40 protein-coding genes and 3 riboswitches (1 of these 43 running past the window's edge) are annotated in these 43,525 nt (G+C 66.0%); of the genes, 10 read left to right on the forward strand and 30 right to left on the reverse strand.

Annotated features, from left to right (window positions below; genetic code table 11):
* The 5 genes from IVA82_RS18505 to hydA form a co-directional block, all read right to left on the reverse strand.
* Positions 1–999 carry the 5' portion of an ABC transporter substrate-binding protein gene (locus IVA82_RS18505; protein ID WP_247390283.1) on the reverse strand. The gene continues 621 nt to the left of window position 1, outside the view, so only the first 999 of its 1,620 coding nucleotides appear in the window; its start codon is at positions 997–999; the stop codon falls past the left edge of the window.
* Positions 1,000–1,106: 107 nt separating this feature from the next.
* On the reverse strand, positions 1,107–2,543 hold the full coding sequence (locus IVA82_RS18510) for an NAD(P)/FAD-dependent oxidoreductase (RefSeq protein ID WP_247390285.1): 1,437 nt from the start codon (positions 2,541–2,543) through the stop codon (positions 1,107–1,109).
* Positions 2,540–3,289, reverse strand: a complete 750-nt coding sequence (locus tag IVA82_RS18515; RefSeq protein ID WP_247390286.1) for an SDR family oxidoreductase — start codon at positions 3,287–3,289, stop codon at positions 2,540–2,542. Before IVA82_RS18515 ends, IVA82_RS18510 begins: the two co-directional genes overlap by 4 nt.
* 1 nt (position 3,290) lies before the next feature.
* A complete protein-coding gene (locus tag IVA82_RS18520) occupies positions 3,291–4,265 on the reverse strand; it encodes an NAD(P)-dependent oxidoreductase (RefSeq protein WP_247390288.1) in 975 nt (324 codons plus the stop codon).
* 16 nt (positions 4,266–4,281) lie between these two features.
* Positions 4,282–5,751: a dihydropyrimidinase gene (gene hydA, locus IVA82_RS18525; protein WP_247390290.1), complete on the reverse strand. Its 1,470-nt coding sequence runs from the start codon at positions 5,749–5,751 to the stop codon at positions 4,282–4,284.
* A gap of 56 nt (positions 5,752–5,807) precedes the next feature.
* Here hydA and IVA82_RS18530 point away from each other — a divergent pair, with 56 nt between their 5' ends.
* Positions 5,808–6,470, forward strand: coding sequence for an aspartate/glutamate racemase family protein (locus tag IVA82_RS18530; RefSeq protein ID WP_148738057.1), 663 nt, complete (start codon positions 5,808–5,810; stop codon positions 6,468–6,470).
* On the opposite strand, the gene IVA82_RS18535 is transcribed toward IVA82_RS18530, so the two are convergent.
* The 7 genes from IVA82_RS18535 to IVA82_RS18565 form a co-directional block, all read right to left on the reverse strand.
* A complete protein-coding gene (locus tag IVA82_RS18535; RefSeq protein ID WP_247390299.1) occupies positions 6,467–7,135 on the reverse strand; it encodes a flavin reductase family protein in 669 nt (222 codons plus the stop codon). The genes IVA82_RS18530 and IVA82_RS18535 overlap by 4 nt on opposite strands.
* Before the next feature lie 5 nt (positions 7,136–7,140).
* A complete protein-coding gene (locus IVA82_RS18540) occupies positions 7,141–8,073 on the reverse strand; it encodes an N-carbamoyl-D-amino-acid hydrolase (RefSeq protein ID WP_247390301.1) in 933 nt (310 codons plus the stop codon).
* Positions 8,074–8,283: 210 nt separating this feature from the next.
* Positions 8,284–9,579 carry an aminotransferase class III-fold pyridoxal phosphate-dependent enzyme gene (locus tag IVA82_RS18545; protein WP_247390303.1) on the reverse strand — a complete coding sequence of 432 codons (1,296 nt, stop codon included), beginning with the start codon at positions 9,577–9,579 and terminating at the stop codon, positions 8,284–8,286.
* Entirely contained in the window at positions 9,576–11,171 is a 1,596-nt protein-coding gene (locus tag IVA82_RS18550; protein WP_247390304.1) for a hydantoinase B/oxoprolinase family protein, read from the reverse strand. The genes IVA82_RS18545 and IVA82_RS18550 overlap by 4 nt, the downstream gene beginning before the upstream one ends.
* On the reverse strand, positions 11,168–13,177 hold the full coding sequence (locus IVA82_RS18555) for a hydantoinase/oxoprolinase family protein (protein ID WP_247493441.1): 2,010 nt from the start codon (positions 13,175–13,177) through the stop codon (positions 11,168–11,170). The genes IVA82_RS18550 and IVA82_RS18555 overlap by 4 nt, the downstream gene beginning before the upstream one ends.
* Positions 13,178–13,745: 568 nt before the next feature.
* Entirely contained in the window at positions 13,746–15,215 is a 1,470-nt protein-coding gene (locus tag IVA82_RS18560) for a PepSY domain-containing protein (protein ID WP_247390308.1), read from the reverse strand.
* A gap of 12 nt (positions 15,216–15,227) precedes the next feature.
* Entirely contained in the window at positions 15,228–17,588 is a 2,361-nt protein-coding gene (locus IVA82_RS18565) for a TonB-dependent receptor (RefSeq protein WP_247390310.1), read from the reverse strand.
* A gap of 113 nt (positions 17,589–17,701) precedes the next feature.
* Positions 17,702–17,905: riboswitch (cobalamin riboswitch) on the reverse strand.
* A 75-nt stretch (positions 17,906–17,980) separates the two neighbouring features.
* On the opposite strand from IVA82_RS18565, the gene IVA82_RS18570 reads away from it, so the two are divergent.
* Positions 17,981–18,553 carry a histidine phosphatase family protein gene (locus IVA82_RS18570; RefSeq protein WP_247390312.1) on the forward strand — a complete coding sequence of 191 codons (573 nt, stop codon included), beginning with the start codon at positions 17,981–17,983 and terminating at the stop codon, positions 18,551–18,553.
* 6 nt (positions 18,554–18,559) lie between these two features.
* Here IVA82_RS18570 and cobT read toward each other — a convergent pair whose 3' ends face one another.
* From cobT to cbiE, 8 genes are all read right to left on the reverse strand, one after another.
* Entirely contained in the window at positions 18,560–19,612 is a 1,053-nt protein-coding gene (gene cobT, locus IVA82_RS18575; protein WP_247390314.1) for a nicotinate-nucleotide--dimethylbenzimidazole phosphoribosyltransferase, read from the reverse strand.
* Between the two features lie 15 nt (positions 19,613–19,627).
* Positions 19,628–20,377 (reverse strand): precorrin-6A synthase (deacetylating), encoded by a 750-nt coding sequence (gene cobF, locus IVA82_RS18580; protein WP_247390316.1) that lies wholly within the window; start codon positions 20,375–20,377, stop codon positions 19,628–19,630.
* A 46-nt stretch (positions 20,378–20,423) separates the two neighbouring features.
* The gene (locus IVA82_RS18585) at positions 20,424–21,101 is read right to left on the reverse strand and encodes an energy-coupling factor ABC transporter permease (protein ID WP_247390318.1); all 678 of its coding nucleotides are present in this window, start codon (positions 21,099–21,101) and stop codon (positions 20,424–20,426) included.
* A 36-nt stretch (positions 21,102–21,137) separates the two neighbouring features.
* Positions 21,138–21,357: riboswitch (cobalamin riboswitch) on the reverse strand.
* Between the two features lie 48 nt (positions 21,358–21,405).
* On the reverse strand, positions 21,406–22,134 hold the full coding sequence (cobA, locus tag IVA82_RS18590) for a uroporphyrinogen-III C-methyltransferase (RefSeq protein WP_247390320.1): 729 nt from the start codon (positions 22,132–22,134) through the stop codon (positions 21,406–21,408).
* Positions 22,131–23,441, reverse strand: a complete 1,311-nt coding sequence (locus IVA82_RS18595; protein WP_247390323.1) for a cobyrinate a,c-diamide synthase — start codon at positions 23,439–23,441, stop codon at positions 22,131–22,133. The genes cobA and IVA82_RS18595 overlap by 4 nt, the downstream gene beginning before the upstream one ends.
* Entirely contained in the window at positions 23,441–24,223 is a 783-nt protein-coding gene (cobM, locus tag IVA82_RS18600) for a precorrin-4 C(11)-methyltransferase (protein WP_247390325.1), read from the reverse strand. The genes IVA82_RS18595 and cobM overlap by 1 nt, the downstream gene beginning before the upstream one ends.
* A complete protein-coding gene (locus tag IVA82_RS18605; RefSeq protein ID WP_247390328.1) occupies positions 24,220–24,588 on the reverse strand; it encodes a cobalamin biosynthesis protein in 369 nt (122 codons plus the stop codon). The genes cobM and IVA82_RS18605 overlap by 4 nt, the downstream gene beginning before the upstream one ends.
* Positions 24,585–25,766, reverse strand: a complete 1,182-nt coding sequence (gene cbiE, locus IVA82_RS18610) for a precorrin-6y C5,15-methyltransferase (decarboxylating) subunit CbiE (protein WP_247390330.1) — start codon at positions 25,764–25,766, stop codon at positions 24,585–24,587. Before cbiE ends, IVA82_RS18605 begins: the two co-directional genes overlap by 4 nt.
* On the opposite strand from cbiE, the gene IVA82_RS18615 reads away from it, so the two are divergent.
* Positions 25,765–26,511: a cobalt-precorrin-6A reductase gene (locus IVA82_RS18615; protein ID WP_247390332.1), complete on the forward strand. Its 747-nt coding sequence runs from the start codon at positions 25,765–25,767 to the stop codon at positions 26,509–26,511. The two genes, cbiE and IVA82_RS18615, sit on opposite strands and share 2 nt — an antisense overlap.
* Here the strand turns inward: IVA82_RS18615 and cobJ are convergent.
* Genes cobJ through IVA82_RS18650 form a run of 7 tightly spaced genes read right to left on the reverse strand, consistent with a single transcriptional unit; the run spans position 26,487 to position 34,409 of the window.
* Positions 26,487–27,221: a precorrin-3B C(17)-methyltransferase gene (gene cobJ / locus IVA82_RS18620; protein ID WP_247390335.1), complete on the reverse strand. Its 735-nt coding sequence runs from the start codon at positions 27,219–27,221 to the stop codon at positions 26,487–26,489. The genes IVA82_RS18615 and cobJ overlap by 25 nt on opposite strands.
* The gene (locus tag IVA82_RS18625) at positions 27,218–27,949 is read right to left on the reverse strand and encodes a precorrin-2 C(20)-methyltransferase (protein WP_247390337.1); all 732 of its coding nucleotides are present in this window, start codon (positions 27,947–27,949) and stop codon (positions 27,218–27,220) included. The genes cobJ and IVA82_RS18625 overlap by 4 nt, the downstream gene beginning before the upstream one ends.
* Positions 27,950–27,951: 2 nt before the next feature.
* Positions 27,952–28,581 (reverse strand): precorrin-8X methylmutase, encoded by a 630-nt coding sequence (locus IVA82_RS18630; protein WP_247390346.1) that lies wholly within the window; start codon positions 28,579–28,581, stop codon positions 27,952–27,954.
* Entirely contained in the window at positions 28,581–29,744 is a 1,164-nt protein-coding gene (gene cobG, locus IVA82_RS18635) for a precorrin-3B synthase (RefSeq protein ID WP_247390348.1), read from the reverse strand. Before cobG ends, IVA82_RS18630 begins: the two co-directional genes overlap by 1 nt.
* Positions 29,741–32,989: a cobaltochelatase subunit CobN gene (gene cobN, locus IVA82_RS18640; protein ID WP_247390349.1), complete on the reverse strand. Its 3,249-nt coding sequence runs from the start codon at positions 32,987–32,989 to the stop codon at positions 29,741–29,743. The genes cobG and cobN overlap by 4 nt, the downstream gene beginning before the upstream one ends.
* A complete protein-coding gene (gene cobW / locus IVA82_RS18645; RefSeq protein WP_247390350.1) occupies positions 32,989–34,038 on the reverse strand; it encodes a cobalamin biosynthesis protein CobW in 1,050 nt (349 codons plus the stop codon). Before cobW ends, cobN begins: the two co-directional genes overlap by 1 nt.
* Entirely contained in the window at positions 34,035–34,409 is a 375-nt protein-coding gene (locus IVA82_RS18650; protein WP_247390351.1) for a DUF1636 domain-containing protein, read from the reverse strand. The genes cobW and IVA82_RS18650 overlap by 4 nt, the downstream gene beginning before the upstream one ends.
* Before the next feature lie 93 nt (positions 34,410–34,502).
* Positions 34,503–34,724, reverse strand: a riboswitch (cobalamin riboswitch).
* A 40-nt stretch (positions 34,725–34,764) separates the two neighbouring features.
* Here IVA82_RS18650 and cobO point away from each other — a divergent pair.
* Positions 34,765–35,400 (forward strand): cob(I)yrinic acid a,c-diamide adenosyltransferase, encoded by a 636-nt coding sequence (gene cobO / locus IVA82_RS18655; RefSeq protein ID WP_247390353.1) that lies wholly within the window; start codon positions 34,765–34,767, stop codon positions 35,398–35,400.
* A gap of 9 nt (positions 35,401–35,409) precedes the next feature.
* A complete protein-coding gene (locus IVA82_RS18660) occupies positions 35,410–36,858 on the forward strand; it encodes a cobyric acid synthase (RefSeq protein WP_247390355.1) in 1,449 nt (482 codons plus the stop codon).
* 4 nt (positions 36,859–36,862) lie between these two features.
* Here IVA82_RS18660 and cobD read toward each other — a convergent pair whose 3' ends face one another.
* Together cobD and cbiB are read right to left on the reverse strand one after the other, a co-directional pair.
* Positions 36,863–37,828, reverse strand: a complete 966-nt coding sequence (gene cobD, locus IVA82_RS18665; RefSeq protein ID WP_247390357.1) for a threonine-phosphate decarboxylase CobD — start codon at positions 37,826–37,828, stop codon at positions 36,863–36,865.
* An 11-nt stretch (positions 37,829–37,839) separates the two neighbouring features.
* A complete protein-coding gene (cbiB, locus tag IVA82_RS18670) occupies positions 37,840–38,781 on the reverse strand; it encodes an adenosylcobinamide-phosphate synthase CbiB (RefSeq protein WP_247390359.1) in 942 nt (313 codons plus the stop codon).
* A gap of 128 nt (positions 38,782–38,909) precedes the next feature.
* Between cbiB and cobU the strand changes: the two genes are divergently transcribed.
* From cobU to bluB, 3 genes are read left to right on the forward strand one after another with little or no spacing between them, the layout of a single operon-like run.
* Positions 38,910–39,413, forward strand: a complete 504-nt coding sequence (gene cobU, locus IVA82_RS18675) for a bifunctional adenosylcobinamide kinase/adenosylcobinamide-phosphate guanylyltransferase (RefSeq protein WP_247390361.1) — start codon at positions 38,910–38,912, stop codon at positions 39,411–39,413.
* Entirely contained in the window at positions 39,410–40,192 is a 783-nt protein-coding gene (gene cobS / locus IVA82_RS18680; RefSeq protein WP_247390370.1) for an adenosylcobinamide-GDP ribazoletransferase, read from the forward strand. Before cobU ends, cobS begins: the two co-directional genes overlap by 4 nt.
* A gap of 4 nt (positions 40,193–40,196) precedes the next feature.
* On the forward strand, positions 40,197–40,829 hold the full coding sequence (bluB, locus tag IVA82_RS18685; RefSeq protein ID WP_247390372.1) for a 5,6-dimethylbenzimidazole synthase: 633 nt from the start codon (positions 40,197–40,199) through the stop codon (positions 40,827–40,829).
* Here the strand turns inward: bluB and IVA82_RS18690 are convergent.
* Complete coding sequence (locus IVA82_RS18690; RefSeq protein WP_247390374.1) at positions 40,826–41,734, reverse strand: LysR family transcriptional regulator; 909 nt, start codon at positions 41,732–41,734, stop codon at positions 40,826–40,828. The two genes, bluB and IVA82_RS18690, sit on opposite strands and share 4 nt — an antisense overlap.
* A 130-nt stretch (positions 41,735–41,864) precedes the next feature.
* Between IVA82_RS18690 and IVA82_RS18695 the strand changes: the two genes are divergently transcribed.
* Complete coding sequence (locus IVA82_RS18695; protein WP_247390376.1) at positions 41,865–42,803, forward strand: ring-cleaving dioxygenase; 939 nt, start codon at positions 41,865–41,867, stop codon at positions 42,801–42,803.
* Positions 42,800–43,426: an alpha/beta hydrolase gene (locus tag IVA82_RS18700; protein WP_247390378.1), complete on the forward strand. Its 627-nt coding sequence runs from the start codon at positions 42,800–42,802 to the stop codon at positions 43,424–43,426. The genes IVA82_RS18695 and IVA82_RS18700 overlap by 4 nt, the downstream gene beginning before the upstream one ends.
* Positions 43,427–43,525 lie beyond the last annotated feature (99 nt).

Raw genomic sequence — 43,525 nt, forward strand, 5'->3', positions numbered from 1 at the left:
TGCGGCCTTGAACATGTCGTCATAGGGCAACGCGAAGGCAATGGCGCGGCGTACATTGACGTTGTCAAAGGGCGGAATCTGGTTATTCATCGAGACGAACGTGATCGCATTGTATTGCGGCGTCGAGACCACCTTGAGCTTGCCCTTGGCCTCGAGCGACTGCACGTCGCTGGCCTGGAGATCGACGACGAGATCGGCATCGCCGCGCTCGACCAGATTGGCGCGAGTCGCCGGCTCCGGCACCGACTGCACGATCACGCGCTTGAAAAACGCCGGCTTGTCGGGCGAGCCGCGATTCCAGTCGTCGTTACGCTTGATGATAACCTGCTCGCCCGGCTTGAAGGTCTCGACCACATAGGCGCCGCTGCCGGCGGTGTGCTCCTTCAGCCAGGCCGTGGCCCAAGGATCATCCGCCGTCGCGTGCTCCTTCGCCACCTTGGAGTTGATGATCATCGGATAGACGGTGGCAAGATTGGGCAGCGCCAGCTTGTCCGGCTTGGGCAACGTCACCTCAATGGTGAGGGGATCGATCACCTTGAACTGGTCGGCCGAGGTCAACGACCCCGTCAGCAGCTGCGCCTTGCCGAGGATCGGTGCGGTGACGCAGCGGTCGAGCGACCATTTCACGTCCTCGGCGGTCACCGGCGAGCCGTCCTGGAATTTGGCATCCTTGCGCAGGTGGAAGGTCAGCTTCAGGCCATCGGGACTGACGTCATAGGATTCCGCGAGCTCGCCCGTGATCTTGTCGAGATCGAACACCCATTTGCCATTGAGCTGCTTGCGGCCGAATGCCACCAGCCGGTCATACGTGCTCATGCTCAGCGCGAAGGACTCGCGGGTCGAACCGGGGATGTTGGGATCGAGCGTGTTGACGGACGCGCCGGTCACATAGCGCAACGTCTCCGCCCTGGTTTGCGAGCGCGCAGGCGCGGTGGCGACGAGCAGCAATGCGGCGGTGGCGACGACACAAGACGCCGGCCTGAATGACGCAAAACGCATTCGTTTTCCCCAAGATTTCGACAAGAATGCCAGCAAGGCATGATGAGAAAGAAGCAAGTTGCGCGCCAATCCCGAGGGGACGCTTCGTCGCAGCGGAGCACGGGTCATCATCGGGATTCCCCCACATTTTGCGCCGACCGGCTGATCACGGCCTGCGGCACGTCATAGGCGCGCAGCGAAGCCCAGTAATGCCCGACATCGGCGCGGAACAGGCCGCGCGTCAGGCCGTGGACCAGCTTGGGGACGGCCGTCGTCATCGCGTTGATCGACGATCCCGAGGGACCGAAGCTCATGGTCGAGGCGATGGCGAAGAGATGGATGTCGGAGATCCACGGAGTCTCGCCCGGCATGCGCTCGGTGAAGGCGTAATCGTCGGCGAGATAGGGAAAGCGGCCGAGCCGCGCATTGCGCTCGCCCTCCGGCGGCTGGTACCGATCGGCCCAGGTCGCGATGTTGCCGGCAAATCTGGACAGTTCATTGCGCCCGGCAAAGTTCATGTCGATGCCGGTGCCGCAGATGACGAAATCGGCCGTGATGATGCCTCGTGGCGTTTGCAGTTCGATGCCGCGATCGGTCGGGCGCGCAGCCTCGACCGGCGCGCCTTGGTGCAGCGTGAAATTGCCATGACACGCGCAACGGTCATAGGTCGGCTGCGGAAATCCCTCCCGCATCTCGAGGATCGTGCGCATGAAGCGCCAGCGCCAGGCATCATCGAGATCGCTGAGATGGCGCAGGAAGCCGCGAAAGGTCAGCCAGCGATAGGGCTGGATCACCTGGATCTGTGCCCGGCGGCAGAGCAGATGCACCTCAGCGGCGCCGGCCTCGAGCGCAGTTGCCGCGTTGTCGAACGCGGAGGCGCCGGCGCCGATCACGGCGACGCGCTTGCCGCGAAGAGCTTCGAAGTCGATATCGTCGGCGACGGTCGCGACCGAAGCAGCTGGCAGATGGCTCAGCGGCTCCGGAATGATCCAGCTGCCCATCCCCTCCTGCCCCGTCGCCAGCACGATCTTGCGCGCATAGAGCGTCTCGACGCCGTCGGCACGTTTCACGTGTGCGGCGAGCAAGCCATCGGCCATCGGCGCAATCTCGAGAAGCTCACAGCCATTGTGCACCGGCACTCCGACCGTGCGCCGCAGCCAGAGCAGATACTCGGCCCAATGGTCGCGCGGGATCAGGTCGAGCGTCTGCCAGCTCTCCTTGCCGAAGCGCGCTTCGTGCCAGGACTGGTAGGTCAGGCTCGGAATATCGAGGTCCGGGCCGGTATAGTCCTTTGGGCTGCGCAGCGTCGGCATGCGCGCATAGGTGAGCCACGGCCCCTCCATCCCCTCCTCGGCTTTGTCGAGCAGCAGGATGTTGCTGACACGGGAGCGCATCAGACCGAAGCCGATGGCGATGCCGGATTGCCCGGCGCCGACGACGAGCACATCCAGCGACGGCTTGCCATCCGGCCCCGGCTTTGGAGGGAGCCACGCGGCGTTGGGATGCGCGATCCTGGCAAGATCCGCGCGAACATCGGCTTCGAGCTGTATCAGCGCGTCACTCATGCGGCGAGCCATCCGCCGTCGACCACCATCACCGTTCCTGTCGTGAACGAAGACGCGTCGCTCGCCAGATGCAGCGCCGCCTGGGCGATCTCCTCCGCCCGGCCGAACCGCTTCATGGCATGGCGGCTGCGGGACGCTTCGCGCGCCTCGTCCGCGTTGGCGTGACGCGCAAAGCTGCGGCGAAGCATCGGCGTGTCGATCGCGCCGGGGGCGATCGCATTGACGCGAATGCCATCGGTGGCGAAATCTACCGCCATGGTGCGCGTGAGGCTGACGATCGCGCCCTTGGCGGCGATGTAGGCACTGTTGCCCTTGCCTCCGGCCAAAGCGAGCTGCGATGCGAGCGTGATGATCGAGCCGCTGCCCTGCCGCTGCATCTGCGGTACGGCGGCCCGCGCCCACAGCCAGGTGCCGCCAACGTTGGTGCGAAAGACTGCGTCCCAGTCTGCAGGATCCGTGGTCAGCACCGTGCCGCCGCAGGAGAAGCCTGCCGCGGTCATCAGGATGTCGAGCCGGCCATATCGCGCCACCACGTCGCTCGCGACAGTTTCGGCAAAACCTGCCTCACCGACATCACCGACATGTGTGGTTGCTTCGCGCAGCAGGCTTAGCGTCTCCTGGAGGCCCGCAGCATCGCGATCGACAAGAGCGAGACGCGCGCCTTCCTCCGCCAACAGCTTCGCGCTGGCGCGGCCGATGCCCGAAGCTGCGCCCGTGATGATAGCCGTACGCCCCTGCAGCCGCATCTCAGATCCACTCCTTGTGCTGCGTCAACCAGACGCTCATCGCGGCGGCGGATTCGGCGCAGCCGCACCGCGCGCGCCAGCCAAACTCATCCGCGATCCGCGTCACCGCCAGCGGCGCGCGATAGGGTCCATGCAGTTTAATGGCAGTCTTCTCACCGGGCGCCGCGAGCCGGCATTGCAGGCCGGGATTTAATGCCGCAAAAGCTTCGCCCCACTGCAGCGCAGGCCATAACCCGCCGGAGGAGATGTTGTAGAGCCGATGGCGCGGCCGCTCGGCTTCGATCAGCATTGCCACAGCTTCGGCGGCATCCGGAGCGTAGATCCAGTCCCTCATGCCCGCTTCAGGCATGACCGCCGTCTCACCGCGGGCGAACGCCGCCAGAATCTGGAACTGGAGGCTTGGCGTGTCGCGTACCGAGCTGGGTCGCTCCCACGGGCCAAACAGAGCGCTCAGCCGGACACTCAGGAAATCGCCTCCAAAGAGCTCGGCATGGCGCGCAACCGATCGCTCCGAGGTGAACTTGCTGATGGCGTAGAACGAGACCGGATCGCAAGGCGTTTCCTCGTTCAGAACGTCGACTCGCGCACCCGTGGCGCCATAGGCCGATGCCGACGAGAGATTGACGACGCGGCGCACGCCATGACGGATCGCGGAGAGCAGGATGGGGATTTGCGCCATCACATTGATTTCGAGGACGCGGGCGGTCGATGCTCTCTCCAGTTCATCGCCGGCGGTGATCGCAGCTCCGAGCACGATCGCATCAACGCCTTCGGCGATGAGGGCGTCGATGGCTTCCGCATCGGTGATGTCGCCCTGCACGACCTTCAGCCGCGCCTTGTAGTCAGCCAAAGATCGCTGCGCGGCTGGCGGGAGTTGTGCACGATCGTACAGTGTCACGTGATGGCCACGCGTGAGCAAAGCCTCCGCGAGATTGAGGCCGACGAAACCCGTGCCGCCGAAGATGACGATCTTCATCTGGTGGGACCGCCCGTCACAGCAGCTTCGCCCCAAAGTTCCGTTCCGGATCCATGTCAGCGACGAGCCGGCCGGTCGGCTTAGCCGCCTCGCCGCCGCTACGCGCGAGGAACTTGCCGCTGCCCGCATCCGCCAGGCATTTGTTGCCATCGACGATCACGCGGCCGCGCGAGAGCACGGTCACCGGCCAGCCCTTCAACATGCGGCCTGCGAACGGTGTGTAGCCGGCGAGGTCGTGCATCATTTCGTCGGCGATCGTGACCTCGCGATTCGGATCCCAGATCGCGATATCGGCATCCGCACCGACCGCGATTGAGCCCTTGCGCGGATGCAGATTGTAGATCTTTGCCGGCGACGTCGCGGTCAGCTCGACGAATTTTTCCAGGCCCAGCCGCCCCTTCGAAACCATTGCGTCGAACAGCAGCGGCAGTCGCATTTCCAAGCCCGGCAAGCCGTTGGCGACCTGCTTGAAGTTGGGATTGGGCCCGGCGTGCAACTTGCCGGTCTCGTCGAAACGATACGGCGCGTGATCCGACGAGATGGTCTGGAGGTCGCCGAGCGCCAGGGACTGCCAGAGCGCCTCCTGGTCCGAATGCGTCCGCGGCGGCGGGCTGCACATCCACTTGGCGCCGTCGGCGCCGGGCTTGTCGAGATCGCCGGCGGTGAGGAAAAGATATTGCGGACAGGTCTCGGCAAACACCTTGAGCCCCTGCCCGCGCGCGTCCCGGATCACCTTGGCGCCTTCGGCCGTCGAGACGTGGAAGATCATGATCGGCTGGTCGATCAGCGCCGCCATGCCGATCAGCCGGGTGAAGGCTTCCGCCTCCGACACTCGGGCGTGGCTGACGGCGTGGTATTTCGGCAGCGTGTAGCCGCGCGCGAGCAGGCGCTTCACCATCCAGGCGATGATGCCGTGGTTCTCGGCGTGGGCACACAGCATCGCGCCCGATTGACGCGCAGCAAGCAGGATGTCGAGCAGCGGCTCGTCGTCAACCTTGAGCCGGTCGTAAGTCATGAAGATCTTGATCGACGCGTGACCCTGCTTCACCAGCGCCGGAATGTGCTCCTCGACCGTCTCCCTGGTCGCGTCGGCGATGATCATGTGAAAGGCGTAGTCGATCACGGCGCCCTTCTTCGCCAGCGCGTGATAGTCCTCCACCACTTGCGGCAGCTTCATGCCGACATGCTGGGCGGCAAATGGGATCACCGTGGTGGTGCCGCCGAACGCCGCCGAGACGGTCGCGCTCTCGAAGGTGTCGGCGTTCATGATGCCGGCAGCGGACAATTGCTCGATATGGGCGTGGCTGTCGACACCGCCGGGCAGCACCAGCTTGCCACGGGCGTCGATCTCGCGCTTTGCGGCCGCAAGCCCGCGGCCGACGGCCACGATGGTCTCGCCGGAGATGGCGACATCGGCCTCGAACACGTCGGTCGTGGTCGCAACGCGGCCGCCGCGGATGATCAGGTCGTAGGTGGGTTCAGTCATGAGGCACTCCGTGATAGGCTCGAGACAAGTGATCGCCCATTCGCAGGAAGACCGTCATGTCCCGGCCGCGCATTCTCGTCATCAATCCGAACTCCAATCCCACGGTCACGCGGGGGCTGGAGGACGCGCTGAAGCCGCTCGATTTTGATGGCGGACCTGAGGTGGTCTGCCAAACGCTGGCCGAGGGTCCGTTCGGCATCGAGAGCCAAGCCGACGTCGACAGCGTCGCGATGCCGCTGCGCCGACTGGTCGAAAGCGACAACAGTTCCGCGGCCTTCATCATCGCCTGCTACAGCGATCCCGGGCTTCAGGTCTGCCGCGAAGGCACCGACCGCCCCGTGTTCGGCATCGCCGAATGCGGCGTGCTGACGGCGCTGGCCCGCGCCGAAACCTTTGGCGTGATCGCCATCGCCCAGCGTTCGATCCCGCGGCACATGCGTTATCTCAGGCAGATGGGCCTGACCGAACGCCTTGCCGGCGAGCGGCCGCTCAACATGAGCGTCGCCGAAACCGCTTCGGGCGAAGGAACGCTGGCCAAGATGATCGACATCGGCCGCGCGCTGCGCGACGAGGACGGCGCCCGCGCCATCGTAATGGGCTGTGCCGGCATGGCGCGCCATCGCCGTCCGCTCGAAGATGCCCTCGGCATTGCCGTGATCGACCCGACGCAGGCGGCCGTCACGATGGCGCTCGGTACGGTGCAGTTCTCCCGTCACTAGGCGTCCTTCAATTCTTTGACGTCCCGGCGCGCGAGCCATTGCGAATGGCTCTCGCGCACGAGAGCGAATGTATCCCGCTGCGTTGTGTAGAGATTGCCGAACATGCGGCCGATCGGTCGATAGGCTTCGAGATCGACATACATGTTCGCCTCGTCGACAAGGCCGTCACGGGCGTGAACCCGCAGCACCTCCCCAACCAGCAGCTCGCGATCGGGCGAAAAATTGAGAACGACGTGACGCCGGCATTCAAGCGCGAACGGCGCTTCAGCCAGGCGCGGCACCTTCACGTCGACCGAAGCAAGCGTCGCGAGGCCCGTCGCCACGACCTCGCTGTCACCGGACGGGAAATCGACCGCACAGTCGTTCATCGCCGCCGACAGCGCCTCGTCCACCATGTGAACCACGAACTCGCCGTCGCGATGGATGTTGCGGGTCGTGTCCTTCGGGCTGTGGTCCGGCTTGTGCTGGAGCCCGAGCACGATCAGCGCCGGACTTTCGGAGAAGACGTTGAAGAAGCTGAAGGGAGCTGCGTTGACCGCTCCGTTTTCGTCCAGCGTCGTCACCAGCGCGATCGGCCGCGGCACCACCACGCCACATAATAACTTGTAGCGGTCGCGCGGATCGAGCTCGGCTAAGGAGATGCCGGATGTGTCCTTGTCTGCCATCGGCCTCACACTTCCGGCGGCGGCACCGCGCCGGTTTGGCTGGCGATCAGCCCATAATGCTCGACGCGGCGGTGCTCGGCGAAATTGAAGATCGTGGTCTTGCCGAATGTGGTGGCGTCGAGATCGCAGGGGTGAACCAGCAGCTCATCGTCTTCCGTTTTTGCCTCGGCGACAATCTCGCCGTCGGGATCGACGATCAGGCTGCCGCCAAACAGCGCGTGTCCGTCCTCGACGCCGGCCTTGGCCACGGCAACGACCCAGGTCGCATTCTGATAGGCGCCGGCCTGCACGGAGAGGCGATTGTGAAACAGGCGTTTCTCGATGCCCTCATCACTCTTCTCGGCGTTGACCGACGGCGTGTTGTAGCCAATCAGCACCATCTCAACGCCCTGCAGGCTCATGACGCGGTAGGTCTCGGGCCAGCGCCGGTCATTGCAGACGGCCATGCCGATGATGCCGCCCAGCGTGCGCCAGACGTTGAAGCCGAGGTCACCCGGTTCGAAATAGCGCTTCTCCAAATGCTGGTGCGAGCGCTTGGCGTCGAACTCCACATGACCCGGCAGGTGGACCTTGCGATATTTGCCGACGATCTTGCCGGACTTGTCGGTCAGGATCGAGGTGTTGAAGTGATGACCGTCGGGTGTCAGCTCCGCATAGCCAAAATTCATTGCCATCTGGTGCTGCGCCGCGCGCTCGAACAGCGGCTTGGTCGCTGCGTTCGGCATCTCGCGCTCGAACCAGACATCGAACTCGGCCCGGTCCTCCACGTACCAGCGTGGGAAGAACGTGGTGAGCGCCAGCTCCGGATAGACGATCAGATCGGCGCCTTTGGCCTTGGCTTCGTCCATCAGCGCGATCATGCGCTTGACCACGGCCTCGCGGCTGTCGGCTTTCTGGATCGGCCCCATCTGGGCGGCGGCAACATTGACAATACGCATCAGTGGTTTCCTCGTGATCTCTTAAACGAGCCTATAGCTTCAACGATTTGCCGGCCCGGCAGCATAACGCAGCCTCGTCTGCTATTTCCAGCTGGGCTTTCATGCTGTGCGCCCCCATTCGGCGTCCTGAAGAAGGCGCCAATTGATCTTGTTGCTCGCAGTCCGCAGCAAGAACTTGAAGACGACGGCGCGGTGGGGCGTGGTCGGCGTTCACCCGTGGACCTCGTCGGCAATGTCCAGGCCGTGGTCGAGCGCATCCAGGAGCTGCTCGGCCTCAGGCTCGGAGATCACGAGCGGCGGCGCGAGGAACAGCGAGGTCTGCTCGCCGCTGGTCCCGATCACTGCGCCGGCCTCCAGCGCCCGCGTCGCCACGCGCGAGGCGATCGGCACCTCGCTCGTATCGGCATGCCAGGTGCGCCAATCCGGACCGTGCAGCTCCACCGTCCAATGCAGCCCCTGCCCCGCCACGCGCTGCACGCCCGGATGTTTTTGCGCAATGCCGAGCAGGCGGCGGGTGAACAGTTTTTCGAGGCTGCGTACGTGCTCCAGAATCTTCTCTTCGGTGATGACCTTCAGGTAAGCGCTGACGGCGGACATGCTGATCGGATGACCGCGCAGCGTGCCATAATTCTGCCAGCTCGTGCCCTTGAGCCGCTCGACGATCGCCTTCGACACCACGACCGCGGCGACCGCAGCCGCGCCGCCGCCGAGCGATTTTCCGAGGGTCACGATGTCGGGGCGGCTCGCAGCCCCCTGGAATGCGAACCAGCGTCCGGCGCGCCCTGCGCCGGTGACGACTTCGTCCGCGATCCAGTATGAGCCGGCCGCCCGCGCGCAGCGCGCCACCTCGTCCTGATACGCGCCGTCGTAATAGATCCCGCCTTGCGTGTAGTCGATGATCGTTGCCGCCGTGTCCGAGAGCAGGCGCGTCGCGTCCGCCAGATATTCGCTCGGAGGCGCATTGTTGGCCGGCGCGCCATGGATCGCGCCGGCCGGCGCCGGCAATATCCGCACCGGCGCCATCGGTGACGGCCGCTGCGATCCGCCGGCGTGAACCGCGAGCCCACCGTGCCATTGCGGCTGCACCGTCATGCTGCGCGACAGGCCCGTGAGCCCGTGATAAGCGCGTTCGCGCGTCGCGAGCGCGGAGCGCTGCGTGAGTGCCTGGCAGAGCGACAGCGCCATGTCGTTGGCCTCGCTGCCGCTGATGCAGAACCGGACCGCGCCGACCCAATCCTCTTCGCCCTTGAACGCGATGGCCATCAAATCGTCGGCGGCCTGCTCGCGCCCGACCCAGGTCCAGCCTTCGTTCACGACCGGCGTATCCGCCGCGCGGCGGATTGCTTCCACCATCGCAGGATGACGGTGTCCGAGACCGCCGCCGGTGTTGCTGCCGTCGATGAGCCGGCGACCGTCCGCAAGATGGAAGTAGACGCCCTCGCCACCAACCACGGTCATTGGCGCAGCTTCGCCCGCATTGAGCCCGGTTCGCAGCAAATTGCTCATCGTAACTCCTTCATTTCCGCGGCCTCCGCGCCGTAGCCGCCGCCACCGCAGGTTTCGATGGTGACGAGATCGCCTTGTTGCAACACCAGGTTCGACTTGCCGTCGATTGCGACGCTTGCGCCTTGGCGGATCAGCGAGATGCGGCACGGCTTGCCGGGCTCGCCGCCCTGCATGCCGAACGGCGGAATCACCATGCGCTCGATGCAGGTGGTCAGGTGCATCGACTTCGCCAGAATGCGGTAGGCGCGAACGACGCCGTCGCCGCCGCGATAGGTGCCCGCGCCACCCGAATGCTGGCGGATGGTCTGTTGTTCGACGCGGATCGCGTAGCTCGCCTCGATCACCTCAACCGGCGTGTTCGAGGTGTTGGACAGATGCACCCGCGTCGCCGATATGCCCGGCCGATCGTGGCGCGCGCCTTCGCCGCCGCCGTGAACTTCGTACAGCATGCGCCATGACCCGTTCTGGCGGGGTTCGGCAAAGAACAGCACGCCCGCAGTGGTCGCCCCGCCGGCCGACAAATGCTGCGGAATCGTGTCCTGCATCGCGCGGAAGATCGCATCGACGATGCGCATGGACGTCTCGTGGTTGCCGGCGGCAACCGAGGCGGTCCAGCCCGGCTCCAGGATCGAGCCCGGGCGCGTGATGATGGTCAAAGGCCGCAGTGCGCCCACGTTCTGCTGCATGTCGCGCCCGCTCATGATGCGCGCGGCGTAGGCAGCGGCGGAGCGTGCCATGAACGGCGTCGTGTTGCAGAAATTGGAAACGCGGTCGCAGCTTCCGGACAAGTCGAAGGTCGCCTCGTCGCCGGCAATGGTGATCTTGACGTGAATGCGCGCCGGCGCATTGTCCACGCCGCCGTCGTCGAGATAATCCTCGCCTTCATAGACGCCGTCCGGCAGTGCGCGAAGCGCCTCGCGCATCTCGATCTCCGACAGATCGTGCAAGCGCGCCTGCGTCGCCGTGAACACCGCCTTGCCGTGCGCGCGGCAGAGCTCGACGATGCGCCGCTCGCCAGCCTTGGTCGCCGCGATCTGGGCGAGCAGATCGCCTTCGCAGGCCTCGGGATCCCTGACATTGGCCTTGAGCAGTTGCATGATGGGCGCGCTGACGCCGGCCGCCGTCGCGATCAGCACCGGCGGAATGCGCATCGCCTCCTGGAACGTGTCGATGGCTTTGGCAAAATAGCTGCCGGGCCAGGTGCCGCCGATATCGGGCCAGTGTGCGAGGCTGACCGCGAACGCCACGATCTCGCCGTCGACGAAGACGGGACGCGCGACCTTGACGTCGTTGAGGTGATTGCCGCCGAGCGCGCCGAGATTGTAGATCAGCACATCGCCGTCGTTGAGGGTGTCGGCCGGCACCACCTTCAGCAGCTCGGGAATCGTGTAGGCCATTGCGCCGAGATGAATCGGGATATCGCGGCCCTGCCCGACCAGGCCGCCGCGAGCATCCGTGATCGCCGACGACAGATCGCCGGCCTCCCGCAGCAGCGGCGAGCGCGCCGAGCGCGTCATCACCAGGCTCATCTCCTCGGCCGCGGCGGAGAACCCGTGCCTGATGACTTCGACGACGAAGGGGTCGAGCTTCATGGCGTTCCCCGCGTCAGGAACAGGTTGCCGGTGGCGTCTGGCCTTGCTTGCCAGCCGGGCGGCACCACAACGGTCGACCAAGCGTCTTCGATGATGGCGGGACCACTGACCACATCGGACGCCGCGGCGCGGTCGACGATCGCGGTCGCAATGTCATGGAAGCTTTCGAATGAGCAGATTCGACGACCGGTCGACGCGGCCCGGACCACAGTCGACGGCCGGCTCACAACGGTCGTCGATGGGCGGCGCGCCTGCACCCGCACCGACTCGATGACGCAGCTCTCGTTCGTCGCATAGCCGAAGAGCTCGTGATGCCGCGCCAGAAAATCCGTCTTCAGACGCGTCGCGTCGAGCGGCAGCGTGAATGGCACCGGAATGGCATCGTTCTGCGCCGCGTAGCGCATCAGGGCGGCCAGTTCGACATCGATCTCGGCTTGCGCGACGCCATTGGCGATCAGTGGCGCCGAGGCATCGCCAATCAGCGTCGCAATCCGCTCCGAAACGCGACCGAGATCGATGCCGTCGAGCGCCGCGCGCAACGTCTGCTGCTGGAGAAAGCTGAAATCGGCGGTGAGGCAGCCCAGCGCGGAAAACGCGCTCGACGCGCTTGGCACCACGATCGATTCAATGCCGTAGAGATCGACGAGACCCGCGGCATGCATCGGGCCGCCGCCGCCAAAGGCGAGCAGCGTGCAATCGCGCCCGTCGATGCCGCGCTCGACCGTGACGCGGCGCAGCGCGCGGGCCATCGTTGCGTTAGCGACCTTGATGATGCCGAGCGCCGTTTCGGTGATGCTCAGCCCCAAGGCTTGCGCGATCGGCTCTATGACGCCGACGGCAGCCTTGATGTCGATGCCAATGCGGTCGCCGAGCTTGGTCTCGGGATTGAGATAGCCGAGGACGGCATTGGCGTCGGTGATGGTGGGCTCGGTGCCGCCGCGGCCATAGCAGGCCGGCCCCGGCTCGGAGCCCGCGCTCTCCGGCCCAACCGTCAGGCCGCCGGGCCCGTTGCGCACGATCGATCCGCCGCCCGCCCCGATCGAGTGAACCGCGAGCATCGGCTGACGCAGCGGCTTGTCGCCGAGCATCCGGCCGTCCGTCATCTCGGCCTGGCCATCGACGATGAGGCAGACGTCCGTCGTGGTGCCGCCCATGTCGAAGGTCAGCATGCGCGAGGTGCCGAGCTGGCGCGCGATGCTGACGGAGGCCGACACACCGGCCGCCGGCCCCGACATCGCCATCACCAGTGGCCGCCGCTTCACCGCCGAGATCGGGACCATGGCACCGGCCGAATGAAACACCTGCAAGCCGGCGCCGATCGGCAGCCGCTGCTCCAACTCGCTGAGGTATTCGACCGCGATCGGCATCGCCGCCGCGTTGAACACGGTCGCCGAAGTGCGTTCGTATTCACGCGCCTCGGGATTGACCTCATGCGACAGCGAGACGTGGGCGACGACGTCCTTGAGACGCTCGCCGAGGATCTTTTCGTGCAGCGGGTTGGCATAGGCATGAAGCAGGGCCACCGCGACGCTCTGGACGCCGGTCTGCTTCAGCCACCCGATCAGCCGCTCGATCTCCGCTTCATCCAACCCCTTCAGCACCCGTCCTTCGTGATCGAGACGCTCGGCGAGCCCGAAGCAGAGTTCAGCCGGCACCAGCGGCGGCGATTTCGGCGGGACGTTGAGACGATAGAGATCGCGCCGGCGGTAGCGCGCGATCTCGAGCACATCGGCAAATCCGTCGGTCGCGACCAGTGCCACCTGCGGCAGCCGGCCTTCGACGATGGCGTTGGTCACGCGCGTGGTGCCGTGCACGAAGCGTTTGACCTCGCTCTTGCGCAGACCCACGGCCTCGATGGCCTCGAGCATTGCCTGAACAGGAGCCTGCGGCCGCGACGGCACCTTCGCGATCCGCGTCTCCGCGGAATCGCGCCGGATCGCGATGATGTCGGTAAAGGTGCCACCGATATCGGTGCCGACTTCCCAATGACTGGCGGAATCGCTCATGTGCAGGGATCAGCTACGGATGACGTCCGGACCGGACGCCGGGTGCTTCCCATCCATCGCGACGTCCAAATGCCGAACTGAAACTGCCCATCATGCACCCTGTCATGCCACCGCCTGCGAGCGTGCGACAGAGCTATGGGCTCCGGATAGTGCCAGAGTTTGCCGCAAGCCACTGGACCAGCGCCCAAGGGACGCCGCGCCCGTCGCCACCGGCTGCACGTTTTGGTGCAGAGGTGCTCGCAAAGAGTGCAAGGGAACGCGGACTGTTCCACCTGAAAAAAGTGCTGTGCACCACGGATTCTCCCGCGCCGAACGCGGCGCGCGCTGCACTGCGACCCAATCCCCACCAATCTTCTGTCTAATTTGAAGGCGATCGAACGATCGCCGCGGTGTCTTCGGGCGCCCACGAGCTATGCATGGCGGTCGGCTCAGCCTCTCTTTATTGTACGAACAGTAAGAGTGCTATTGCCGCATCGGCGGGAAGCCGATGCCGACGCAACCTGCGATTCTCGAAAGCAGCGCAGACCGGCATCGAACCGATGGACGGTCACACGAGGATTGACTTGCCTCAACCACCCCCGGCGGGCGCATTTGCGCTCGAAACTCGGGCAACCACAGAGGACCGCAGACGCCGCCAGCCGATGACGACCCCGGTGGCGGAAAACACCAGCCCAAGCATACATAAGCCGACGATCAGGGTGTCGCGGAGACGCGGGCGTGCCTGCAGCACCGGAAAGTCGAGCGTATGCAGCGCGCCGTAGAACCAGCGATAGGCCCGACGCGACGAATCCAGCCTTTGCAGCACGCTCCCGTTGGCCCCGTCGACATCGAACCAGAGGTTGCCGCAGCGAGAGCGATAAATGGGCGCACCCAGGACGATAGACTGTGCGGGATAGTCGTCGTCACCGGCAAGAACCGACGGCATGTCGCATCCAACGGCAAGACGCATCGTCAAACCCTGAACTTCGCGCGCATTCAAAAATCCCGTCCGTCCGCTACGCGCAGCTTCGCCTACCCCAATCAGAGCTTGCTCGCCGAGACTAATCCGCTCGCGTCGATAGAGGTTGCCATTGAAGGCAAACCATTCGACTTCGCGGGCGGCTGACGGTATCGGCTTCCGATCGAGCGATGCGGCTGTCGTCCAGTCGGGCGAAGCATTCGTCACGCCGGCTTCAGCCGCGCTCAACTGCCCGCGCGAGAACAGCCGACCGTGATCCATGGAAAGCCAGCCGCTTAAGATCCAGCTCAGCACGAACACCATCGCCACGAGGCCGATGAAGTGATGCAGGGCATGCCAACCGCGGTATGGCGAGGAGATTCGCCGCTTACGAATCCTGATTCGGGCGATTCCGAGCGCCGTGCCCAATACCGCCGCGATCAGGGCCAGCAGCGACAATGTCCAGACCACGCGATCCCACAGCGCCCAGTTGCTTCGCAGGACCGTGGGATAGATCCAGTGCAGGACGCTACCGACCATATTCCAGCCGCGCTCGCGTCGTGTCGTATCCAGGACGATTTCGCCGGTGTGCGAGGAGACATAGATCTCCGTCCCGGCGGCATCGCCAAGGGCCACACGAAACAGCGGTCGGTGGCGATCAAAACCGTTCGGCACGGTCCATTGATCATAGTCTGCGTGAGCGAGGATGGTTGCGCTTTCGGCATCGAGCCCGCGATTGCGGGCATGATTCTGCGCCAGGGCGAGCGCAAGTTCGGCAGATGTTACCGATGCGTCGGCTCCGTCCGAGGCGCGGACCGCGCGCACAGATGACGCTCCCGAGACGATGTACACCGGTCCATCGCTGCGTTGGATCAGTCGACCGCGCGTGGAATCGGCGATGCCGCTGGCGACCACCGCGTCAGAAACAGTAATCGTGACCCGCTCGCGATCCACCGTCGCAAGAGCGGCAAACCGTTCCGTTTCCGTCAGCGACGGAAACGGAACAAAGTGCATCACGATTCCCGTCGCGAACCACATCGCGAACAGCACGCAGAATGCGATTCCGAGCCAGCGGTGCAGCAGGATGATCGCGCCCATCATGGGTTCAACGCCCTACCATTTGAACGCGGCCGATATCTCGTAGGTGCGCGGCGCGCCCAGGAGGATCTGATCGGGATAGAACGGATCGCCCCAGATCGCGTAGCGCTTGTCGGCGATGTTGCGGACGCGGAAGGTCAGGCGGGCCTGGTCGACCGCAGAGAATACCGCCTTGGGGATATCGACGAAGGCGTAGACATCGGCCACGGTGTAGGCCTTCAGCGTCACGACATTCGCATCGGTGTTGTAGCGGTCGCCGACATGGCGGCCGACGATGCCGAGCTCGACCGGCCACGGTGTGAAGAAGCGGTAGGACGCGCCGGCATTCGCAACGATCCGCGGCACGTTCGGCGGTGTATTGCCCGAGAACGAGCCGCCGGCGAAATTGTAGTCGGCATAGCGGGCATCGACATAGGCGATGTTGCCCCAGAGCCGTAAAGGCTCGATCGGGCGCACCGAGGCGGCGAGCTCGACGCCTTTCGATTCCTGGCGTCCGGCGATGTTGAGCTGCATGCCGCCCGCGGCGGCATAGACGTTCTTGCGCAGGATATCGTAGGCCGAGAACGACCACTCCGCCCGGTTGTCCCAGAACAGGTGCTTGACGCCGGTCTCGTAGGTGCGTGCGGTCGTCAGATTGAGCGGCTGGGTCGGCGCGAGCAGGAAGATGTTATTGGCCGAGATGTCGGCGCCCGTGGCGTACTGGCTGAAGAAGGTCAAGCCGGGAACGGCCTCCCAGGTGTAGCCGATGCGGCCGGTCACTGGGGCCCAGGATTTCGAGAACGGGAAGTTCGCCTTCTCCAGCCCGGCTGGGTCGGTCGAATTGCGATCGAGCCCGATATGCTCCACGCGCAGGCCGCCGACAAGGGCGAAGCTTCGCGTGAGCTTCAGCCGGTCCTCGAACGAGAGCGCCTCGTTGTCGATGCGCGCGGTCTGTTGCTGCGTCGTGAGCAGGCCGTAGTAGCCGCGGGCGGGATCGACCAGCGAAACGGAGTCGCCGGGGAAATTTGCGGCTCCCGGCCGAACAAAATCCAGATAGCTTGACGAAAGCGTCGTCACCAGGCGGTTGTCGAAGCCTGCGATGTTCGCATCCCAGGTCAGGTCGGTGATGTTGCCAACCAGGCGCTGGCTGTGCGCGACATAGAACCGTTCACGATCGACCGTGTTCGTACCAGAGTTGAATGCCTCGATCTCATTGTTAAACCAAGTTCGCTCGGCGCCGTAGCCATAGGCTTGGCTTTTCAACGTCAGGTCAGGCGCCAGCTTCAGCTCAAAACCACCGCGCAGCCACACCTCTTGCGCCACGTTTCGATTGTCGAGGACATTGTAGTTGGTGTTGAACGTGCGGTCGTCGATTGTGACAGCGCCGAGATTCGTTCCGTTATAGTTCGAGACATAGTTGCCCGAGACGATACCGGTCGTGGCGTGCGAGCCGCTGAAGGCGATCGGCACCAGCGGAACGCCCCAATAGGCCTTCGAGCGATCCTCGCGGTACTCGATCGCGCCCCAGATCTTGAGACTGTCGGAGATGCGGTAGTTGAGCTGCCCCGAGACATCGAGCGTCTTGATATTGGTGTCGTCGACAAAACCGTTGAGCGAGGATCGGCTGAGGTCGAAGCGGTAGTCAAGGCCCTGGACGTTGGTGCTGCCGCCAGAGCCGAAATGCGCCCGGAAGGAAGCCAGGGAATCCCAGGAAACGTCAGCCTCGTTGCGGATCGGTCCGGTGTGCGGCTGCTTGGTGACGAGGTTGATCGCGCCGCCAGCGGCGCCCTCGCCCGAGATCAACGAGGCCGGCCCTTTCACAAATTCCACGGCTTCCAGATTAGCCGTGTCGGCGATTCGCGAGGTCATGTTCTGCGGGCCGATCTTGATGCCGTTGTAGAGCGTGTTGATCTGGCTGTTGGTGAAGCCGCGCATCGAGAAGGCCGAAGGCTCGGCCGGATTGTCGCCGGAGGTGACGCCGACCGCGCCCTGCGCGACGTCAGACACAGTGCGATAGCCCTGCTCGCGCATGGTTTCGGCCGAGATCACCTCGACGGTTGCCGGGATCTCACGCACGGTCAGGCCGAGGCGCGAGGCGCTCTCGGCGACCGCATTGGTGTTGAGCGGCGTCTGCGCCGTGGCAGCCGGCACGACCGGCGTCGGCGCGGCCGGTGCTGCAGCCGGCCTGCTCGCCGCCGCGCGACGCGCCCCCTGTCCCGCGCGTCGGGCTGGCTTGGCCGGCCTGCGGGACTGTTCAGGCGCGGTGACCTCGACGGGCGGCAGCGGGTCGCGGACCTGCTGCGCCAACGCAGCGGGGATATTAGCGGCAACAAACGACGTAAGGGCAGCAGACGCGAGCAAAAAATGACGCGGTCGCACACTACGGACGGAAAACATGGTTTTAGACCTCGGTATGACGTCAGTGGCACGTCACAGCGAACGAGGTCTCACCCTTGGCTTGTCAGCCTTCGATGAAGCCGAATGTCTGTACTCCCCGACCGACATCTTCGCGTGTGACCACGGCTGACGGCAGGTCTCCTGGCTCGCGGGTCATCACCTCAGCGTCGCCTTCCCGGGACCGAGATACCCAGTGGCTCGTGACGCAAGATTCGCCGCTTACAGTTGCGGGGGCAGCCGCGGCATTGGGGACAACGTCCCCGCACCGCATTCCCTTTTCATCCCCGGATGGGGAAACCGTCACGGCCATCTAGGATTACGACCCAGATGGAGTCAATGTGCCTGTTGCGGCGTTGTTGCCACAGCGACCAACTTTTCTTGGATATTTTCGCATGGAGGGCGAGACCTTCCTCTGGCTAGTACGTCATGCGGCCGTCGACGGCGTCGCGGGGACGATCCATGCCGCCGACGCGCCGGCCGGCCTCGGCGATCGCGCGCAGCTGGAGCGGCTGCGGCGGTATCTGCCGCAGGACGCGAATTGTTACGCGAGCCCGTCACGGCGCACGGTCGAGACGGCGCGCGCGCTCGGGCTCGAACCGGAGTTGGTGGACGAATTGAACGAACAGGATTTTGGCGACTGGACCGGTCGGCGGCACGACGATCTTGCCGCGACGGGCGGCGAGGCCTATGCGCAATTCTGGAGCGATCCGGCGCGCGCTCGGCCACCGGGCGGCGAGAGCTTCGAGGATCAGGTCGCGCGCGTTCGACTGGGCCTGTCGCGAGTCGGAGCGGGATCCGCAACGCTGGTCGTGCATTCCGGCACGATCCGGGCCGCCCTGTGCATCGCGCTCGACCTGACGCCGGAAGCGGCCCTGCGTTTCGTGATCGATCCACTGTCTCTCACGCGTATCGACCGGCTCGCGACCGGCTGGCGCGTCGTCTCCGTCAATCAGCGCACGGCTTGAGCCGGATCAGGCCGGACGATCCGGCACATTGGCCTGCGCAAACGTCGCCATGCCGTTGTGAAGACTGCAGGCAAGCCGCACCAGCGGCAGCGCGATCGCGGCGCCCGACCCTTCCCCGAGCCTGAGATCGAGGCTGATCAACGGCTGGACGTTCAGGGCGCGAAGCACCAGCCGATGCCCCTGCTCCGCCGATTGGTGCGACGCCAGCAGGAACGGCTGGCACGTCGGGTTGAGGCGCACCGCCGCCAGGGCCGCGACCGAGACAATGAATCCGTCGATCAGGATCGGGATGCGGGCTTGCGCGGCCGCGATGATCGCGCCGCAGATCGCCGCGATTTCGAGACCACCGACGGCACACAGGATCTTTTCGGCCGATGCACCGGCAATCCCATGACGCGCGATCGCGGCATCGATCACGCGCGCCTTGTGCGTGCGGCCGGCGGCATCGACGCCGGTGCCGCTGCCGGCGATCTCCTCGGCGCTCACGCCGAGCAGGCCTGCGGCAATTGCCGCTGACGTCGTGGTGTTGCCGATGCCCATCTCGCCGAAAATCAGAAGATCGGGCCGGCTGGCTTCGGCGCGCGCGACTGCGCGTTGTCCGGCTTCGAAGGCGAATGCCAGCTCTGCCGGCTCGAGGGCCGCTTCCGCGCTGAAGTCGCGGGTGCCGTTGCGCGGCTTGTCGGTGACAGCGCCCGCCATACCCTCCTGGGCCAGCGTGCCGGCGTCGATCACTTCCAGGCCGGAACCCAATTCACGTGCCAGCACCGAGATCGCAGCACCGCCCGAGGCGAAATTCGCCATCATCGCAATCGTCACCTCTTGCGGATAGGCCGAGACGCCCTGCGCGACGATGCCGTGATCACCGGCGAAGATGATGATCGGCACTCGCGCAGCACGCGGATGCTCGGTCGCTTGCAGGCCGGCGAGCTCGATCGCGAGCTGCTCGAGCCGGCCGAGCGCGCCGGTTGGCTTTGTTAGTTGCGCCTGCCGCGCGATCGCCGCCGCGCGATGGACGGCGGAGATATCGGGGCATTTTTGATGGACCCATTCGGGGAGCATGCTGCCTCGCTTGCCTTACGGCCTGCGCTTGAGAATGTAACTGTCCATGATCCAGCCATGTTGCTCGCGCGCTTGCTGCCGTGCAGCCACGATGTGTGGGCTGATCTCCGCAAGCGCGCCGGATATGACGATTTGATCGGGCATGCCGAGATACGCGCCCCACCAGATGTGCAGGCCTTCCGGATCGAGTGACTGGAATGCCGTGCCGCCGTCGAGCATCACCACCACGGTATCGACGCCTTGCGGCCAGCCGGCTTCGCGCAAGCGGCGTCCAGTCGTGACCAGAAAGGGTTCACCGATATCGTTGAGCGGCAGCGCGTGCGCTGCGCACAGCGCCTGGATCGACGTGATGCCGGGCACGACCTCGATCTTCGGCAAGGGATCAAGACGGCGCGCAATGCGCAGCGAGGAATCGTAAAGCGACGGATCGCCCCAGATCAACAGCGCGACGCTGCCCTCGCCTTTGAGATGGCTTGCGATCGTCTGTGACCAGACCGCGGCTACCGCGTCGTGCCAGTCGTCCACGCCCTTGCGATAGTCGGCTTCGGCCGCGTCGCGCACGGGAAGATCGAACTCGGCAATGCGCGTCGTGTCGCTGGTGAGCACGTCGGCGCAGATCGTCCGCCGCAAGTCGGCGAGATCGGATTTCGCATTCCCCTTGCGCGGGATCAGGACGAGATCGGCCGCATTGATCGCACGAACCGCGGCGCGCGTGAGCTGCTCGGGATCGCCGCAGCCGATGCCTATCAAGGAGAGCGTGAGCATCTTACCTGCGAAAGGGCGGCCGCATCGGCCGCCCTTTCGCCTGTCTCTAGGCCGCGTTGTGCAAACGCGGCGTGACGAACCCCGGCGCGGTGACGCCGCGCAGCGACTTCGCCAGCGCCAGCACGGCGAGATCGGCCAGCGGCTCGATCACGATCACCAGCGCATAGGACGCCGCAAAGGTCGCGATATTGGCGAGGTTGGTCGCACCGAAGCCGGAGCCATAGAGCGCCCAGAACGCTACCCAGGCGATGACGCCGGACTGATACGTGGTGGAGAGCACCAGCGCCTGGCGATACCTGAGATCGACATAGGCGGTGTTGCGCGGAATGATCCGCATGGCGATTGCCTGGATCGCGAACAGCGGCACCAGCAGCGTGGTGACGTTCATGCCATATTGCGGCAGGTCGGCCGGCTCGAAGAACATGCCCTGGAACAGCAGACCGAGCGCGAGGCCGAAGGCCGCTGGCGCTGCGCCGAACAGCAGGAACAAGGTCGAGCCGAGGATGAAGTGCACCTCGGAAACCCCGACCGGAAAGTGCGGCAGGATCTCGAAGAATGTGAAGACGAGGCCTGTGGTGGCGACCGTCCGCGCCGCGAACGAGCCGATGCCCTGCTCGCGCATGGTCTCGGCCGCAAGCTTCAGCGCAACGCCGCCTGTTGCGATGCCGGTTGCATAACTCAACACGAGCTTGGCGCCCGTCACTACCCCGGGTTCGATATGCATGGCTCAGATCCTTCCTGCCGTCACACCCGACGGCCTTGGCTTCAAAACGTGCACGGCCGGTCTCCTGGCTCGCGGTTCACTGGGTTCTCCGGCCTTCCCGAGCCTCGCGGCCCAGTGGCTGATTGGAGCCCCTCACCGCTTACAGTCGCGGGGGCGGCTGGGGTTTTGGGCGCCGCGATTTGGTCCGCCCATCCCCATTCCCGATTATGCTCTGGCGCTTTGCGCCGCGTCGAGCACCATGCGTCTCCTGTGTGCCCCTTTCGCAAGCCGGGCGTCAAGGGGCGAAGGGCGGCCGCAAGCGTCATTACGGATATTCTCCCGCCAACGCACCGAACAGGATGACGGCCGCCGTGGAGGCCGCGCCACCCCGCGCAAGCTGTTCGGCCAGCTCGGCAATGGTGGTGCGGACCAGCCGTTCGTCGGAACGGCCAAGGGATTCGGCAAGCAGTGCCGGTGTGCCTGGGGCGAGGCCATGTTCGATCAATTTTGCCGCAAGCGCGGGAAAGGTGCGGCGGCCCATATAGACGACGGTGGTTGCTTCTGGATCGGCCAGCGCCGCCCAATTCAGGTTCTGCGGAAGGTCGCCGGTGACATCGGCCCCGGTCACGAACTGCACCCGGCGCGAGGTGTGGCGCCGGGTCAGAGGAATACCAGCTTGCGCGGCCGCAACGCAGGCCGAGGTGACGCCGGGAATGATCTCGTAGCCGATGCCGGCGTCGCGCAGCGTCTCGAGCTCCTCCTCAAGCCGGCCGAAAATGCCGGCATCGCCCGACTTCAGGCGCACGACACGTGACCCGGTCGCGGCATAGTCGACCAACAGGCGGTTGACATGGTGCTGCTTGGTCGAGGGCCGGCCCGCCCGCTTCCCCACCGCGACGAGATTGGCGCCGGGTCGGGCCAGATCGAGAATCGCGCCGGATGCGAGATCGTCATAGAGAACGACATCGGCCTCGCGCAGCCGCGCGGCGCCTTTGAGCGTGAGAAGCTCGGGGTCGCCGGGACCGGCGGAGATGAAGGAGACGAACCCGCTCACCGGTCCTCCGCGATCAGGTGAAAGAACGTGCCGGTGGCATGGCCGCGCCGCGAGCCGGTCTCGGCGATGACCGCACCGGTTGCGTCATGCACGACCGCGAGTGGCGTATCCGGCTGCGCCACGATGGTCGAATAATGGAACTCGTGACCGCGCAGGCGCGCACCGGCGTCGTGCCCCGGCATCGGCGCGGCCAGCTCGGCCAGACGATAGCCGAGATGCATGCGGCGTTTGGCAAAGCTCGTCTCCAAGCCGAGCAGGCCCGCCATCTCATGGCGGACGCCGTCGGCAGCGGTGAGGCCTGTGCCTAGCACCATATAGCCTCCGCATTCGCCATGCACCGGTCGCGTCTCGGCGAAGGTGCGCAAGCCATCGCGAAAGCGGGTATTGGCTGCAAGCGTTCCGGCGTGAAGCTCGGGATAACCGCCGGGCAACCAGCAGACATTGGCATTCGGATCGGGCGTTTCGTCGGCGAGCGGCGAGAACGTCGATATCTCGGCGCCGGCGGCGTGCCACCCCTCCAGCATGTGCGGATAGACGAATGAGAACGCGGCATCGCGCGCCAAAGCAATACGCTGACCGGGCGGCATCACGTTGAGGCCGTTTCCCGCCGGTCGCGGCGACCACGCGGCGGCCGATCGCAGCACGGCATCGATGTCGACATGGGCGCTGACGAAGCGCGCGGCTTCATCGATCAAGCTGCCGATCTCGGCCTGCTCCTCGGCCTGCACCAGGCCGAGATGCCGCTTCGGCAGGCTGATCTCGGCATGGCGCGGCAGCGCGCCGAACACGGCAATGCCGGCATCGGCAAGCGCGCGCCGCACGAGGTCTTCGTGGCGCGCGCTGGCGACACGGTTGAGCACGATGCCGGCAAGCTGCACGCCCGCGCGATAGTCGCGCAAGCCGGCAGCGATGGCCGCCGCCGTCTGCGCCTGTCCGGATGGATCTATCACCAGCAGCACCGGCCAGCCCAGCATCTCCGCGATATCGGCAGTCGCACCGGTGCCGCAGACGCCGCGCGCAGCGACTCCGTCGAACAGGCCCATCGACCCCTCGGCGAGCACGATATCGGCGTCCGCACCGCGACCGACGAGATGCACGATGGTCGCGCGGTCCATGGCCCAGCTGTCGATGTTGACGGACGCGCGACCCGTCGCTGCGGCATGGAACGCAGGATCGATATAATCCGGCCCGCTCTTGAAGCACTGCACTTGCAATCCGCGACTGCGCCAGGCGCGCGCGAGCGCCAGGGTCAACGTCGTCTTGCCGATGCCGGAGGCCGGCGCGGAGATGACGAGACCCGCGGGCATCACGACGCCTCCGGAAAGCGCGGCTCGGCGCCGACCGGTCGATAGCGGCGGTCATACTCGGCGGCATAGAGGCGGCTCTCGGCAAAATCCGCCGAGCCCAGAGTCTTGCCGACAAGGATGAGAGCGGTACGTTCGAGCTCGGCCCCGACGGCAGCATCGAGCGTCGCCAGCGTGGCGCGGACGATGCGCTGATCCGGCCAGCTCGCGCGCCAGACGATGGCGACCGGGCAATCCGCGCCGTAGTGCGGGGTAAGCTCGGCGACGACCTTGTCGAGCAGATGGATCGACAGGTGGATGGCGAGCACTGCGCCGGTTGCGGCAAAGGCGGCGAGCTTCTCGCCCTCGGGCATCGCGCTGGCGCGGCCCGGCGTACGTGTCAGCACCACGCTCTGCGCGAGGCCCGGCAATGTCAGTTCGGCTTCGAGCGCCGCCGCAGCAGCCGAGAAGGCCGGCACGCCCGGCGTCACGGTGTAGGGAATGCCGAGCGCGCGCAGGCGGCGGAGCTGTTCGCCCATTGCCGACCAGATCGAGAGATCGCCGGAATGCAGCCGCGCAACGTCTTTGCCGCCGGCATGCGCAGCGGCGATCTCTGCGACGATCTCATCGAGCGAGAGCGGCGCCGTATTGACGATCCGCGCACCCGGCGGGCAATGCGCCAGCACGCCTTCGGGCACCAGCGAGCCGGCATAGAGGCAAACCGGACAAGCCGCAATCAGGTCGCGCCCGCGCAACGTCAGCAAATCGGGCGCGCCCGGCCCTGCGCCGATGAAATGCACCGTCATTCGCCGTCTCCTTCCGCGATCGCCGCAGTCGCGGTTCGATCCCGCGAGACCGCCCGCGTCGCAATCAGTCGCGCCCGAGGTCCGGCTGCCGCAAGCGCCGCAGCCTCGGCGACCGATCCCGTGCCGAACTTTTCGATGATGCGTTTTGACTGGGTAGACGTGTCGACATCAGCCAATACATCGGCGGGAACGGCCTTGATCGGCACACCGCATTCCTGCGCAAGCTGCTTCAGTGCCTCCGTGCCTGCCTTCTCGATGACCGTCGCCACCGCCGCAAGCCCGGCGAGACCGCCGGCGGCAACGAGCGCCTCGCGCAGCGAGTCCAGCGTAACGTCCTGCTTGAACCCGAAGCCGGCGACCCTCATCGAACCGCGCTCCATTGCACCACCGGACGCGCCGTCTCCCAGGAACGATATCGACCGAGTGGGCCGGCATGGGCGATCTCGACCCGCATCAGCTCGCCGCCATGGCGCTGATGCAGCTCGCCGAGCAGTGCTTCCGTCTCGATCGTGACCGCATGCGCGACCAGTCGCGTGCCCTGCGCGAGACGCGACCAGACAGCATCGAACATCTCGGTATCAATTCCACCACCGATGAAGACGGCATCTGGCACCTCCAGCGCAGCCAGGGCTTCCGGCGCCGTCCCTGCAATCACGGCGATCCGATGCGCCAGTCCCAACGCCGCTGCGTTGCTGCGGATGTTCGCCGCACGATCCTCGCGCGCCTCGATGGCGACCGCGGTTCCGCCGCACAGCGCCCATTCGATCGAAATCGAGCCCGAACCGGCGCCGATGTCCCACAGCCTCTCCCCGGCGCGCGGCGCCAGCGCCGAGAGCGCCAGCGCGCGCACCGGCCGCTTGGTGATCTGGCCGTCATGGACAAAAAGATCATCCGCAACACCGGAGCTGCGGGGAATGCCCTGCGCTCCTGTCGCTTCCAATGCAACCGCAATGAGGTTTCCGGCTAGACCGCCCGCAAAGCTGTCGGCGCGATGCTTTGCGATGCTTTCACGCGGCCCGCCGAGCGCGGCGAGAGTCCAGAATACCGTGGTGCCCCATTCGCGCTCGCTCAGCCATCTTGCCAGATCACCGGCCGCCTTGCCGTCACGCACGAGGCAAATGATCCGCGCGTCACGCGCCAGATGCGGCATGAGCCGCTCGAATGGCGCAGCATGAAGGCCGAGGCAGACGACGGATTCAAGCCGCCAGCCCAGCCGCGCGGCCGCGAGCGAGAAGGTCGACGGCGCCGAATGCGCAATCCAGTCGCCGGCCTCGAGCTTCTCGGCGAGGCTTGCGCCGGCGCCGTGCCAGAACGGATCGCCGGAGGCGAGCACTACGGTCGGGCGGCCGCGGCAGCTCAGCACGACCTCCGCGTCGAACGGCACCGGCCATGGACGGCCGCGCCTACCAACGTCTGCGAGCGCAAGATGACGCTCACCGCCGAAGACGGTTTCTGCATCGGCAAGCGCCTTTCGGCTTGCCTCGGATAGCCCCGCAAGGCCATCTTCGCCGATACCGATGATAGTCAACCAGGGATCAGCCATGACGCGCGCCCTCATTCTGGGCGGAACAGCCGATGCGAGCCTGCTCGCAGCGGAGATCGCGCGCGCGGGCATCGCGGCCGTCTATTCCTATGGCGGCCGCACCCGCGCGCCGGCCGACCAGCCGCTGCCGACCCGCATCGGCGGCTTCGGCGGCGTCAGCGGGCTTGCCGATTACATCCGCCGTGAAGGCGTCACACATGTGATCGATGCGACGCATCCCTTTGCCGCCGAGATGAGCCGCAACGCGGTGGAGGCGTGCAAGGCCACTAGAACGCCGCTGATCGCGCTCGAGCGCGCGCCCTGGAACAAGATGCATGGCGACCACTGGATCGAGGTCGCTGAAGTCAACGCTGCGGTCTCCGCGCTTCCGGAGAGCCCGGCGAAGGTCTTCCTCGCCATCGGCCGCCAGCACATCGCGCCGTTCGCGGCAAAGCCGCAGCACGCCTACACGCTCCGTTTCGTCGATCCGCCCGAAGCGCCCCTGCCCTTCGCGGCGGATGTGATCGTGTCGCGCGGACCGTTCACACTCGAGGCCGAATTGACGATGATGCAGGCGCGTGGCATTGCGCGGATTGTCGCCCGCAATTCCGGCGGCGACGGCGCGCGCGCCAAGATCGACGCCGCCCGTGAACTCGGCCTGCCCGTGGTCATGATCTCGCGGCCAGAGCTGCCCGAACGACGACGGGTGGAAAGCGCGGCCGAGGTGATGTACTGGCTTGGTCATCGGTCCTGCCTCGGCGCGTAGATCCAGCGGCCAACGCGGCGCGTCTGCGAATTGGCCACGATCACGAGCGTGCGCATGTCGGCCATCTCGGGCCGGGCTTGGTTTAGCGTGACGGTTTCGATCCGCTCGTCGGGCGCGCTGACCGCACGTGCAAAGACTACGAGGCGCTCGCCGCAACCGGCGTCCTTCAACAGCGCAAGCGCACGGCCAAAACCCTCGGGCCGGCTCACCGAGCGCGGATTGTACATCGCGATGGCAAAATCGGCTTCCGCGGCGAGCCGCAGCCGCTTCTCGATCACAGCCCACGGCTTGAGATTGTCGGAGAGATTGATCGCACAGAAGTCATGGCCGAGCGGTGCCCCGGCGCGCGCGGCCGCCGCAAGCATCGCCGTGATGCCGGGCAGCACGCGGATCGGAAGCTCCCGCCATTGCGGTGCCTGTTCGAGCGCCTCGAATACGGCGGACGCCATCGCGAATACGCCAGGGTCCCCCGAGGACACGACGACAACCTGCCCGCCTTCGGCAGCCAGCCGCAAGGCCTCGCGTGCGCGCTGCAACTCCTCGCGGTTGTCGGACGGATGCAGGGTGAGACCAGATCGCGGCGGCACGCGCGCGACGTAGGGCGCATAACCTAGAATGTCGGTTGCGGCTGCAAGCGCGACGGAGACCTCGGGCGTCACCAGCGCGTCGCTGCCCGGGCCAAGGCCCGCGATGGTCAGCGTGCCCGTCATTCGGCGGCGTCCAGATGCCGACCCTTGCCGTGCACGAGCACAATTGCGAAATAGGGACAATCGGCGGCATCGATGTCGGCGAGCCGGGCGACACGCTCGCCCGCCATGGTACCGCGCTCGACCAGCCAGGCATCGCCCAGCCTTCCGGCGGCAGCAAGTGCGCGCCGCACCTTCTGGAGATTGCGGCCAGTCTTCATAATGATCAGCGATTCGGAATCCCGCATCCGCCGTTCGAGTTCGGCCTCCGCCAGCGTCCCCATCAGCACCATCATCACGTCATCGCCCAGCGCGACCGGCTGACCCACGGCGTTCCAGCAGCCAACCATGCCGGGAATGCCCGCAATCACCTCGATCTCGACGCGGCCTTGCAGGCGCGAGTGCAGATGCATGAAGGAGCCGTAAAAATAGGGATCGCCCTCGCAGAGCACGACGACATCGACCGCGCGCGCGAGCCGTGCCAGCCGCTCCGCCCATTCGTCGTAGAAGCCGGCAAGCAGGCGGACATATTCGGGACTGTCGAAGGCGATCTCCGTGGTGACCGGATACTCCATCGGATATTCGGTCACGTCGCTCGCGAGCGTGCCCTCGACGATACGGCGCGCCTGGCCGGGCCGGCTCTTCTTGCGAAAATAGGCGACGTGTTTTGCGGCGCGCACGGTCCGGTCCGCGCGCACGCTCATCAGGTCGGGATCGCCGGGGCCAAGACCGCAGCAGATGATGCGTCCCATCGCTATTCGCTCCGGCTCGCCAGCGCGTTGACGGCGGCGACGGTGATCGCGGAGCCGCCGAGACGGCCCTCGACGGTCAGCGCCGGCACCGGCGGATCGGCCATCAGTGCCGCCTTGGATTCGGCGGCGCCGACGAAGCCGACGGGGCAACCGATGATCGCCGCCGGCCGAGGGCAGCTGCGGTCTTCCAGCATGTTGAGGAGATGAAACAGCGCGGTCGGCGCATTGCCGATGGCAACGATCGCGCCGTCGAGATGCGGCCGCCACAACTCCAGCGCCGCCGCCGAGCGCGTGTTGCGGATGGATTGCGCGAGCGCAGGAACGGCCGGATCGCCGAGCGTGCAGATGACGGCGTTACCGGCCGGCAATCTTGCGCGCGTGATTCCTTCCGAGACCATGCGCGCGTCGCACAGGATCGGTGCGCCTCTCTGCAACGCCGCGCGCGCAGCGGTTACCATGCCGGGCGTGAAACGGATATGCGTCTCCAGCCCAACCAGGCCGGCGGCGTGGATCATCCGCACCACCACCTGCTCCTCATCCGGCGTGAAGCGTGCCAGATCCGCCTCGGCCCGGATGGTCGCGAAAGACTGCCGGTAGATCGCCGCGCCATCGGTCTCGTAGACGTACGGCATCAGTGCCCTCCCATCAGGATGGAGGGATCGCTGACGATGTCGGCGCCGTTCAAGCCACGCAGCACCGGCTGATCGCGCGTCGAGCCGTCGCGGACGAGATCGAAGCCGGCGCTGGTCGCAACCAGCGTCACTGCCGAGGCACCGGAACGGGCACAGCCTTTGGCGCAACCGGAAACGTGAAGCCGCGTATCGGCGGCAATGCGCGGCGCAAGTGCGGCCGCCAGCGCGCGCGCATCGGCATGCGCCTCGCGGCAGCGCGGAGCGCCGCTACAGGCGATGACGCGCAGCGCGGGATCGTAGGGCTCCGTGATGAGGCCTGCCGTGCTCGGCATCTCGCGCTTGCCCTCGCTCAGAACCATCCGCCATGGCGTCATGCGCAGCGCATGTCCGGATCCGGCGAATTGACGGAGCGTCGAGTGCAGCATCTGCCCGAACGCGACCCCAACCATTACGCCTTGCGGATAATGCCCGGGCTGTAACGCAGCCATCACGGGGGCAGGCTCGGTCTCACCGCGCAAGGCCACGGGCAATGCTACACCGGCCGCGATGTGGGCGGCCATGCGCCCCCGCCCGGCTTTGGCACCACCGGAGACGATGAACCAGTTTGCGAGCGCAAGCGCCGTGCTCACTGCCGCTCCGCGTGCGACCGATCGGCCGAGCGTCGCGCCATCGGCCCGCACCAGCAGCCGGCCGCCACGATCGCGTTCGATGCGAACGTCGGCGGAATCGCCGGCCAGCACGCGCGACTTCCCGTCGTCTATGGCGAAGCCGAATTTGGTGGGCAGCGCGAGTGCGCTGTCGGCGAGCGCTTCTTCAAGCTCTGCGGCGAGCGACTGCGTCTCATCACTGGGGCTCCAGAACGGCGTCACCAGGATGTTGCGCCGGGCTTCGGTGTCGGCGTCGTGGTCGAGCACCCCCAGCGACGCGAGTCCCTCGAGCACTAGCCGATGCCCCTGTTCGTCGACGCCCCTAATCTGGAGGTTCGCGCGACTCGTCACGTCAACGAGGCCGTTGCCGACGCGTTCAGCAAGGTCAGCAAGTCCGGCAACCTGTGCTGCTTCAAGACGCCCACCGAAAGGACGCACCCGGACCACGAGCCCATCGCCCGATTGCATCGGCCGCAGCGCACCGGGACACCAGCCCTTGACCGAAAACGCGCTCATGACGCCTCCCGCAACGAAGCCGCGATCGAATTACGGCGCGTTCGCCAGAGTGAAGCCTCGTGCAAGCGCGTGAAGCAGGTCTGCATCGCGGCCAGAGCCGCCGGATTTTCCTGCGCCATAAAGGCGCGGACGCCGTCGTCGCCGAGCGTGGCATCGTAGTAGAGATCGAACAGATGCGGCGGCACGGCTCCGGCCAGATGCGCGAACGCGGCCATATGCACGAGCGTCGCCGTGATCTCGGCAGCGCCGCGAAAACCGTGGCGCATCATGCCGGCGATCCAGGCCGGATTGGCGGCGCGCGCGCGAACCACGCGCGAGATTTCTTCGGTCAGGGTGCGCGCATGCAGCTCGTCGGGACGAGTCGCATCGAGATGATAGAGCGACGGCGTAGCCGCGCCGAGCCTCGCGGCGGCGGCCGCAACACCTGCTTCGTGAGCAGCATAGTCGGCGGCGAGCAGAAGATCCGTTTCCGGCAAGTCCTGAACGTGGACGAAAGCGTCGGCAGATGCGAGCCGCGATTCGATGCCGGCGCGATCCGGCTTGATCGCGCCGTCGGCGGAGAACGCCCAGGACGATGCCGACAGCCAGGCTTCGCCCGCCGCCTCGCGGCTATCAGACGTGAAAACGTCCGGGATCGACGACAGACCGACGCCATATTGTCCGGGGCGCGGCGCGAACACGCGGGATGCGCGATGGCGATAAGGATTTTCGTCGCCCTCGTCCTCGCGCGCCGAGAGCGCCTCGGCGGCGGCTTCAAACAATTGCGCCAGTTCTGCAAAAACATCGCGGAACAGGCCCGACACACGCAGCGTGACGTCGATGCGGGGGCGGCCGAGCTCAGCCGGCGCGATGATGTCGTAGCCGGTCACGCGGCCGGACGCATGATCCCAGCGCGGCGCGACGCCGGCCAGATGCAGCGCCATCGCAAACTCTTCGCCCGCCGTGCGCATCGTTGCCGAGCCCCAGAGGTCAACTACGAGTCCTTTCGGCCAGTCGCCATGATCCTGCAAGTGACGGCGGAGCAGCTCTTCCGCGAGCTTGATGCCTTGCGCATGCGCCGACGGCGTCGGCACCGCGCGCGGATCGACCGCAAAGAGATTGCGCCCGGTCGGCAGCACCTCCTGGCGCCCGCGATAGGGTGAGCCCGACGGTCCCGGCGCAACACGCCTGCCCGCGAGTGCCGCACTCAGCGCGTCCCGCTCGGCATCGCCGCAGGCGCCGCGGCCGAATACGTGCAAACCGTCGCCGAACTGACTTTCCTTGAGATCGCAGACGAAACGATCGATCCGTGGGATGGCTTCCGCCGGTGCGGCCGACGCATCGAGGCCGAGATCGTCTTCCAATCCGGCCACACGAGCTTCGTCGCGAATCGCAGCGATCAGTCGCTGGCGGCGGGCGGGATCCAGACCATCGGCGGTCGAATATTCGTCGAGGAGTTGTTCGAGCCGGCGCAGACCATCCGGCACAGCGGACGCGGCAAGCGGCGGCGGCAGATGGCCGATCGTCACCGCGCCCGTGCGCCGCTTGGCCTGTGCGGCCTCGCCGGGATCGTTGACGATGAAGGGATAGATGATTGGCAGATCGCCGATCAGGGCTTCCGGCCAGCAGCTTGATGACAGCGCCACGGATTTTCCGGGCAGCCATTCCAGCGTGCCGTGCGCGCCCATGTGCACGGCGGCGTCGATGCCCTGCGCGCGGAGCCAGAGATAGAAGGCGACATAGGCGTGGCGCGGCGTGCGCGCTAGATCGTGATAGTCGGCACCGCGGGTAGTCGCGTCACCGCGCTCGGGCTGGACTGCGATGATCGACTTGCCGCAAATGATCGCGGCGAAGTGGAACGCGTCATCGCGGCAGCTCGGATCATCTTCCGGTGCGCCCCAGGCACGCGCGAGATCATCCTGCAAATCCTGTGGGAGACGCGAGAGAGCCGCGCGATAGTCGGCGACGTTCCAGGTCAATAGCCGGTTCAGCAGGGTCTCGCCGAGCGCTTGTATCGGCACGAGGTCGTAGCCGGCGCCAGCCAGGTCCGACAGCAATGCCTCGACCGAGGCGAGCGCATCCAGACCAACCGCATGCGCGATCTGGTGCGGGCGTCCCGGATAGTTCGAGAGCACGATCGCCAGCCGCTTGTCGCTTGTCCGCTTCTCCGCAAGCCGCTGCCAGGCCGCGACGCGCGCGGCGACGGCCTTCACCCGCTCTTCATCCGCGCGATGCGCAAGGTGCGAGAATTGCAGATCGGGATCGCGCATCGCGGCCGACTTGAAGCTCACCACGCCCGTGAACAGGCGACCATCGACCTCGGGCAGCACCACATGCATCGCAAGATCGCCGGGCGACAGGCCGCGTAGCGATCCCTCCCAGTCCTCGCGCCGCGCCGTCGAGAGTGCGACCTGAAACACCGGGCATGGAACGGCATCGAACGGCGTCGTGCCGTCATTCCCCATTGCCGAGAAGGCCGTCGCATTGACGATCGCGGCGGCGGGATCTTGTGCGAGATGAGTTCGCAACCAATCCGCGACGCCCGCAGCCTTCAGCGAGGTGACGAACACGCCGTAGGCGTCAAAGCCCTCGCCGCGCAGCGCCGCGATCAAGGCATCGATCGGACCTGTATCCGCCGCGGTGAGATACGAGCGATAGAAGGTCACCACCGCGCGTGGCTTGCCCTCGCTGGCCATCGGCGCCGCAATGACACCGCGCGCTGGATCATAAAAACCCATATCGGGAACGGTGATCTCGCCGACGACCGGCCCGGCATAGAGGCCGGACGCCAGCCCAAGCTGCGCGATCGCAGCTTGGGCTGCGACCGGGCCGCCGGTGTCGCAGAGCACTTTCAGCCGGCGCAGCGTCGAGACCGGCAGGGTCGAGTAGGCGTCTAACCGCGCGTCGTCGCGGCCGTCGGCCGGCAGTACGGCCAGCACGATGTTGCGCTCCTTCGCCAGCTGATGCAGGGCCGCGAGCCCATAGGACCAGTAGGACAAGCCGCCGATCAAGCGCACCAGAATGCCGCGCGCCTGCGAGAGCGTGCGCTCGATATAGGTGTCGACCGACAGCGGATGGCGCAGCTCCGCAAGGTTCGCCAGCCGCAGCGACGGCAGGCTGTCACGGCCGCGCCGCCAGCCGGACGCGAACGCAGCAAGATCAGAGTCCGAAAACGAGAGCACCACGAGATCGGCCGGGTTCTGGCCGATGTCCCTTGGCGTCGCGGTCTCCTCGAGACCGCGGCTCTCGCGGAAGACGACGTGCATCAGATGCCAGATCCTGAAAAACCAAATCCCGCCTTGATCGCGGCCTCGTCGATATCGCCATGCTCGCCGATCACGACGAGTTTTGACTGCCGCGCGCCCGCTCCCCAGGGCTTGTCGAACTGGTGCCGCACCCGCTCGCCGACCGCCTGGAGCAGCAAGCGCATCGGCTTGCCCGCCACTGCGATATAGCCCTTGGCGCGCAGCACATTCTGCTCTCGTGCGAGACGCTGGACCGACGCGACCAGCGCGTCGATATCCGTGACCTCCGGAAGATCGATCACCACGGAGGCAAAATCGTCGTGCTCGTGCTCTTCCTCTCCGTCATGATGGGAGGGACGCGCCGCGAGATCATTCTCCGCAGCAGCGCCGAGACCGAGGATGAGGCGCGCGTCGATGGCGCCGTCGGTGACCGCCAGCATCGGCACGCTGCGCGACATCTCGGCCGTGATGGCAGCCCTGGCCGCTTCTAGTCCCGCCGCGCCGGCCAGGTCGGCCTTGGTCAGCAGCACGATGTCGGCGCAGGCGATCTGATCCTCGAACACTTCCGACAGCGGCGTCTCGTGATCGAGATTCGCGTCCGCCGCGCGCTGCGCTTCGACCGCGTACGGGTTCGGCGCGAAACGGCCGGCGGCGACAGCCTCGGCATCGGCGAGCGCGATCACGCCGTCGACGGTGATGCGCGAGCGGATCTGTGGCCAATCGAACGCCTTGAGCAGCGGCTTGGGCAGCGCCAGGCCCGAGGTCTCGATCAGGATGTGGTCGGGCCGCACCGGCCGCGCCAGCAACCGCTCCATGGTCGGAATGAAATCATCGGCGACGGTGCAGCAGATGCAACCGTTGGCAAGTTCGATGATGTTCTCTTCCGGGCAGCTGGCATCGGCGCAGGATTTCAAAATGTCGCCATCGACGCCGACACTGCCGAACTCGTTGACGAGCACCGCGAGCTTCTTGCCGTTGGCATTGGCAAGCAGATGCTGGATCAGCGTCGTCTTGCCGGAGCCGAGAAAACCCGTGACGACGGTGACCGGGACTTTTGCAAGCGAATTCATTCGGCGGGCTCCGGCAGGGCGGCGATGGGAGGAATGCGGGCAAGCGATTGCTTGCGGAAGATTTCGGGCCGGCTGCGCCAGGGCACGATGCCATCGGGCGCGCTGGCATAGGCCGCGGCGCCCGCAATCACGTCGCACGCATGGGCTTCCGACAGCCGGCCGTAGACATAGGACCAGCGGCCCGGCGCGCTGAGCGCGACCGAGCAACCCTGGCTACAGGCCGACAGGCATTCGACGGGAACAACGATAACGCCATCGGGCACGCCGGCATCGAGAATCGCGCCGTGCAGGCGCTTGCCCGGCGCGACCTCGCCCTCGCCAAGCGTCTGGCCGGCACGGCAGGTGATACAGACGTGAAGTGTGACGGTCATCGCCTCTTCCAGGATAAACAGCGGGAGGCGATGAGGCGCGCGAACCATTCTTGCGAAGGCCCGCTTCCCCGTCGCGGAACACCCCGTCCGCCGGTCCAAAACTTCCGCGCTGGCAGGTCTCCCGGCTTGCGGAGCAGGGCTTTCGCCCTTCGATCCCCGCCTTCCCGATCCCCGCGGGGGTCAGTGGCTTTGGGCATCTCTCCGGTCACGGTCGCGGGGGCGGCTGCATTTTGGACCCAAATCTTGCTGATTCGGACCCTATCGCATTCCCTCTTCGCCTGTCGTAGGACAGGAACCAACACCGGCCCACCATTTGCCCACGGCCGCCACTTGTCAAGCCGAAGGACCCTGTCCGATGACGCCTGAACCGGATACCCGAACGGTCGAGGAAACCGACGCCCGCCACGCCGCGAAAATGGCCAAGAAGAAGATCGCCCGCGACAAGATCATGGCGACCAAGAGCGGCGAAAAGGGCCTCATCATCGTCCACACCGGCGCCGGCAAGGGCAAGTCGTCCTCCGCCTTTGGCATGATCGTGCGCTGCGTCGCCCACGGCTTTCCTTGCGCGGTCGTGCAATTCATCAAGGGCGCATGGGACACTGGCGAGCGGCGCCTGCTCACCGGCCATTTCGGCGATCTCTGCCAGTTCCATGCGATGGGCGAAGGCTTCACCTGGGAGACGCAGGACCGCGCGCGCGACATCGCCGCTGCGCGTGCCGGCTGGGAGAAGGCCAGGGAGCTTATTCTCGATTCCAGCTTGCGCATGGTCGTGCTCGACGAGATCAACATCGCGCTGCGCTACGACTATCTCGACATCGCTGAGGTCGTCGAGTTCCTGACAAAGCACAAGCCGCCGATGACGCATGTCGTCCTCACCGGCCGCAACGCCAAGGACGAATTGATCGAGATCGCCGACCTCGTCACCGAGATGACGCTGGTCAAGCATCCGTTCCGCTCCGGCATCAAGGCGCAAGCCGGCGTCGAGTTCTGAGACCTCGCGATGGCGCGCGCATTGATGATCCAGGGGGCCGGCTCGGACGTGGGCAAGTCGCTCATCGTCGCCGGCCTTGCACGTGCCTTCACACGCCGCGGCCTGCGCGTGCTCCCGTTCAAGCCGCAGAACATGTCGAACAATGCCGCCGTCACCGTTGACGGCGGCGAGATCGGCCGCGCCCAGGCACTCCAGGCGCTCGCCGCCGGCACCGAACCGCACACCGACATGAACCCGGTGCTGCTCAAGCCCGAGACCGATGTCGGCGCGCAGGTGATCGTGCAGGGAAAACGCGTCGCAACCGTGCGGGCGCGTGAGTATGCGGCGATGAAGCCACAGCTGATGGGCGCGGTGCTGGAGAGCTTTGAGCGGCTGAAGGCACGCGCCGATCTCGTGCTGGTCGAAGGCGCCGGCAGCGCGGCCGAGGTCAATCTGCGCAAGGCCGATATCGCCAATATGGGATTTGCGCGCAAGGCCGATGTGCCGGTCGTGCTGGTCGGCGACATCGATCGCGGCGGCGTCATCGCACAACTCGTCGGCATCAAGACGGTGATCGATCCGGATGATGCCGCGATGATCCGGGGTTTCGTCATCAACAAGTTCCGCGGTGATCCCACGCTGTTCGACGACGGCTACAGGTTGATCGAAGAAAAGACTGCTTGGCGCGGTTTCGGCGTGCTGCCCTGGTTTGCCCGCGCCGGCGAGCTTCCGGCCGAAGATGCGCTGGGCCTAAGCGATGCGCGAAAGCCGGGTCAATGCAAGATCGCCTGTCTTGCGTTGTCGCGCATCGCCAACTTCGACGATCTGGATCCACTCAAGCTCGAGCCTGGCGTCGATCTCATGATGGTGCGTCCGGGCGAAGCAATCCCCGGCGATGTGCATCTCGTCATCATCCCCGGCTCCAAATCGACGCGCGGCGATCTCGCTTTCCTGCGCGCGCAAGGCTGGGACATCGATCTCGTGGCCCATCACCGCAGAGGCGGCCATGTGCTCGGCCTCTGCGGCGGCTATCAGATGCTCGGACGCAGCGTCGCCGACCCCGACGGGATTGAAGGACCGGCCGGCGAAACGCCGGGTCTTGGACTTTTGGATGTGACGACAGAGATGAGCGCGCAGAAGACGCTGACGCGTGTCTCGGCCGTGCACGCGGCCACGGATCTACCGATCCAGGCCTACGAAATCCACATCGGCCAGACCGATGGGCCCGATCGCGCCCGCCACTTCGCGCGGCTCGACGGCGCGCCGGAAGGCGCGATCTCTGCCGATGGACGCGTGCAGGGCAGCTATCTGCACGGCCTCTTCACTTCGGACGATTTTCGCAAGGCATATCTCGCAAGGCTCGACATTCCCGCCGGCGACGAGCCGTATCACGCCAGGATCGAAAGCGCGCTCGATGCGCTCGCCGATCACATCGAAACCCATCTCGATGTTGAAGGCTTGCTCGCGTTAGCGCGCTAAGCGTTCAGCGCGAAAGAACCTCGGCGAGACGTGCCCATTCGACTTCGCTGCCCGGCAGCCCTAGGCGCAGCCATGTCGGTTGCTGCGCGAAGACGCGGGACCAGATCCGACCACGCGCAAGTTTTTCCTGCGCGGCGGGCGCGTCGGCCGTCTCGTAGAGACGAAACAGGGGCGTGCCGCCAGCGAGCCGCCAGCCCTGCGATTGCGCCATGGCGTCGAGTCTCAGACTATCGCGCGCGAGGCGCGCTGAGGTTGCTCTGGCCCAATCGTCATCGCGCAACGCTCGGCGACCAATCGCAATCGCCGCTCCCGATATTGGCCAGGGGCCAGACATCGCCGCGAGTCTCGCAATGTCGGCCGCATTGCCAAGCGCAAAGCCGAGCCGCAGGCCGGCGAGTCCGTAGAATTTTCCAAAGGAGCGCAGGATCAACAGCTCTGCCCGCTCCGCTTCCGAAGCCAGCGACAAATGCGGAACGGCGTCGGCAAAGCTCTCGTCAATCACGAGGCGGCCGACGCACGGCAGCAGCGCCAGCAGATCCTTCGGTGGATGGCACCGGCCATCGGGATTGTTGGGATTGACGACAATGGCGAGGTCCGCGCCCGCAAGCGCGTCGAGCTCGCTGACCTGTTCGACCTCCCAGCCCGCGACGGACAGGACCGCAGCATACTCGTTATAGGTCGGCGCGAGAATGCGCGCCCGGCCGTGCGGCGCAAGCTGCGGCAATAATTGTATAGCGGCCTGCGCGCCGCTCATCGCAATGATCGGCGCGCTCGTGCCATACGCGTGCTGCGCGGCCTGATGCAGAGTTTCGATCTCGGACCGCGACGGCAACGCATTCCAATGATGCGCGTCGATCTCGCCCACCGGATAAGGCAGCCGGTTGATCCCGGTCGAGAGGTCGATCCAGTCCTCCGCGCGGCCGCCAAACCGCAGCCGGGCCTGATCGAGATTTCCGCCGTGCTCACGCATGTCCTGTTCTTTCACGCGAACGCCAGGATCGCAAGAACGCCGGCGAGCAGCAGCATGGCGCGGCGGTAGACTGCCAGGGCATCAGTGATGTCGGCGGCGAGCGGATCGCGCGCGCCTTCGTTCAGCCAGGGCTCGTTGGTAGTGCTGTCGTGATAAATGCGGGGGCCGCTCAGTCGCACGCCAAGCGCGCCGGCCATCGCCGCTTCCGGCCAGCCGGCGTTGGGCGAGCGATGGCGGCGCGCATCGCGCGTCATGCACGACAGCGCCTCCGCTCGCCGCGGCGCCAGCAGCACGAAGAGAAATCCGGTCAGCCGCGCCGGAACGAAATTGGCGACATCGTCGATCCGCGCAGCCGCCCAGCCGAAGGTCTCGTGCCGTTCGGTGCGATGGCCGATCATGGAATCCAGCGTGTTGATCGCCTTGTAGCCGAGAATCCCGGGCAGGCCGAACAGGGCGCCCCAGAACACCGGCGCCACGATGCCGTCGGAGGCGTTTTCCGCGAGGCTCTCGATCGCCGCGCGCGCGATGCCGGCATCATCGAGCGCAGCAGGATCGCGGCCGACAATGCGCGCAACCGCCTCGCGCGCGCCGGCGATGTCGCCGGCCTGCAAGGGTTTCGCGACGGCGGCGACATGGTCATGGAGCGAGCGCAACGCGACCAACGGCCAGGCCAGCACGCCGACCAGCGCGATCTGCATCCAGCCAAACGACAGCGCGGATTGAAGCGTCCAGCCAAGCGCAACCGCCAGCGCGATCGCGACGAGCGCGCCAGCGACACCCGCCGCGCGGCGCAGCGCCGGCGGATCGGAAGGCCGATTCCAGGCAGCGTCGACGGCGGCGATCAGCCGGCCGAGCCAGGTCACGGGATGGCCGATCCGCGCGAACAGCCACGACGGCCAGCCCACCAGGGCATCCACCGCCATCGCCACCACCATCGCACCCGCAAAGCCCACGTACGTCCCCCCGTCTCGCTCCGTCCCTGTTGCGCAAAGCCCCGGCCCAGCGCAAGCCCCTGTACGCCTGATTTCGGCTTTGTCTTTGCGCGCATTTGGTGATTAGTGCTGGCCGACAGGAGACCTTCATGGCCGTCATCTTGATCACAGGCGGAGCGCGATCAGGCAAGAGCAAGCGTGCCGAAGCGCGCGCCCGCGCCTTTCCCGGACGACCCGTCTATGTCGCGACGGCCGAGGCGCTCGATGCGGAGATGGAAGAGCGCATCGCAACGCATCGCGCGCGGCGCGGAACCGATTGGATCGAGCGCGAGGTGCCGCTCAATCTCGCGCAGGCGCTGGTCGCGACCGATGGCGGCGGCGCAAGGCTCGTCGACTGCCTGACGCTGTGGCTTTCCAACCTGCTCCACGCGGAGCGCGACTGGGAGCGCGAAGTCACAGAGCTTGCCGGCGCCCTACCCCGCTTCAAGAGCCCCGTCGTCTTCGTCACCAACGAGGTTGGTCTCGGCATCGTGCCCGACAACGCGCTGGCGCGCAGCTTCCGCGACGCTGCCGGGATCATGAACCAGATCATCGCTGATGTCGCCGACGAGGTCGAGTTCGTCGTCGCGGGCCTGCCGATGAGACTGAAATGATGCCCCACGCCGAATTTCTGAAAGACGTCATCGCAGATCTCAGGATCGCGGTGTCGTTCGTCACGATCCTGCCGGTGGGTTCATCGAAGCCCGCCGGTGACGGTGCCGTCACGCGCGCGACCTGGGCGCTGCCGGTCGCCGGGCTGCTGGTTGGCCTTTTGGGCGCTGCGGTCTATGCGGTGGCGACCAAGTTGGGATTGACGCCGGGTCCATCCGCCCTGCTCGCACTGTCCGCGACCGCGCTCATCACCGGCGCGCTGCACGAGGATGGATTTGCCGACACCGCGGACGGGCTCGGCGGCGGCCGGACGCGTGAGCGCAAGCTCGAGATCATGCGCGACAGCCGGATCGGCACTTATGGCGTCTGTGCGCTGATCCTGTCGTTCAGCCTGCGCTGGAGTGCGCTGGCGGCCATCGCAGACCCGTGGCTGGTCGCACTTGCGCTGTGCGCTGCGCACGCCGCGGCCCGCGCAGGCCTGCCGGCGTTCATGTCGCTGGTGCCCCCGGCGCGGCCCGACGGGCTGTCCGCGAGCGCCGGATCGCCCCCGGGGCGCAGCGTGGCCGTCGCCTTCGCTCTCGGAACCCTTTGTCTTGCCCTTGCGCTCGGACCGGGAAAGGCGCTGGTTGCCATGATCGTGCTGTCGCTCGCCGGACTGATCCTGGCGCGGCTTGTCGTGCGGCAGATTGGCGGACAGACCGGCGACATCCTTGGCGCGTTCGAACAGTCAGGTGAGATCCTGATCCTGCTGGTGGCAGCGGCCTTTCAGATGGGACGATGACCTCATGGTCGAGTTCGACGATATCTTTCGCCGGCAATTGCGCGAACTTTTCGTGTGGCGACGCGACGTGCGCCGTTTTCGTAGCGATCCGCTGCCGGAGGGAGCCATCGATCGCCTGATCGAGACGGCTTGCCTCTCGCCGTCGGTCGGCCTGAGCCAGCCTTGGCGCTTCGTCACCGTCGACGAGTCGGCACGGCGCCGCGATGTGATCGACGACTTCAAGGCCTGCAACGCCGACGCCCTGAATACCTACGCCGGCGAGCGCGCAGCGCGCTATGCCACACTGAAGCTCTCGGGCCTCGAACAGGCCCCGGGACACCTCGCCGTCTTCTCCGACAAGACCAGCGATATCGGCCACGGCCTCGGCCGCGCAACGATGCCCGAGACGACGGAATATTCCGTGGTCGCCGCGATCACCGCAATGTGGCTCGCCGCCCGCGCCGATGGCATCGGGCTCGGCTGGGTATCCATCCTCAGTCCGGATCGCATCCACGCCATTCTCGACGTGCCGGCATCCTGGAAATTCGTCGCCTATCTCTGCATCGGCTATCCGGAGGCGGAGTGCGATCAACCCGAGCTCGAGAAGGCAAAATGGGAACACCGGCGGGGAGCAGACGAATTCACGCTGCGGCGTTAACGCGACGCGAGGGCTTCCTCCTCACGGCCGAACCGTTCAACGAGAAAATCGATAAAGAGCCTCACTTTCACCGAAAGATGCCGCGTCGGTGGATAGACCGCATAGAGCGCCAGCGGCGGCGCGGAATAATCCTCCAGCACCGTGCGCAGCTCGCCTCTCCTCAAGGCATCGGCGGCGATGAATTCGGGAAGCAGCGCGACGCCCCTGCCCTTGATCGCGACGTCGCGCAGCACCTCGGCATTGTTGACGCAGAGCGACCAGGCCGGCTGGATCCAGTGGTCGCCGTCCGCGCCGGTGAGCTTCCACTGGTTGCCGGTGAGCAGGAAACCGTAAGTCAGCGATACATGGTTGCGCAAATCCTGCGGATGCCTCGGCGTGCCGTGACGCGCCAGATAATCCGACGAGGCGCAGATCCTGCGCGCGACAGGCACGATCTTCCGCGCGATCAAGCTCGATGACTCCAGCTCCGCAATCCGCAATGTCACGTCGAAGCCGTCCTGGACGGGATCGAGCAGGTCGTCGCTCAGCACGAGCTGGAGCTGAAGCTCCGGGTAACGCGCCATGAAGTCGGCGAGCACCGGCCCGAGCCGCAGGGTCCCGAACGACATCGGCGCGTTGACGCGCAACAGGCCCCGCGGCGCCGACTGGGCTTGCGTCACTGCCTGATCGGCGGCCTCGATCTCCGAGAGGATCACGACGGCGCGCTCGAAATATTGCTGGCCGTTCTCGGTCGGGCTCGCGTGGCGGGTGGTCCGGTTCAAGAGCTGCACGCCGAGGCTCTCCTCGAGGTCGGCGATGTATTTGCTGATGGCGGAGCGCGAGAGCCGCAACTGGCGGCCCGCCTCGGCAAAGCTGCCGCTTTCGACCACCTTCACGAAGGCGTGGAGGCTGGCGACCTTATCCAAAGGTCCAGCCCCGCAATTGGTTCCAAATCGTAGACATAGCCGTCATATTTGCATGGATTGTCTCCGATCCAAACCGGGACGATATTTCCGGCCAGAGCAAGACTGCTCCACGAGCTTTGGAGAACAACAAATGTCTGGACTGCACCACGTCACCGCGATTGCCGGCGATCCCATCAGGAATTTCGGCTTCTACACCCGAGACCTCGGCCTGCGCTTCGTCAAGAAGACGGTCAATTTCGACGACCCCGGCACCTACCATTTCTATTATGGCGATGAGACCGGCCGGCCCGGCACCATCCTGACCTTCTTCCCTTGGGCCGGCGCGCCTGCGGGGCGCCGCGGCGTCGGCGAGACCCATCAGACCGCCTTCCGGGTGCCGCAGCGCTCGCTCGGCTACTGGACGCAGCGCTTCACCGAGAAGTGCATCCGTTGCGAAGCGCTGGAGAAGCGGTTCGGGGAGTCCGTGCTGCCGTTTAGCGATCCCGATGGCATGGCGCTGGCGCTGGTCGGCGTCCCCGGTGCCGAGAGCGAGCCGGGCTGGAGCAATGGCGAGGTGCCGGCCGAGCATGCGATCCGCGGCTTCCATGGCGTGACGCTGCTGCTTGACAGCGCGACGAAGACGGCTGCCGTCCTCACCGACGTGTTCGGCTTAGAGCAAACCGCGCGCGAAGGTTCGGTGATCCGCTTCAAGGCGCCCGGTGACGTCGAGGGCAGCGTCGTTGATATTTACGAGGCCAAGGGCTTCTTGCGTGGCCATCAGGGCGGCGGCTCCGTGCACCATATCGCTTTCCGGGCGGCTGACGATGCCGAGCAAGGCAGGATGGCCCAGAGGCTCGTCTCCAATCACGGCCTGCATCCGACCGAGCAGCGCGACCGCAACTACTTCCGCTCGATCTACTTCCGCGAGCCCGGCGGCGTGCTGTTCGAGATCGCGACCGACATCCCCGGCTTCGTCGTCGACGAACCCGTTGCGACGCTGGGCCGCGACCTGAAGCTGCCGGGCTTCCTCGAACAGCAACGCAAGCAGATCGAGGACGTCCTGCCGAGCCTGGAAGAGAGCGTGTCATGACCGAGAGTGCATTCATCCATTGCTTCGAGCCCGCGAACAGCGCGGGCTCGACCCCGCTCCTGCTGCTGCACGGCACCGGCGGCGACGAGAACGACCTCGTTGGGCTCGGCAAGATGATCTCGCCCGGCTCGGCCCTGCTCTCGCCGCGCGGCCGCGTGCTCGAGCACGGCATGCCGCGCTTCTTCCGCCGTCTCACCGAGGGCGTGTTCGACGAGGAGGATGTGCGTCGCCGCGCGCTTGAACTCAGCGACTTCGTTGCAGACGCCCGGCAACGTTACGGCATCGCTGCGCCGGTCGCAGTCGGCTTCTCCAACGGCGCCAATATCGCGGCTGCGCTGCTGCTGCTGAAGCCGGACTTGCTGTCCGGTGCGATCCTGCTGCGCGCGATGGTGCCCCTGTCCGATCAGCCCAAGGCCGCACTCGACGGTAAGCCGGTTCTGCTGCTGTCCGGACAGGCCGACCCGATCGTGCCGGCGAGCAATTCGTCACGGCTGGCGGCCCTGCTGTCGGCGGCTGGAGCCAGCGTGAGCCACAAGGTCCTGCCGGCGGGGCACCAACTGTCGCAAGCAGACGTGACGCTGTCCCGCGGCTGGATCGGCGCCATTACCGCGGAAGCGGCCTAACTACTTTCCGGCGCAAAATTCGGCGGCCTTGTGAGGCAGCCAGAATCGCTTGGTGTGGCGAAAACTGCAAGGTCGAACGGATTGGCGTTGACTTGAAGC

The sequence above is a fragment of the Bradyrhizobium sp. 142 genome, from assembly GCF_023074015.1.
Lineage (GTDB): Bacteria > Pseudomonadota > Alphaproteobacteria > Rhizobiales > Xanthobacteraceae > Bradyrhizobium.

Coding starts and splice junctions, on each gene's coding strand:
- IVA82_RS18510 (WP_247390285.1), bottom strand. CDS start 2,543: ATGAGTGACGCGCTGATACAGCTCGAAGCCGATGTTCGCGCGGATCTT.
- IVA82_RS18515 (WP_247390286.1), bottom strand. CDS start 3,289: ATGCGGCTGCAGGGGCGTACGGCTATCATCACGGGCGCAGCTTCGGGC.
- IVA82_RS18520 (WP_247390288.1), bottom strand. CDS start 4,265: ATGAAGATCGTCATCTTCGGCGGCACGGGTTTCGTCGGCCTCAATCTC.
- hydA (WP_247390290.1), bottom strand. CDS start 5,751: ATGACTGAACCCACCTACGACCTGATCATCCGCGGCGGCCGCGTTGCG.
- IVA82_RS18530 (WP_148738057.1), top strand. CDS start 5,808: ATGTCCCGGCCGCGCATTCTCGTCATCAATCCGAACTCCAATCCCACG.
- IVA82_RS18535 (WP_247390299.1), bottom strand. CDS start 7,135: ATGGCAGACAAGGACACATCCGGCATCTCCTTAGCCGAGCTCGATCCG.
- IVA82_RS18540 (WP_247390301.1), bottom strand. CDS start 8,073: ATGCGTATTGTCAATGTTGCCGCCGCCCAGATGGGGCCGATCCAGAAA.
- IVA82_RS18545 (WP_247390303.1), bottom strand. CDS start 9,579: ATGAGCAATTTGCTGCGAACCGGGCTCAATGCGGGCGAAGCTGCGCCA.
- IVA82_RS18550 (WP_247390304.1), bottom strand. CDS start 11,171: ATGAAGCTCGACCCCTTCGTCGTCGAAGTCATCAGGCACGGGTTCTCC.
- IVA82_RS18555 (WP_247493441.1), bottom strand. CDS start 13,177: ATGAGCGATTCCGCCAGTCATTGGGAAGTCGGCACCGATATCGGTGGC.
- IVA82_RS18560 (WP_247390308.1), bottom strand. CDS start 15,215: ATGATGGGCGCGATCATCCTGCTGCACCGCTGGCTCGGAATCGCATTC.
- IVA82_RS18565 (WP_247390310.1), bottom strand. CDS start 17,588: ATGTTTTCCGTCCGTAGTGTGCGACCGCGTCATTTTTTGCTCGCGTCT.
- IVA82_RS18570 (WP_247390312.1), top strand. CDS start 17,981: ATGGAGGGCGAGACCTTCCTCTGGCTAGTACGTCATGCGGCCGTCGAC.
- cobT (WP_247390314.1), bottom strand. CDS start 19,612: ATGCTCCCCGAATGGGTCCATCAAAAATGCCCCGATATCTCCGCCGTC.
- cobF (WP_247390316.1), bottom strand. CDS start 20,377: ATGCTCACGCTCTCCTTGATAGGCATCGGCTGCGGCGATCCCGAGCAG.
- IVA82_RS18585 (WP_247390318.1), bottom strand. CDS start 21,101: ATGCATATCGAACCCGGGGTAGTGACGGGCGCCAAGCTCGTGTTGAGT.
- IVA82_RS18595 (WP_247390323.1), bottom strand. CDS start 23,441: ATGCCCGCGGGTCTCGTCATCTCCGCGCCGGCCTCCGGCATCGGCAAG.
- cobM (WP_247390325.1), bottom strand. CDS start 24,223: ATGACGGTGCATTTCATCGGCGCAGGGCCGGGCGCGCCCGATTTGCTG.
- IVA82_RS18605 (WP_247390328.1), bottom strand. CDS start 24,588: ATGAGGGTCGCCGGCTTCGGGTTCAAGCAGGACGTTACGCTGGACTCG.
- IVA82_RS18615 (WP_247390332.1), top strand. CDS start 25,765: ATGACGCGCGCCCTCATTCTGGGCGGAACAGCCGATGCGAGCCTGCTC.
- cbiE (WP_247390330.1), bottom strand. CDS start 25,766: ATGGCTGATCCCTGGTTGACTATCATCGGTATCGGCGAAGATGGCCTT.
- cobJ (WP_247390335.1), bottom strand. CDS start 27,221: ATGACGGGCACGCTGACCATCGCGGGCCTTGGCCCGGGCAGCGACGCG.
- IVA82_RS18625 (WP_247390337.1), bottom strand. CDS start 27,949: ATGGGACGCATCATCTGCTGCGGTCTTGGCCCCGGCGATCCCGACCTG.
- IVA82_RS18630 (WP_247390346.1), bottom strand. CDS start 28,581: ATGCCGTACGTCTACGAGACCGATGGCGCGGCGATCTACCGGCAGTCT.
- cobG (WP_247390348.1), bottom strand. CDS start 29,744: ATGAGCGCGTTTTCGGTCAAGGGCTGGTGTCCCGGTGCGCTGCGGCCG.
- cobN (WP_247390349.1), bottom strand. CDS start 32,989: ATGCACGTCGTCTTCCGCGAGAGCCGCGGTCTCGAGGAGACCGCGACG.
- cobW (WP_247390350.1), bottom strand. CDS start 34,038: ATGAATTCGCTTGCAAAAGTCCCGGTCACCGTCGTCACGGGTTTTCTC.
- IVA82_RS18650 (WP_247390351.1), bottom strand. CDS start 34,409: ATGACCGTCACACTTCACGTCTGTATCACCTGCCGTGCCGGCCAGACG.
- cobO (WP_247390353.1), top strand. CDS start 34,765: ATGACGCCTGAACCGGATACCCGAACGGTCGAGGAAACCGACGCCCGC.
- IVA82_RS18660 (WP_247390355.1), top strand. CDS start 35,410: ATGGCGCGCGCATTGATGATCCAGGGGGCCGGCTCGGACGTGGGCAAG.
- cobD (WP_247390357.1), bottom strand. CDS start 37,828: ATGCGTGAGCACGGCGGAAATCTCGATCAGGCCCGGCTGCGGTTTGGC.
- cobU (WP_247390361.1), top strand. CDS start 38,910: ATGGCCGTCATCTTGATCACAGGCGGAGCGCGATCAGGCAAGAGCAAG.
- cobS (WP_247390370.1), top strand. CDS start 39,410: ATGATGCCCCACGCCGAATTTCTGAAAGACGTCATCGCAGATCTCAGG.
- bluB (WP_247390372.1), top strand. CDS start 40,197: ATGGTCGAGTTCGACGATATCTTTCGCCGGCAATTGCGCGAACTTTTC.
- IVA82_RS18695 (WP_247390376.1), top strand. CDS start 41,865: ATGTCTGGACTGCACCACGTCACCGCGATTGCCGGCGATCCCATCAGG.
- IVA82_RS18700 (WP_247390378.1), top strand. CDS start 42,800: ATGACCGAGAGTGCATTCATCCATTGCTTCGAGCCCGCGAACAGCGCG.